This window comes from Lacrimispora sp. BS-2 (genome assembly GCF_040207125.1).
Lineage (GTDB): Bacteria > Bacillota > Clostridia > Lachnospirales > Lachnospiraceae > Lacrimispora.
Map to the genome: position 1 here is coordinate 3802502 of NZ_CP157940.1, position 57671 is coordinate 3860172.

The window sequence follows — 57671 nt, forward strand, 5'->3', positions numbered from 1 at the left end:
TCTTATCCTGGTTTTATTTTTGTTCTTTTTTTAAATCTGTTTTTATAAATGCAAATTTCTTCTTTACAGAAGCACTTTAGTGTGCTACCATGGTAACACATGAAAAACAAGAGGAGGATGCAATTATGAAAAAAGAGATTTTAATAGCGGCAGTGCTGGGAGCGGCAGTCCTGCTTGGCGGTTGTTCCGGGCAAAAGAGTGAAGTTACGGCTTCTACGGCTTCTGATACCGCTGCATCAACAGCAAAAGAGACTGGAAAAGAAACAGAATCGGCTGCCAATACATTTACCGTTGGATTTGATCAGGATTTCCCTCCCATGGGCTTTGTTGGAGACAACGGAGAATATACCGGCTTTGATTTAGAACTGGCTCAGGAGGTGGCAAACCGCCTTGGCAGGAAATTTGTTCCCCAGCCCATTGCCTGGGATGCCAAGGACATGGAACTGGAATCTGGAAATATTGACTGCATCTGGAATGGCTTTACCATGACAGGGCGTGAGGGCGGCTATACCTGGACAAAGCCCTATATGGAAAACAGCCAGGTGTTCGTGGTGGGAAAGGATTCCGGCATCAAAACGCTAGCTGACTTATCAGGAAAGATCGTAGAGGTTCAGGCGGATTCCTCCGCAGAAAAGGCATTGCAGGCGGATGAAAAGCTCTCCGGGACCTTTGGAACCATTCAGACAACGCCGGATTACAACACTGCGTTTATGGATCTTGAAATGGGAGCGGTGGATGCCATTGCAATGGATGTAATTGTGGCGGGGTATCAGATCGAACAGAGGAAAGCGGATTTTATTATACTGGAGGAAGCCCTTGCTGCTGAAGAATACGGCGTAGGCTTTAAGAAAGGCAATGACACCTTAAGGGATCAGGTTCAGGAACAGTTAGAGGCCATGGCAGCTGACGGGACTCTTGAAAAGATCTCGGAGAAATGGTTCGGCAAGGATGTAACCAAGGTTAATTAATAAAGGTAAAATGGGTTCCGGTCCCGCATTTATGGGCCGGACCTCATTTTGAAAACATGGAGGAGAAATCATGGCTTTAACGAAGATAATTTCACAATTGGCAGGGGGAATGTGGGTCAGCATCCAGATATTTGTGGTGACGCTGGTCTTTTCTCTGCCCCTGGGACTTTTAATATCCTTTGGAAGGATGTCAAAAAATCCTGTCATACAGGCCATTGTTAAATTCTATATTTCTGTCATGAGGGGAACTCCGTTGATGCTGCAGCTGATGGTGGTGTATTTCGGTCCTTACTATTTGTTTGGTATAAAGGTGGGGAATGGATACCGCCTCTGGGCCGCATTCATCGGCTTTGTCATCAACTATGCAGCGTATTTTGCGGAAATATACAGGAGCGGGATCCAGTCCATGCCGGTGGGACAGTATGAAGCAGCAAAGCTTTTAGGCTATACAAAGCCCCAGACCTTTTTCCGCATCATATTTCCCCAGGTGGTGAAACGAATTCTGCCGTCTGTGACCAATGAAGTCATTACCCTGGTCAAAGATACCTCTCTTGCTTTTACCATCAGCGTTTTAGAGATGTTCGCGGTTGCCAAGGCCCTGGCCTCTTCCCAGACCAGCCTGATTCCTTTTGTGGCGGCAGGCCTGTTTTATTACATTTTTAACCTTATTGTGGCAGTAGGGATGGAATACTTAGAAAAGCGGATGAACTATTATCAATAGGAGGAAGAAAAGATGTACTTACTGGAAATGAACCATGTGAAAAAAGCGTTTGATGGCCAGGGCGTGCTTCGGGATATTTCCCTGTCGGTAGAGGAAGGCGAGATCGTATCCATCATCGGTCCATCCGGTTCGGGAAAATCCACCCTGCTCCGGTGCGCTACCATGCTGGAACAGATGGATGGAGGAGAACTAAACTATCTGGGAGAAAAGGCCGCATGGAACGGGCCCGATGGAAGGGCTGTCTATGCAAAAGGGGAAAAGCGTAAGGAAATACAGAAAAATTACGGCCTGGTGTTCCAGAACTTTCATTTATTTCCCCATATGACGGTTTTAAAAAACATTACCGATGCACCGATCCATGTGCAGAAACGGGATAAGGAAGAAGTTTTTTCCGAGGCAATGGAGCTTCTTAAGAAGATGGGACTGGAAGATAAGGCAGAAGCATATCCCTGTCAGCTTTCCGGAGGACAGTGCCAGCGGGTAGCCATCGCTAGAGCTCTGGCCTTAAACCCCAGGATCCTGTTTTTTGATGAGCCGACTTCCGCTCTGGACCCGGAGCTTACGGGAGAGGTACTAAAGGTCATTAAGTCTCTTGCTGATATGCACATTACCATGGTCATTGTGACTCATGAGATGGCTTTTGCCAGGGATATCTCAGACAGGATCATCTTTATGGCTGACGGAGTGATCGTAGAGGAGGGAACGCCGGAAGAAGTATTTTCCTCAGGCAATGTACGGACCCAGAGCTTTCTGGGGAGGTATGGGGAAGGGTGAGAATAGAGAATTTATTTAGTTAATTTAAGCTGGAGGCAATGATATTCAGGTAAAAAAAACCCGCCATATTAGGCGGGCAGCTTTAATAATCTAAATTATCGTAGTTCTTTTAATGTATTTAAAATTTCTTGAACCTTTGCCTGGGTTTCAGGTATGTACAAGGCACAAACAACAAACGTTTTATAGCCTCGGGTACAATTGTAAAAATCAAGGTTGATATTATCCTCGTAAAGATATCGGGTCTTAGTAACCGCAAATTCACCCACTTGAGTGTCAGATTTGTCAATGTAAGATAATTTTCCTTTTATGCCACTGACAAAGCCCGCTTCAAAAACAGTTGCACATATCGAAGGATCAAGATATTCAGGTATTATTTCGTTGTAAAATGAGATTAATATATTTTGTGAGGATATCTCAAAAGTTTCTGAATTTCCGTTAAAAGCAGTTGTGGCTGCATCGGATGGAATCTGGAGAGAGTATCCGATCTCCGTATTATTGTAGGTACTGTAAGTGATCGTAGTGGAAGCGTTTGGATCTACCAACTTTCCGGAAGCATCAAACGTATAAACTACACCATCAATGTTCTGCGAAGTATTTGCCAGCATTACGCCATTCCCATCTAAATAGTACCAGTTCCCTTGATCCTCAATCCATTGGCTTGCTGCAATTATTATACCTTAGAGTTAAGGGGATTGCAATAATTGGAATTAAGATGTCCAACAATCTGATGCCGCTCACACCGGGTCAGGCTGGGTACTTCCCTTTTACATATCAAATCATATCATTTCCTGACTGCATTTTGACTGCATAACGCCTGGTTTTGGCCGTTTTTAACCGGCAGCAGCTGATGAGGCCTAAGTCTCTAACCCCTTAACTATAAGCAAAAAATACCATTTTTAGGAAATTTATAAAATTTATTAAGAAAAAAGATAAAGATTTTTCACAATCGGATGGTATACTTAATGTGAAATCATAGGTGATTTAGGAAAGAAAGAAGAGGATGCTTATGAAAAAAATATGTATTATGGCATTGGCTGTTTGTGCGGCAGTTTTATTTACGGCCTGTGGAAAATCAGCAAAGAATACGGAAAGCGTGGCAAATACTGTAACGGAAAGTACAGCCCCCAGCTCTGAGAATACAGAAGAGGTAAGCCAGGAAGCGCCGGGCAATGGGGCAGAATTTAAGATACTGGTGGGCACGGTCAAAAAGGTTGGAGATAACTTAGAGAGCTTGACCGTGGAGAGCGGCGGCAAGGAAATGAGTTTCGACTTAAGCGGTACGGTAGTGGAGACCTCTTATGCGCTGGAGTCGGAGTCAAAGGTGGAGGTTTCCATTATCTATAAAGGAGAGATTTCCGGTTCTGATGCCTCAAATGCCAAGCCTGTCCTGGTGTTGGACGGGCAGCAGGACATGAAGGTGCAGGAAGTGACCGGAAGTGTTACAGACCAGGCCATGAGCACCTTTACCATTAAAACGGAATCCGGCGAAGAGATCGGGTTTATTAAGGACAACTGTGAGGGACTGGACAGCGATGTGCTTGGAACCGCTGCCGATGACAGCAACGGAAGCGGAGCTATGATAAAGGTGACCTATGTGACTGTTCCCTATGATGCAGGAAGCGAATCCAACTTCCCCTTAAGGGTGGAAGCCGTAAAGTAAAAAGATTAAAATCCCGAATATGCAGGTATTATTTACTTAAGGAAAGTAAGTAAAGAGTAGAAAAAGCTTGCAAATTCGGGATTTTCATGTACAATAATAGAGATGACAGAAGAAGGGGCCAATGGACCCCTATTTTGATGATTTTGGCTATCTGGAGGCGGACTGGAAACAGGAAGGGAAAGCAGCCGGAGGGCGCAGCGAACGATAACCAGATTGCAGAAAGGGAATTTAAGATGATTAGTGCACATAACGTAACATTAAGACTCGGGAAAAAGGCATTGTTTGAAGAGGTGAACATTAAGTTTACCGAAGGCAACTGCTACGGGATGATCGGCGCCAACGGCGCGGGAAAGTCCACCTTCCTTAAAATACTTTCCGGTGAATTGGAGCCTACAAACGGCGATATCGTCATAACGCCGGGACAGAGGCTTTCCTTTTTAAAACAGGACCACTTTAAATATGATGGCTTCCAGGTGCTTGACACCGTTATCATGGGAAATGCCAGACTATATGAGATCATGAAAGAAAAAGATGCCATCTACATGAAAGAAGATTTCACCGATGAAGACGGCATCAAGGCAGCGGACCTGGAAGGAGAATTCGCTACCATGAACGGCTGGGAGGCGGAATCCGATGCGGCAAACCTCTTAAACGGCCTTGGAATCGAGACAGATCTTCATTACAAACAAATGAGTGAATTGGACGGCGGGTCAAAGGTTAAGGTGCTTCTTGCCCAGGCTCTGTTCGGAAACCCGGACATTCTGCTTCTTGACGAGCCTACCAACCACCTGGATTTGGATGCCATCGCATGGCTTGAGGAATTCCTCATTAACTTTGAAAATACGGTTATCGTGGTTTCCCATGACCGTTACTTCTTAAATAAAGTCTGCACCCATATCGCGGACATTGACTACGGAAAAATCCAGCTTTATGCAGGTAACTATGATTTCTGGTATGAGTCCAGCCAGCTTATGGTAAAGCAGATGAAGGAAGCCAACCGGAAAAAGGAAGAAAAGATCAAGGAGCTCCAGGAATTTATCCAGCGTTTCTCCGCCAATGCTTCCAAATCCAAGCAGGCGACTTCCAGAAAGAGGGCACTGGAGAAGATCGAACTGGATGACATCAAACCATCCAGCAGGAAATATCCATACATTGATTTCCGTCCGGCCCGTGAGATCGGCAATGAGGTTTTAAGTGTTAATAATTTATCAAAAACCATTGACGGAGTAAAGGTTTTAGACAATATCTCCTTTACCTTAACCCGTGAGGATAAGGTTGCCTTAGTGGGACCCAATGAGATGGCAAAGACCGTTCTGTTCAAGATTCTTGCAGGAGAAATGGAGCCGGATGAGGGCGATTACAAATGGGGCCTTACCACCAGCCAGTGCTATTTCCCGAAGGACAACACAGCGGAATTTGACAACGATGACACCATTGTTGACTGGCTGACTCAGTATTCTCCGGAAAAGGAAGCAACCTATGTGCGTGGATTCCTTGGCCGTATGCTGTTTGCCGGAGAGGATGGAGTGAAAAAGGTACGGGTATTGTCCGGTGGAGAAAAGGTGCGCTGCATGCTTTCCAAGCTGATGATTTCCGGCGCCAATGTGCTGATGCTTGACGAGCCTACGGACCATTTGGATATGGAGTCTATCACAGCACTTAACAATGGTCTGGTAAAATTCCAGGGCGTTCTGATTTTCTCCTCCCGTGACCACCAGATCGTTGAAACAACGGCTAACCGCATCATAGAGATCGTAAACGGACAGCTGATCGATAAGATCACCACCTATGACGAGTACCTGGCAAGTGATGAAATGGCTCGTAAGAGACAGGTATTTACCTTGACAGAAGAACAGGTCGAGGAGAACGAATAGCAGAAATAAATAATTAGGCAGACGCCGCAGTTTTGGCAAGAGGAATATCAGGCCGGAACTTGGGCGTCTGTTTTTTTGCATGGAACGGAAATTGCCGGTGTTTGTCGGTTTTTCGGGAATTATTGCGCATTTTTTCCTCATGCCGTATAATCAGACTTGGAAAGGAGGTGAGAATCATTGATACCATAGATTATTATGCCTATGCGTCCTCTATGAGAGACTGGAATCCCCAGTTTAAGGCGCTGACGGCGGTGGCTTCCCTGTTCTTTTGTATCGGAGCGAATGACAGGAAGGTGTCTGTACTGGTGCTTTTGACCATGGCCGCAGTCACCATACTGGCAGGCGGGATCCCCTGGAAGAATTATTTGGGCCTGCTTAAGATCCCTCTTGCATTTCTCCTTTTGGGGACAGCGGCCATTGTCATTGACCTGTCGCCGGTGCCCCATGGCCGGGTGCTTGCTTCTGTTCATGGGGTTTACCTGTATCTGACGGAAGGCGGGCCAGAGCTGGCCCTGGGACTGATCTTAAAGGCATTGGCAGCCTTAAGCGCCATGTACATGCTGGTGCTTTCCACTCCGGCAAGTGAGATCATCTGTGTATTCCGAAGGCTTCATGTTCCCAAAATAATTTTGGAGCTGATGAATATGATTTACCGGTTCATTTTCGTGATGATGGATACCCAGTGTTATATGAAACAGGCGGCTGAGTCAAGGCTTGGTTACTGCGATTTTAAGACCTCCTGCCGCTCCTTTGGAAGTGCGGCTGGAAATCTGTTCGTTGTTTCCTTAAAAAAGGCAAATATCTATTATGATGCTCTTACCGCCCGCTGTTATGATGGGGAGCTTTTGTTTCTGGAGGAGGAAAAGAAGGTAAAGGGGTGGCAGCTTTGGGCTGCGGCCGGTTATTTCCTGGTCCTGCTAGGGGTTCGTCTGCTGGTTTAATTATACGGCAGAGATTACAGACGAAGGAGGTGAGGAAAGATGGAGGAAATTCTTTTGCAGGCGGAAAACCTGTGCTATTCTTATGGACAGGGAAAACAGGTGTTAAGGGAAATCAATATTACCGTGAGAAAGGGAGAGAAAATCGTTGTTCTCGGTTCCAATGGTGCGGGAAAATCCACCTGCTTTCTCAATTTAAACGGGGTATACCGTCCGGATACTGGAAGGATCCTTTACCGCGGGAAAGAAATAGGGAAAAAGGATTTAAATGAGCTGAGAAAAAATGTGGGGATCGTTTTTCAGGATGCGGACAACCAGATCATCGCTTCTACGGTCTTTGCAGAGGTATCCTTTGGCCCTATGAATTTAAAGCTTCCAAGAGAGGAAGTGAAGAAACGGGTGGAGGATGCCCTGGAATACATGAATTTAAGTTCCATGAGGGACAGGCCGCCCCACTATTTAAGCGGAGGAGAGAAAAAGCGGGTGAGCATAGCGGATATCATTGCCATGGAATCCGAGGTGATCATATTCGACGAGCCTACGGCCTCCCTGGATCCGGTCAATGTGGAAATGTTAGAAGGTGTTCTGGATAAGATGAATGAAATGGGGAAAACTCTTCTGATTTCCACCCATGATGTGGATTTCGCATACCGTTTTGCAGACAGGGCGGTGATTTTTGCCGGGGGGCGCATTATTGCCGATGGGCCGGTGAGGGAAGTGTTTGAAGATGAGGATGTATTAAGTCAGGCCAATTTAAAAAGGCCCATCCTTCTGGAGGTCTATAACAGCCTGGTGAGGCACCGCATTTTAGCAGCAGGCGGGAGTTCTCCTAAAAATGCCGGGGAGCTGGAAATGCTCTTGCAGGCACAAAGAAATTGACAGAAAGCTATTAAACAGCTACAATACAAAAGTATTATGTGAAAGGTGCCTGTGAAAATTCTCCGCAGGATAATAGGGAAAAGGGTGTAAATCCCTTACGGTCCCGCCGCTGTAAGTGGGGAGCAGGGCTCAATAAATCACTGGGAAACCGGGAAGAAGAGCTGCTGTGATGATACACGAGTCAGAAGACCTGCCTTTCATAAGGAAGTTCGATTCGCCTTTGGCTCATCGAACGGCTGATTTACTAAATTCAGGCTGCGCCTTCATTAAGTAAATTATGCCTGCGACGCATCCGGTTACGAGCGATGACCGGATGCCAGGAAGTCTTTTTGTTGTATAAAGATTTACCTCGTGAGCGCTGGTCTGATGTGTGGGAATCATCAGAATTTGGTGCTTATTTTATTGGAAGGAGAATGAAAATGAGTAAGAAAGAAAAAAGAGTCATGAAACTTGTCGTCGCATTTGCCCTGGCCTTTGGAATTGTTCCAAGCGCCTATGGAATGCATATTATGGAGGGGTATCTTCCTGTGGGATACTGTATCGCCTGGGGAGCTGTCTGTCTGCCGTTTCTGGCAGCGGGTTTTTTCTCCATCAGGAAGAGGCTTCAGGAGAACAGGAAAACCATCACCATACTTGCCATGTCGGGAGCCTTTATTTTTGTTATATCATCCTTAAAGATCCCGTCCGTAACAGGAAGCTGTTCCCATATGACAGGAACCGGCCTTGGAGCCATTTTATTCGGACCGTCTGCGGTCAGCATCCTGGGAATGATCGTACTGATTTTTCAGGCCATATTACTGGCTCACGGCGGCCTTACGTCGCTGGGTGCCAATACCTTTTCCATGGCAATTGCGGGACCGTTCGTGTCTTTTGGAATTTATAAATTATTAAAAAAGCTGAAGGTAAACAAAATGGTCAGCATTTTCCTGGCAGCGATGATCGGTGACCTGTTTACATATTGTGTGACCAGCATTCAGCTTGCGCTGGCTTACCCGTCAGAAACAGGCGGCGTCTTTGCTTCTGCTGTTAAATTTTTAGGGGTATTCGCACCGACTCAGCTGCCCCTTGCAATTATTGAGGGTATCCTCACCACAGTGATCATCATTACCCTTGAAACTTATGCCCTTCCGGAGCTGAAGGCAGTTGGATTTTCAAAGGAGGTTCAGTAATATGACCAGTAAAAATAAAAAGATCGTAGTAACACTCCTGATTTTTGCCTTTCTGATTGCAGCGATTCCCCTATTTGCTATAAAGGGAGCCGAATTCGGCGGTTCTGATGATGCAGGAAGCCAGATGATATCGGAGATCCAGGGAAGGTCATATGAGCCATGGTTTACTCCGGTGATGGAAACCTTCATCGACGGAGAGCTTCCCGGAGAAGTGGAAAGTCTGCTGTTTTGTATCCAGACAGGTATCGGGGTAGGCGTTCTTGCCTTTTTTATGGGACGGTTCGTGGAACGGAAAAAATGGCAGGAAAAAGGGAAATCGGTTATGAGCAAGTAGCGAGGCGGATTGCGAATAGCCGCTTGACCAGGGTAAGAACCTGATTGAGGGTGTCTCAGAGGAAAATAGCCTTTGAGGCACCCTCTTTCACAAGATTCTTAAGATCTTTTGATTTTATGTCTGAGAAGAAAGATTGAGAGGTCAGAAAGTGGGCTCGCCATTAAGGATAGAATCCTGCCCCAGGCCAGCCCGCACTGAAATTTCCTGATCGCAATATTTATTATGTAAGCATTTCATTTACATTAATAATTGCACCCAATATATTGGAATCATTGTTATAATTGCATTTATCAATTTTAGTCGTTATAAATTCTTCGCCTTCAAAATAGCTTTTACATATGCTTTTATACTTTTCTTTGACAGCTTCAATAAACCAGGCTTCTTCTGATATTCCTCCGCCGATGCATATGATTTCCGGATTATAAAATACAGTGATTGTCAGCAACTGAACGGATATATTATTTATCCACTCATCCATCGCTTCTTTAGCTATTTTATTCCCCTTTAAATATTTATCACATACTTCGTTTCCATAGACAGCATTATCTTCCGAAGTTATCTTATTATTATAAATTTCAATTAAGGCTGTCATTGAGGAATAATCCCCTTGTCTGTCAATTTCTCCAGTCTTAAAATTCACAAAGGCCGGTAAATAAATTCATCCCTTTCTTATTCTACGGGAAAATGATATACTATTTCTATCTTTTATCAGAGGTGAAAAAAATGAAAAAAATGATTTCTTGGAATGTAAACGGCCTTCGCGCCTGCGTGGAAAAGGGCTTTTTGGATTATTTTAACGAAGTGGATGCGGATGTATTCTGTATCCAGGAAAGCAAGCTTCAAGAGGGACAGATCGACCTTGACCTTCCCGGATACCATCAATACTGGAATTATGCGGAAAAGAAAGGTTATTCAGGGACTGCCATATTTACCAAGGAGGAGCCTTTGTCAGTGGCCTATGGAATCGGCGCAGAGGAGCATGACAGGGAAGGCCGGGTGATCACAGCCGAATTTCCGGAATACTATGTGGTTACCTGCTATACCCCCAATTCCCAGAATGAACTGGCCAGGCTGCCTTACCGGATGACCTGGGAGGAGGCATTCCTTGCCCATTTAAAAGGGCTGGAGGAGAAAAAACCGGTAATTTTCTGCGGAGATTTAAATGTGGCCCATAAGGAGATCGATTTAAAGAATCCTAAGACCAACCGGAAAAATGCAGGCTTTACCGATGAAGAAAGGGAGAAATTTACCGTTCTTTTGGAAAACGGATTTATTGATACGTACCGTTATTTCTATCCGGAGCAGGAAGGCATATACTCCTGGTGGTCTTACCGGTTCAGTGCCAGACAGAAAAATGCAGGCTGGCGCATTGACTATTTCTGCGTTTCAGAAAGCTTAAAGGACAGGCTTTTAAGCGCGGACATCCATACCCAGGTCCTGGGCTCCGACCACTGCCCTGTGGAGCTTGTGATCCGTTAGAGAGAACCAGACAGGAGAGAACGATAAGGAATGAATTTACTGACCATTGAACATTTAACTAAATCATATACGGAACGTCTGCTTTTTGACGATACCAGTTTCAGCATCAATGAAGGAGAAAAGATCGGGCTGATCGGCATTAACGGAACAGGAAAATCCACATTGCTCAGGATCGTAGCAGGTCTTGAGGAGCCGGATCAGGGGACCGTGGTAAAGGGAAGGAATTTAGATATCCGTTTTCTGTCCCAAAATCCGGTGTTTCATGAAGGCGATACCATTTTAGAGAGCATTGTCCGGGACAATGAAGGGCATGAGCATGTCTGGGATCTGGAAAGCCAGGCAAAGGCCATGCTGACCAGGCTGGGATTTACGGACTTTGATTCCCGGGTGGAGACCCTGTCAGGGGGACAGAGAAAACGGGTGGCATTAGTCAGCGTCCTCCTTGGGAATACGGACTTACTGGTCCTTGACGAGCCTACCAACCATCTGGACAGCAGCATGGCGGAATGGCTTGAAGATTATCTGCGCCGCTTTAGAGGGGCGCTTTTAATGGTGACCCATGACCGGTACTTTTTAGACAGCGTTACCAACCGGATCGTGGAGCTTGATAAGGGAAAACTTTATAACTATCAGGAGAACAAGGTGAATGGCGGCGGAGCCGACAGAGAGAGCACCCTGGGGTGTTATGAAGGCTATTTAAAGCTGAAGGCAGAGCGTATGGACATGGAAGCGGCCACAGAGCGGAAACGACAGTCTCTTCTTAAGGTGGAGCTTGAATGGATGCAGCGGGGAGCCAGGGCCCGTTCTACCAAGCAGAAGGCTCATATCCAGCGCTATGAGGCCCTTCGTGACCAGAAGGGAATTGAGATCGATCAGACGGTGGAGCTGGATTCCGTTTCAAGCCGTCTGGGGCGTACCACGGTGGAGCTTAATGATATCACCAAAGCCTTTGGGGAAAAGGTGCTGATGAAGGACTTTTCCTATATTTTCCTGAAAAATGACCGCATTGGCATTATTGGCCCTAACGGAAGCGGTAAATCCACCCTGATGAAAATCATTGCTGGGTGGCTGGATCCTGACGCCGGAACGGTCACCATAGGGCAGACCGTAAAAATGGGATATTTTTCACAGGAAAGCGAAGACATGGATGGCAGCGTAAAGGTCATTGACTACATCCGGAACGTGGCGGAGTATGTAAAGACAAAGGATGGAAGCATCAGCGCCTCTCAGATGCTGGAACGTTTTCTGTTTCCTTCAAGCGTCCAGTACACCACTATCAGCAAGCTGTCCGGCGGGGAGAAAAGAAGGCTTTATCTGCTCCGGATCCTGATGGATGCGCCCAATGTGCTTTTGCTTGACGAGCCGACCAATGATCTGGATATTCAGACTTTGACTATTTTAGAGGATTATCTTGACAGTTTCCAGGGGATTGTGGTCACGGTTTCCCATGACCGCTATTTTTTAGACCGGGTGGTACACAGGATCTTTGCCTTTGAGGGCCAGGGTCAGGTGACTCAGTATGAGGGTGGCTTTACCGATTATCAGGCGGCTTTTCAGGAGAAATATCCGGAGGGCCTTCCAGACCAGGATGAGGAATCTTCAAAAGGTTCGGAGGCTCCTGAGAAAAAGATCAAAGAAAAGCCAAAGGGAGAGCGAAAGCTTAAATTCTCCTTTAAGGAACAGAGAGAATGGGAAACCATTGAAGAAGATCTGGCTGCTCTGGAAGAGAAGATCGAGGCCCTGGACAAGCAGATGGGGGAAGCTGCCAGCGATTACAGCAGGCTGAATGCGCTGATGGAGGAAAAGGCTGAGCAGGAAAGGCTGCTGGAGGAGAAGATGGAGCGGTGGATGTATTTAAACGACCTGGCAGAACAGATTGAGAATCAATAAGAATCACAGTAAAAGGAGCAGAAGCTAACCCGGAATCGCATCAAGAGACGGAGGAGATAAGCGATATGGAACAGTACAGGATTGCAAAGCATGAGATGGGAACCTATCCTATGGGGCTATCAAAGGTATCCGGCGGAATCCGCCTGTGTGTGGCTGCAGAAGGAGAGGAATGCAGGGTCCTTATTTTTAAGGCAGGAGAGGAAACGCCGGTCCAGACCCTTTCCTTTCCGGCAGAGTTAAGAAAAGGCGATGTATGGAGCATGACTGTTCTGGGAGAGGATTTTGACAATCTGGAATACTGCTATGAAATCGATGGAAAACTGTTTTCTGATCCTTATGGAAAGCGTTTTACCGGACGGGAGGTATGGGGGGATTTTGAACGTGCGTCAACCCTTTTAAGAACTCCCATTGAGTTTGTTGATTTTGACTGGGAAGAAGACAAGCTTCCTCAGATCCCATATGAGGACAGTATCATATACAGGCTCCATAACCGGGGGTTTACAAAGCATACCTCTTCCAAAGTAAAGCATAAAGGAACCTTTGATGGCATACGGGAGAAGATTCCTTACTTAAAAGAGCTGGGTATTACGGCGGTGGAGCTGATGCCGGTAAATGAGTTTTCCGAGGTCATCATGGAGGAGCATGTGTATGGAAGTCCTTTTGGTGTGGATAAACCTGTTGGGAAATTGAATTATTGGGGATATACCTCAGGCTGTTATTTTGCTCCTAAGGCTTCTTACGCCTTCAAAAAGAATCCGGCTGTGGAGTTCAAAAGCCTTGTAAAGGCTCTTCACAAGGAGGGGCTGGAATTGATTGTGGAGCTTTTCTTTACCGGAAAGGAACCGCCTTCTTTGGTTCTTGATGCGGTCCGGTTCTGGGCGGATGAATTTCATGTGGACGGGATTCACCTGGTGGGGACCCTTCCCTTAGACCTCCCCCGCAGGGATCCTTATTTAAGCCGCATCAAGCTATTTGCCATATCCTGGGATATGGCCTTTGAAGGTAAGATTAAGCACTTAGGTGAGTATAATGACGGTTTTCTGGTGGATATGCGCCGGGTGCTAAAAGGGGACGAGGAACAGATGAATAACCTTGCCTTCCGTACCAGGAGAAATCCGGCGGGGTACGGCGTCATCAATTATATGGCCAATACCAACGGGTTTTCCATGATGGATATGGTGTCCTATGATACCAGACATAATGAGAAAAACGGAGAGAAGAACCATGATGGCAGTCCCTATAATTATTCCTGGAACTGCGGAGTCGAGGGTCCCACAAAGCGGAAAAAGGTGATGGAGCTTCGGAAAAAACAGCTGCGCAACGCATTCCTGCTTTTGTTTCTCAGCCAGGGAACGCCCCTTATTATGGCTGGAGATGAGTTCGGCAATTCCCAGTCAGGCAATAATAATGCATATTGCCAGGATAATGAGGTGTCGTGGTTAAACTGGAATCTGGTCAGGACCAACCGGGATCTCCTGGAGTTTGTAAAGGCGGTGATCGCCTTTCGAAAAGCGCATCCGGTGTTCCATATGCCAAAGGAGCCAAGGATCATGGATTATCTGGCATGCGGACTTCCGGATGTTTCTTATCATGGAGTAAAGGCATGGTGCCCGGAATTTGATAATTTCCGGCGCCAGCTTGGAATCTTTTACTGCGGGGAATATGGAAGAAAACCGGATGGAACTGCTGATGATAACTTTTATGTGGCTTATAACATGCACTGGGAGCTTCATGAATTTGATCTTCCCAATCTGCCTAAGAAGGAACAATGGCATGTGGTCTTTCGTACGGATAAAGGAGAAGTAAACGGCATGTACCCGGAAGGAAAGGAGCCTGCAGCAGAAGGTAAACGGTTTCTGGTTCCGCCAAGGTCCATTGTGGTGCTTATGGGAAAGAAATGATCCGTGGTATTTGAAAAGTCAATTTACGGTTATAATGTTTTTGAGGGCAATCGATCAGATTGTCCTCATTTTTTTGTATTATCAGCTGCAGCTATATGCTATGAGATCTTTTTGCTGTAGCTGGTTGTATTTGTTTTTTATATCTGACATGAGCACTTTTTTGTTTGTTTTTAAAAGACAAAATCAGGTACTAATAAATATGGAAAAATAATGCTCAATTATAATAATTACAGAAAATTGTTTGAACACGCAGCAGTTTCCGGCAGCATCAAACGGCTCCGTGAACGCCGTACTCTTCCCGCCAACATGGCGGATATAAGGCATAAGATAGAAGAAAATCCGTGAGCGCCTCAGTATATTTTTACGGAAATGAGCGTTGGGTACCGGATGGTGGAGGAATTGGAGGAAGGGTAAAAGAAATAAGCCGGCAAAGAGGCCATGATATGTCCTGTTTGCCGGCTTTTACCAAATAATCAGTTTCATAACCTGGCCTTTAGTCCTCAGGATAGATAAGCTGGTCGTCATCGATTCCGTACAGCACAGAATCAAGGAATTTTCCAGCCAGGTATTTTGCCATTCCAAGGTTCATGTCCAGGTAATTGCCGCAGTCTTTTGCGGCTGCGCCTGGTACCTCGCCTTCAAAATCCCGGATGAATTCATACATTTCTGTGATCAACGGAACAATGTCCCTGGACTTGTAATCACCGGACAGCAGAAGGTAAAAACCGGTGCGGCAGCCCATGGGGCCAAAGTACAGGATTCGGGAAGCAAAGAAGTCATGGTTGCGCAGGTAAGTGGCTCCCAGATGTTCAATGGTGTGGATTTCCGCTGTATTCATAACAGGCTCAAAATTGGGGCGGGTCATGCGGATATCAAAGGTGGTAATGACAGAGTCCCCGGCCTGATCCCTGCGGGAGACATAGATGCCTGGAAGAAGTTTTAAATGGTCGATGGTAAAGCTTGTTATTTTTTCCATGGTTATCATGTCCTTTCTTAACATGGTTGCTTACAATTTGCGGGCTGCTTATCCCATAATGAAATTATAATAAAAAAAACGTTCCCCTGCAATAGGAAACAAATGATGAATCTATCCGTCGTTTGCCGTAGAAAAATCAGTAAAGCGGTTGACAATAACCATTTCTAATAATATAATGTAAAAAAGTTAGTGACAACTAACTTAATAAATTTTTTTGACGAGGAGATGAAATGAAAAAAAACAATGTATTAAAAACAACAGTCATTATGGCAGCAGCCGTTTTAATGATGACAGCCTGCTCAAGTCCAGGCACAACAACTAATGAAACCATTGAGACCGCTGAAACCACTGCAGCTGCTAAGAGTGAAGAAGCTTTAACGGTTGAAATCAAAGATATTCATGGTCTGGTTACAGTCCCTGTAAATCCTCAAAAGGTAATTTCTCTGGATAATAGAACTTATGAGACGCTATCAGACTGGGGAATTGAATTAGTCGCTGCTCCAAAGGGTGTAATGCCCGCGGGCTCCCCATATGTAGCCGATGAGTCTGTTCTGGATATCGGAAATCACCGCGAACCGAATCTTGAGATTATAGCGGCGGCTGACCCTGACCTCGTAATTGTCGGTCAAAGATTTGCGTCCTATTATGAAGAAATAAAAAAATTAGTACCAAATGCAGCTGTTATTGATTTAAATTTTGATGTTTCCGAGGAAGCGGAAACACCTGGAGAAAACTTAGTAAACGGACTTAAGGATTCTACCATTGCACTTGGAAAAATTTTTGATAAAAATAAAGAAGCGGAACAATTGACAGCTGACTTTGATCAGGCGATCGAAGCTGTCAAATCTGCATATAACGGAACGGATACCATTATGAGTGTTGTGGTTTCCGGTGGAAATATTGGTTTTTCAGCTCCTCATTCCGGCCGTGTTTGGGGGCCCATGTATGAGGTGTTCGGATGGGTTCCGGCATTAGATATTGACAATACGACTTCCGATCATCAAGGGGATGATATTTCTGTTGAAGCGATTGCACAGAGTAATCCGGATTGGATTTTCGTATTAGACCGTGATGCCGCAGTATCTTCTACAACTGATGCAGTTCCTGCTCAGGACGTTATCGATCAATCACCTGCTCTTCAAAACGTAACTGCTGTTACTGAAGGACATATCGTTTATGCACCAGCTGATACTTACACAAATGAATCCATACAAACCTATCTGGAGTTATTTGGAGACCTTGCAAAGGTTTTGGCTGAATAGGATATAGGAGTATAGTATAGTTTTGAAAAATACAGCGAAAAAAATGATTGGGGCTGGGAATTCTCAGCCCCAACGTTATTATTACAATAAGAAATGGACAAAACCTTTTATAGTAGCAATTATGGTTGTTATTATTTTAGGTATTATATCACTGTTTACCGGAGCTTATGATATACAGGGCCAAGCGGATGGAAGGGATATGTTTTTCATAACGCGGGTACCCAGGACAGCTGCACTCATGCTTACCGGAGCTGCAATGTCAATGTCAGGACTGGTCATGCAGCTTATTACACAAAATCGTTTGGTTGAACCTACTACAATAGGGACGATTGAATGGTCGGGTTTGGGACTTCTTATTGTCTATCTATTATTTCCGGCACCAACTTTAGTTTTAAGAATGACCGGGGCAATCGTGTTTTCTTTTATAGGAACTATGATCTTCTTTTTGTTTTTAAGAAGAGTGAAACTTCGTTCGTCTTTGATTGTCCCGATCATTGGAATGATGCTTGGAGCAGTTATTTCTGCATTTTCTACTTTTATAGGACTTACCTTCCAAATGACGCAAAATATTGAAAGCTGGTTTGTAGGTTCGTTTGCAGCCGTTCAAATCGGAAGATACGAATATTTATGGCTGATTATTATAGTTACCGGTCTTATTTTTATTTGTGCTGATAAGTTGACGTTAGCCGGTCTGGGGGAAGATGTTGCTACAAGTCTTGGAGTAAATTATAATAAGATCATTATTTTGGGGACCGGCCTTATTTCTTTTGCAGTTGGAATTGTAACAGCTGTTATTGGAAATTTACCTTTCTTAGGCTTGATTGTACCCAATATTGTTTCCATGTACAGAGGAGATGATCTTAGGAGTAATCTGCCTTGGGTATGTGTGCTGGGAATGGGGGTAATAACTCTTTGTGACATAATTTCCCGAACAATTATAATGCCCTTTGAAGTACCTGTCTCTTTGATTCTCGGAACAGTGGGGTCAATTGTATTTATTGTTATCTTATTGAGGCAAAGGAGGCTAAGATGAACGGAATAGAATACAATACCGGCCTTCATCAGGAACACAGATCAGCGAGAGCTTTTCGTTCTAAGAAAGAAGAAAAAAAATATTGGATTTTGCTGATCACATTGCTTGTTTTGGGTGTTTTTGCTTCCTATGGACTTTTGGTTTATAATAATCCGGTTCCAATTGATTCCCCTTCTTTTCTCCCGGTTGTCAGAAGAAGGATGTTCGCTCTTACGGCAATGATCATTTCTGCAGTTTGTCAGAGTTTATCCACAGTCACTTTCCAATCGATTACCAGTAACAGGATTATAACCCCTTCCCTTTTAGGCTTTGAAGCACTTTACTCAACCATTCATACCGGTACCATATTTTTCTTTGGTGCCAGTGCCTTTATAAATTTTAGTGGGATTGGATCCTTTGTATTTCAGGTTGTTGTTATGGTCCTTATGTGCCTGGTCCTTTATGGCTGGCTGCTTTCCGGAAAGTATGGAAATTTACAGCTTATGCTTTTGGTTGGCGTTATTATGGGAACCGGGCTGAAGTCATTATCATCTTTTATGAGAAGACTTCTTGCACCGTCAGAATTTGATATTTTACAGGCAAGATTGTTTGGCTCTGTCAACAATGCGGATCCGGAATATTTTCCTCTTGCAATTCCGGTAGTAATAATAGCGGCACTGCTTCTTCTTGCTTATTCTAAGAAGTTAAATGTTGTGTCACTTGGAAAGGATTGCTCTACTTCTTTGGGTGTCAAACATCAGGTTCATGTAATTTATGCTTTGATTTTAGTTTCTGTTTTGATGTCGGTTTCTACGGCTTTGGTTGGACCGCTTACTTTTTATGGATTTTTAGTTGCAACTTTGAGTTATCAAGCGGCTCCAACATATGATCACAGATATATTTTTCCAATGGCTCTTGCGATTGGATTTTTGATAATAACAGGTGCTTACTTTTTTATGTACCATATATTCAGGGCTCAAGGAGTCGTTTCAGTTATTATCGAGATGTTTGGCGGAATAGCATTTTTAATCGTGATTTTAAGGAAAGGTACCTTATGATAATAATAGATAATGCCAGAAAGTCGTATGATGAGGTAGAAATAGGACCTTTGGATATTAAAATACCAAAAGCAGGTCTCACTTCTTTAATCGGACCTAATGGTGCTGGAAAATCCACCACACTTTTGATGATTGGAAGACTTTTGAATATGGAAGAAGGCCATATTAAGGTGGCAGATATGGATGTTACTGAATCGAAATCAGAGGACTTGGCAAAAGTTCTGACTATTTTGCGGCAGGAAAATCATTTTGTAACGAGGCTTACTGTCAGGCAGCTGGCTGGATTTGGCCGTTTTCCTTATTCAAAAGGAAGATTAACGAAAGAGGATGAGGTCATTATTTCTAAATATATTGATTTTTTAGAACTGACTGATTTGGAAAACAGATATTTGGATGAGCTTTCCGGCGGCCAAAGGCAAAGGGCATATGTGGCAATGGTTTTGTGTCAGGAGACGGAATATGTACTTTTGGACGAACCTTTGAACAATCTTGACGTTGCCCGTTCTGTTCAGATGATGGAGCATTTGAAGCATGCGGCCAATGAATTTGGAAGAACAATTGTGGCTGTTATGCATGATATTAATTTTGCAGCCAAATATTCTGATCGGATCTGTGCCATGAAAAACGGACGAATTGCCGCTTTTGGTACGGTAGATCAGATTATGGATTCAAAGGTTTTGACCGATATTTTTGAAACGAAAATAGAAATCATCGATGGGCCCTATGGGCCAATAGCAATTTATTAAGTTAATGCCTGCTATCCGGTCCATGTCAATAGCAAGCTAAAATCATTCATGAAATTCACTACCTGTCTCATAACATAGTATAGGTTATCAGAAATCGATGTTCAGATTTCTGATAAAAGGCAGCGTTCTTTGCTGCCGTCCATCCGATTATCGGAAGCAGTTTCAGCCTCCGGTAATATAGGAAACAGGAAGGAGCGTCAGAATGGAAGAATGGTTTCGTTTATCAGAGGATGAGGCCCTTGTAAAGCTTGGCGCAGGAAAGAATGGACTGGATTCAAGGGAAGTTTTGAAGCGAAGACAGATATATGGTCCAAATAGGCTTAAGAAAGCAGAACGCAAAAGCGCTTTCCAGGTATTTTTGGACCAGTTTAAAGACTTATTGGTCATCATCCTGATTATAGCTGCAGTAATTTCTATGATATCCGGCGATGTAGAGAGCACAGGGGTAATTTTTGCGGTGCTTCTGCTGAATGCGGTGCTGGGGACAGTAGAGCATCAGAAGGCGGAAAAGTCCATAGACAGCCTTATGGCCCTGTCGTCACCGGTAGCAAAGGTGGTAAGAGAGGGGAGGAGGCAGGAAATCCTGTCAGGGGAAATCGTACCGGGGGACATCCTGCTTTTGGAAGCAGGGGATATGGTGGCGGCAGACGGCCGGATCCTGGAAAATTATTCCCTCCTGGTCAATGAAAGCTCCCTGACCGGAGAATCCGTTAATGTGGATAAGCGGACGGGGAGGATACGGGAACAAAAGGTGCCTTTGGCAGAGCAGACGAATATGGTGTTTTCCGGTTCCCTGGTGGCAGCGGGCAGGGCAAAGATACTAGTAACAGGTACCGGAATGGATACGGAAATCGGCAGGATCGCTTCTCTCATGAATGACACCGGGGAAAAGAAGACACCTCTTCAGGTGAGCTTAGACCAGTTTGGAAGCAAGCTGGCGGCAGCCATTCTGTTTATCTGTGCAGTGATTTTCGGTCTGAGCATCTACCGCAGGATGCCGGTTTTAGATTCCCTGATGTTTGCCGTAGCCCTGGCGGTTGCGGCGATTCCGGAAGCGTTAAGCTCCATTGTCACCATCGTTCAGGCAATGGGCACACAGAAAATGGCAGGAGAAAATGCCATCATAAAGGATTTAAAGGCAGTGGAAAGCCTTGGCTGTGTTTCGGTCATCTGTTCCGATAAGACGGGAACCCTGACCCAAAACCGCATGACCGTACAGCAAATCTATGTAAACAGCCGCCTTTATCCTCCGGAACTCTTAAACAAAGAGGTTCCAGTACATAAATATCTGTTATATGATGCTGTTTTAAATAATGATTCCGCCTACATAGAAGGAAAGCTGGTGGGGGATCCGACGGAGACCGCGCTGATACAGATGGCTGAAAGGGCGGGCATGGAAGAGGAAGCCATGAAATCCTATTACCCCAGGGCAGGGGAAATCCCCTTTGACTCCCAGAGAAAGCTTATGAGTACCATGCACAGGATCGAAGGAAAAAGAGTTCTGTTCACAAAGGGAGCAGTGGATGTGCTTCTGCCCCGGATAAGCCATATATGGACAGGGGAAGGGATCCGTCCTATGAGGGAGGGGGACCGGCAGACTTTAATGGAGCAGAACATGGAGTTTTCCAGGCAGGGGCTAAGGGTTCTGACCTTTGCCTGCCGGGAAATGCATGAGGATGAAAATCTGACGGAAAAATCGGAGGCAGGCTATACCTTTCTTGGAATGACCGCAATGATGGACCCGCCCCGCCCGGAAACAAAGAATGCGGTATTAAATGCCAAAAGAGCAGGCATCCGTCCGGTTATGATTACAGGAGACCATAAGATCACAGCTTCCGCCATTGCGGAAAAAATTGGCATTCTGGGTGAGGATGATCTGGCGGTCAGCGGACCGGAGCTTGATGATATGCCGGAAGAGGAATTGAGCCGCAGGCTGGAGCATATCAGCGTTTATGCCCGGGTTTCACCGGAGCATAAGATACGGATCGTCCGCTCCTGGCAGAAAAAGGGCCATATCGTAGCCATGACAGGAGACGGAGTCAACGACGCTCCGGCCTTAAAGCAGGCCGACATCGGGGTTGCCATGGGAAAAATGGGGACAGAAGTGTCAAAGGATGCTTCTGCCATGATCCTTACGGATGATAACTTTGCAACCATTATTAAGGCGGTTGCTAACGGCCGTAATGTTTACCGGAACATCCGGAATGCCATTAAATTTCTATTATCAGGAAATATGGCTGGGATACTGTGTGTATTGTATACATCTTTCCGGGCCCTTCCACCTCCCTTTGCACCGGTGCATCTGCTGTTTATCAACCTCTTGACCGACTCTCTTCCTGCCATTGCCATTGGCATGGAAAAGGCGGAAGCAGACCTTTTGGCCCAAAAGCCCAGAAATCCCAAAGAAGGAATCTTAACAAAGCGTTTTGTTCTTCAGATTCTCCTTCAGGGGGCACTTATATCGGCCGGTACCATGACCTCCTACCACACAGGCATGGTGACTGGAAGCGAGGTGGCCGCCAGTACCATGGCATTTTCCACCCTGACCCTGGCAAGGCTGTTCCACGGTTTTAACTGCAGAAGCGGCCATTCCATTTTAAAGATCGGGTTTAAAAGTAATTTGTGGAGCATTATGGCCTTTGAGGCAGGAGCAATTCTTTTGGCAGCCGTACTGTTTATACCAGGCCTTCATACCTTTTTTTATGTGGCAGATTTAACCGCAAGGCAGTTTATTACCATTTTCATATTTGCCTTTATTCCTACGCTTGTAATTCAGGCATTTAAGACCATAAGAGAGAGTCTTCATTAAGAAAAATATACCCTGAAATCTTGACATACTTTTTGGTCCGTGGTACTATTAAGTATACATAAATAGATAGCCTAAGAGATGACAGAGCCGGGTGATGAGTGCGGGTAACCGTTCATTTCCAAGGCTCTTTCTTTATCCCTTGAGAAAAAATTAACAAAGGGGAAAATCAGGGAGCAACTGCTGGAAGGGGGAGGGGCACCCTTAGGCATATCTGTATGACAAAAGAGTATAGGCGAGAAGGAGAAAACTATGGGAAGATATGTCATTGCCTTAGATCAGGGCACGACAAGTTCCAGATGTATCCTGTTCGATGAGCAGGGGAACATCTGCAGTGCAGCACAAAAGGAGTTTAAACAGATTTTTCCGGAACCGGGCTGGGTGGAGCATGACCCCATGGAGATCTGGTCTTCACAGTTTTCCGTGGCCATGGAGGCCATGGGAAAGATCGGGGCTCATTACAGCGATATTGCTGCAATCGGGATCACCAACCAGAGGGAGACTACGGTGGTCTGGGATAAGGAGACAGGGGAGCCGGTCTATCATGCCATCGTGTGGCAGTGCCGCAGGACTTCGGACAGGATTGAGAAGCTAAAGCATGACGGTCTGGAGGAGCTTATCATTGAAAGGACCGGACTGATTCCTGATGCTTATTTTTCAGGAAGCAAGATCGAATGGATCCTGGATCATGTAGAGGGGGCAAGAGAACGGGCAGAACGTGGGGAGCTGCTGTTTGGAACCGTGGACACCTGGCTGATCTGGAATCTGACCAAGGGCTGTATCCATGTGACGGATTATACCAATGCCTCCAGAACCATGCTGTTTGATATACACAAGAAGTGCTGGGATGAGGAGATTCTTAATTATTTCCGCATCCCCAGATGTATGCTGCCTGAGGTAAAGCCCTCAAGCTGTATTTACGGCTACACCTCTTCGGATGTCATGGGAGGAAAGATTCCCATTGCAGGGGCGGCAGGCGATCAGCAGGCTGCGTTATTCGGCCAGTGCTGCTTTGAGGCGGGGGAAGTAAAGAACACCTATGGAACCGGCTGCTTCCTCCTTATGAATACAGGAGAAAAAGCGGTGAGGTCCGGGCATGGACTTTTGACCACCATAGCTGCAAGTGACCAGGAGAGCATTCAGTATGCCCTGGAAGGAAGCGTGTTCGTGGCAGGCGCTTCGGTGCAGTGGTTAAGAGACGAGATGCGGATGGTCCGTTCTGCCGCCCAGACAGAGGAATACTGTAAGGCCGTAGCGGATACGGGGGGCGTTTACGTGGTGCCGGCCTTTGCAGGGCTTGGAGCACCTTATTGGGACCAGTACGCAAGAGGAACCATTGTGGGGGTGACCAGAGGGACCAGCAAGGAGCAGTTTATCCGGGCCACGGTGGAATCTATGGCCTACCAGGTCTGTGATCTCATTGAGGCAATGGAACAGGATTCGGATATTCATTTAAAGCAGCTAAAGGTGGACGGAGGAGCCTGTGCCAACAATTTCCTCATGCAGTTCCAGTCTGATCTGTTAAACACAGAGATCGTAAGGCCGGAATGCATTGAGACAACCGCCCTTGGAGCTGCGTACCTGGCCGGACTTGCAGTCGGATATTGGAAGAGCCGGGATGAAATCAAGGCAAACTGGAAGGTATCCAGGACCTTTGACAGCCAGATGGAGGAGGAAAGCCGGAATAAGCTGGTAAAAGGCTGGAAGAGGGCAGTTAAATGCGCGCTCTACTGGTCGCAAGAAGGAGAGTAAAACGTGGAGGGGTAGGATTTGGAGGGTACATATTTATTGTTTGGGGGAATTACCTTAACATACGTCATGATGCAGCTGGAATTTATGCTTCGCATTATAACAGCAGGCTTTTTGGGGTTTTTGATCGGCAGTGAGAGAAAAAACCGGAATAAATCGGCTGGAATCCGGACCCACGCCATTGTGGCGATCGGTTCAGCACTCATGATGGTGGTTTCCAAATATGGATTTCCTGACATCCAAAACAGCGACGGGGCCAGAGTTGCGGCTCAGGTGGTCAGCGGAGTGGGGTTTTTAGGAGCAGGGGTCATATTTGTCCGAAACAATCTGGTAAATGGTTTAACAACGGCAGCCGGGATCTGGGCTACCGCCGGGGTAGGGCTGGCTCTTGGGGCAGGCCAGTACATTGTGGGCATATTGTCTGCGGTTCTCATCATTGCCATGCAGACTCTGACCCACCGAATCAACTATTTTGCCCAGGTGCCTTCCTGTGGCTGCCTTCGGATGACCATAGCGCAAAAATCCGGGGCAGTAAAAAACATGGAAGAGTTTCTGGAAAAAGAAAAGGTTGAGATCGCTTCTGTGAAGATCAACAAGAATAAAAAGGACGAGATCAAACTGGAATTTGAAGTCATTTATCCGCCGGGTTTTAACAAGGGAGTCCTGCTTTCCAAGCTGGCAGAGGAAAATGCCGTCATGGCAGTCAGCGAATAGGAGGGGGGAGAGCCTGGCAGAAAAATCTTGACAATGCAATCAGGATTATGCTAGCATTAAGACAATTAAATAAACGACCTTTGAGATGAAAGAGTAAGGAATAGAGCGGAGTGATCCGTTTATTTTCCTTACTCTTTTTTATATGATTTGCCACTTATAAGGGTGACCATTACAGATATGGAGGAGAAGAACATGATGGAAATGAATTACGATGCAGCGATCATTGGCGGCGGCGTAGTCGGCTGTGCAATTGCGAGAGAACTGGCGCGCTATGACCTTAGCATCTGTGTCATTGAACGGGAGGAGGATGTCTGCTCCGGCACGTCAAAGGCCAACAGCGCCATTGTCCACGCAGGATTTGATGCGACGCCCGGGTCTTTAAAGGCGAGATTCAATGTAGAAGGCAACCGAATGATGGGAGAGCTTTCAGAGGAGCTTGATTTTTCAATGATTCAAAATGGCTCTCTGGTGCTTTGCTTTTCTGAAGAAGATATACCCGCTCTTAAGAAGCTTTATGAGAAAGGCATAAAAAACGGAGTTACCGGCTTGTCCATCCTTTCCGGCGATGAGGTGAGGGCCATGGAACCTAATGTGACAGAAACGGTGGTGGCAGCCCTGTATGCGCCTACGGGAGGGATTGTATGTCCCTTTGGTTTAACCATAGGATTGGCAGAGAACGCCTGTGACAACGGCGTGGAGTTTTTGTTTAATACTGAGGTAAAAGTAATTGAAAAGACGGAAAAGGGCTATGACTTAAAAACCGGAGAGGGAACAATTCATGCCTCCTATGTGATCAATGCAGCCGGTGTTTATGCCGACGTATTCCATAATATGGTAAGCGAAAAGAAGATACACATCACGGTAAGAAAAGGGGATTACTGCCTGCTTGATAAGGAGGCAGGAACCCATGTGTCCCATACCATCTTCCAGCTTCCGGGCAAGATGGGAAAGGGCGTGCTGGTAACCCCTACCGTACACGGCAACCTGCTGATCGGTCCTTCGGCAACCGATGTGGAGGATAAAGAAGGCGTTAATACAGATGCAAAAGATCTGTCGGATATTATGGAGAAAGCTGTATGGGGAGTAAAGAACATACCGTTCCGCCAGACCATCACCTCTTTTTCCGGCCTTCGTGCCCATGAGGCTGGGGATGACTTCATCCTGGGCGAGGTTTCCGATGCCGCCGGCTTCTTTAATGCGGCAGGTATTGAATCACCTGGGCTTACAAGTGCTCCTGCCATCGGCGTTTACATTGCTGATCTGGTTGCAGAAAAGGCAAAGGCTTCCCGAAAGGAGAATTTTAAGACCACCCGGAAGGGAATCCTGGATCCTCAGAAGCTGTCTTTTGAAAAACGGGCGGAGCTTATTAAGAAGGACCCCCGGTACGGCACCATTATCTGCCGTTGCGAAGGGGTCAGTGAGGGAGAGATTGTAGATGCCATCACCCGGACCCTGGGAGCGGTTTCTTTAGACGGAATCAAACGGCGTGTCCGTGCCGGCATGGGACGGTGCCAGGCCGGTTTCTGTGCCCCCAGGACCATGGAGATCCTGGCAAGGGAAACAGACAGGACCATGGAGGATATCTGCAAAAACAGGCCCGGCTCCAATATAGTGACCGGTCATAAATAAGGAGGACAGCAAAATGACAGAGCATGATATAGTGATAATCGGAGGCGGTCCGGCTGGTCTTGCTGCAGCAGTAGCGGCAAAAAAGGCGGGCATTACAGATATATTGATTCTGGAAAGAGAATCCTGCCTTGGCGGCATCTTAAACCAGTGCATCCATAACGGTTTTGGCCTGCATACCTTTAAGGAAGAATTAACAGGCCCGGAATATGCGGCCCGTTATATTGAGATGGCGGAGTCGGAAAACATACCTTATAAATTAAATACCATGGTCCTTGATATCAGCAAGGATAAAGAAGTAACAGTCATCAACAGAGAAGATGGACTGTCAACCATAAAAGCCAAAGCCATAATCCTGGCTATGGGCTGCAGGGAGCGTCCCAGAGGAGCCCTTAACATACCGGGCTACCGTCCGGCAGGAATCTATTCCGCGGGAACTGCCCAGAGATTAATGAATATCGAAGGCTTCAGCGTGGGAAAAGAGGTAGTGATCTTAGGCTCCGGAGACATCGGACTCATCATGGCCAGACGTATGACCTTAGAAGGCGCCAAGGTAAAGGTGGTGGCAGAGCTTATGCCATATTCCGGTGGCTTAAAGAGAAATATCGTCCAGTGTCTGGACGACTATGGAATTCCATTAAAGCTCAGCCATACGGTAATCAACATTGAGGGAAAAGATCGGGTGACAGGCATTACTCTTGCCCAGGTCGATGAAAACCGAAAGCCTATTCCGGGTACAGAGGAATATTACAGCTGCGATACCCTTCTTCTTTCCGTAGGCCTGATTCCGGAAAATGAGCTTTCAAGGGGAGCTGGCGTCCGGATGAGCCAGGTAACGTCTGGCCCTGTAGTAGGCGACCAGCTGGAAACCAGTTCGGAAGGTATCTTTGCCTGCGGAAATGTGCTTCATGTTCATGACCTGGTTGATTATGTATCCGAGGAAGCTGCTTTGGCAGGAACAAGCGCAGCTGCCTACGTAAAAGCGGCCTGTGAAAAAAAGGCGGCTCATACCGTGGAGCTGTCAGCTGAGAACGGAGTCCGCTATACGGTGCCTCAGATGATTGACCTGGAGAACATGGAGGATAAGGTCACGGTCCGTTTCCGCGTGGCAGATGTGTACAAGGACCGCTTTATCAGTGTTTACTATGATGATGTAAGGGTTTCCCACAAAAAGAAAAAGGTTCTGGCTCCCGGTGAGATGGAGCAGGTTGTATTAAAGAAAGACAGCTTTAAGGATTATCCGGAGCTTAAGAGAATCGTTGTCTGTACGGAGGTGGAATAATATGGAGGCAAGAGAAATGATCTGTATCCGATGTCCTTTGGGCTGCCCGTTGACGGTGCGCATCGAAGGGGATCAGGTGGAAGTTACAGGGAATTCCTGCAGCCGCGGGGAAGAATATGGAAAAAAAGAGGTTTTAAGCCCTACCAGAGTGGTGACTTCCTCGGTCCGCGTCATAGGCGGTGACTTAGAAATGGTGCCGGTAAAGACAAAGCAGGACATTCCCAAGGATAAGATTTTCGCCTGCATGGAGGAAATCAGGAAGGTGGAGATTTCTGCACCTGTTCTCATTGGAGATGTGATCATTCCTGACTGTGCAGGAACCGGCGTTTCCATTGTTGCAACAAGGAACATTGAAAAAATATAATGTAATTTTCTGAAATAGCCTTGTATTTGCCGCAAGCTGTCTGGATACCTTCTGGCGGCTTGCGGATTTACAAGGCTATTTTGCATAAAAATAGGGGAATCTATGGAAAATTTATACAGGAAATGATATACTGGAAAGAGATTTTGGAGAAAGAGGGGTTGCTATGAGGGTGTTCGCACACAGGGGTTACAGTGGAAGGTATCCGGAAAATACCATGCTGGCGTTTCGAAAGGCGGCAGAGACAGGCTGTGATGGGATCGAACTGGATGTACAGCTTACAAAGGATGGAACGGTGGTGGTGATCCACGACGAAAGCATTGACCGGACCACAGATGGAACCGGTTTTGTGAAGGATTTCACTTATGAGGAACTGAAGCAATTCAATGGGGATGCTGTCTGCGGAGGGATTCATGGATTTGAACCTGTTCCGGCCTTCGAAGAATACTGTATATGGGCGAAGGATCAGGAGCTTGTCACAAATATCGAAATTAAGACAGGCGTATATTATTACGAGGGTCTGGAAGAGAAAACCCTGGAACTTGTGTGCAAATACGGGCTTGAAAAAAAGGTCATCTTTTCTTCCTTTAACCATACTTCCGTAATCCGCTTAAAGGAGCTGGCTCCCGGGATCCTGTGCGGCGCACTGCTTGGAGACCAGGGCCTTGGAAATGCAGGATATTATTGTGACCGGTATCATTTTGAATGCTACCATCCAGGGGTTAAGGGATTAACAAAAGAGGCTGTGGACAACTGCAGGAAATACGGAATTTTAGTGAATGTCTGGACGGTCAACGACATGTCCGAATTGGAGCAGGTCTATGACTGGGGCTGTGACGGAGTCATAACCAACTTTCCGGAGGTCTGCAAGAGGTGGGTCCAGAGCAAAGAACTGTAGATAATACATAGCAGGGGCGAGGCATCTGGTTTCCAGAGACTGCAGCTCCTGCTATCTTGTATGAAAAAAAGAACGTTAAAATATGCTTTTCTTTCCATGGAAAAGCCGGAAAGGGTAAAAATTGCCTTGACGGTGGGGGAAAGGATTGATAAAGTAGAACGAGATCCATATTTTGTGGGGCGGAGGAATATTAATGAAGGCGATTGAACTACTGGAGGCATCTCCGGTGATTGCGGCGATTAAGGACGATAGTGGATTAAAAAGATGCTTGGATTCGGAATGCCAGGTGGTATTTGTTCTGTATGGTAATATCTGTAATATCAGCAGCATTGTGAGGCAGATAAAAGAGCATGGGAAATATGTCATCGTCCATGCGGATCTGGCACAGGGCTTAAGCTCCAGGGAGATTGCTGTAGATTTTATTAAGCGGAATACTCATGCAGATGGGATTATCAGCACAAAGCCTCTTCTTGTAAAACGGGCGGTTGAACTGGGCCTGGTTGGGGTGCAGAGAACCTTTATCATAGATTCTCTTGCCATGAGTACCACAAAAAAGCAGATTGACACTTTTCATCCGGATCTGGTCGAGATCATGCCAGGGGTCATGCCCAAGGTACTTAAAGAGATTCGGGCCTATACGGATATTCCTATTATTGCAGGCGGACTGATATCAGACAAAAAGGATATCATGGCGGCTTTTTCCGCAGGAGCGGATGCAATCTCCACCACAAAGGAAGAGTTATGGTTCATGTAAAAGGAGGATGTTATGAAATTAGTTACATACGAGGTTGACCGGAGAAAAGATATCGGGGTAGTGAGTAAGGATGAAATGTGGGTCTTTCCTCTCAGGGCATTTGGTATGGAGTATAAGGAGATGCTGGAGGTCGTTAAGGGTCTCACCCAGTCGGAGCTTGACTTACTGGAACATGCCTCCGGCCTGGATCCTTACAATAGCAACATCGTTGGAGCTGCCATGATGAAAGAGGTCATGCTTCTGGCGCCCATCCGGACACCGGATCAGGACATCATCTGTCTGGGGCTTAATTACATGGAACATGCCGAGGAGTCTGCCCGCTATAAAAAAGAAGAATTTGACGGGACACGCCCCAATGCTGTTTATTTTTCAAAGAGAGTCAATGAGGCAGTGGATCCATATGGAGAAATCTTAAGTCACAGCGATATGGTGGACAGCCTGGATTATGAGGTAGAATTAGGGGTTATCATTGGAAAGGATGCAAAGGATGTTGCCCCGGAACAGGTGAAGGATTATATTTTCGGATATACCATCATAAATGACGTCAGTGCCCGTAACGTTCAGAATGCCCATAAGCAGTGGTATTTTGGAAAGAGCCTTGACGGATTTGCCCCTATGGGCCCCTGTATTCTCACTGCAGGCTCCGTTTCCTATCCGCCGGAGCTTGACATTCAGTCAAAGGTTAATGGAGAGCTGAGACAGGACAGCAATACCCGTCTCATGATATTTAATATAGATCATATTGTCAGTGAACTGTCTAAAGGGCTGACCCTTAGGGCAGGAACCATCATTTCCACCGGAACACCTAAGGGGGTTGGAATGGGGTTTGAACCGCCGAAGTTTTTAGCGGCAGGAGATGAAGTGGAATGCCTGATCGAGGGGATCGGGGCCATTAAGAATAAGGTCGTGTAAGATCATATAGTTTCTATTACAAAAATCCGGAAGAAAATCTGAAACACGAGACTTTCTTCCGGATTCTGTTTATACCGCAGTGCCGCAGGATACCGTTTTTGGAGGGGAAGAAAAGGGTATGGGATCAGAACGGAAAACAAATCTATGGAAAAGGAGTAAAAGGAGCATGAATGAACAGATCAAAGACATGTGGCAGTATATTGAGGATCACAGCGGGGAAGCTTATGAACTGCTTTTAACCCTTGGAAAGATACCTGCACCTTCTAACCATGAGGAACAAAGGGCTAGGTTCTGTAAGGACTGGCTGGAAAAACAGGGAGCAAAGGGAGTGTATATAGATTCTGCATGGAATGTTATATATCCCATAGGATGTCCCGAAGATAATCCTGTGGTTGTGTTTGCAGCACATACGGATGTCGTATTTCCGGATAGGGAACCCCTTCCCCTTGTTGTGGAAGAAGGAAGGGTAAAGGCACCGGGAATCGGCGATGACACGGCAAACTTATGTGCACTTCTCATGTGCGGTAAGTACATCGCACAAAAAGAGATCGTGCCCCAAAGCGGCGGCATGCTTTTGGTGGCAAATGCCGGGGAAGAGGGGCTTGGAAATCTGAAAGGGTCAAGGCAGATCATCAAGGATTTTGGAAGCCGTATTACTGCGTTTTATTCTCTTGACGGGTACATGGATGGAATTGTAAACGATGCGGTAGGCTCTAAAAGATATAAGGTGGAGATATTAACGGAGGGAGGCCATTCCTTTGGAAAATTCGGGAACCGGAATGCCATAGCCTATCTGGCATCTTTAATCGATACCCTTTACACACTGAAAGTGCCGGAGACAAAGACAAAGACCACTTATAATGTGGGGACGATTAAAGGAGGAACTTCCGTTAATACCATTGCCCAGCAGGCTGAGATGCTTTATGAGTTCCGATCAGACAGCAGAGAAGATCTGGAATTCATGGACAGACATTTTCATAGTGTGATCGAAAGCTATCGGGCAAAGCTGATAGAAGTAAACATCACTTTGGTTGGAGAGCGTCCCTGCACCGGAGCTGTGGATGAGACACAACAAAAGGAACTGGCTGAACATGTTTCTGAAGTCATTTATAAGCACACGGGGAACAGGCCGAAAACAGGCCCTGGCTCCACAGACTGCAACATACCCCTATCCATGGGAATCCCAAGCGTCTGCTTTGGAGCTGTAAGGGGAGGCTTGGCCCATACAAGACAGGAATGGATTGAAACAGAAAGCTTAAAGGACGGCTACAGGATTGCCTTTGAAGTCATATTGTCTCATTTTTAAGAAAAGAGAATTAACCGGTTCCGGACAGAAAACATGCACCTTGATTGGCTTTGATAAGCCCTTCCAAGGTGCATGTTCCTGTTTTACCTGTTATATCTCTGATCAGAATACTACTTCAAAATCATTTGCAGCAGATGTAACAGACTGTATTAATAATTTTCCACTTTTCTTTCAAAATAGGCCTTAGGATGAGCGCAGGTCGGACAAATTTCAGGAGCTTCCGGTCCTTCATGGATGTAACCGCAGTTGCGGCACTTCCAGCCAAGAGGAGCATCTCCCTTAAAGGTCTTATCGTTCTTTAAACTGTCAAGAAGCTTTAAGTAACGTTTTTCATGAGCAGCTTCTACTTTTCCTACAAATTCAAATTTCAGAGCCAGTTCTTCAAAGCCTTCTGCCCTGGCATCCTCTGCCATTCTCTTATACATATCGGTCCACTCGTAGTTTTCACCGGCAGCGGCATCTGCTAAGTTTTCTTCCGTGGTACCGATACCATGCAATTCCTTGAACCACATCTTAGCATGCTCTTTTTCCTGGTCTGCAGTTTCTAAGTACAGGGCAGACATTTGCTCATAGCCGGCCTTTTTGGCGGCAGAAGCATAATATGTATATTTGTTTCTTGCCATGGACTCCCCTGCAAAAGCGTCTTTTAAGTTCTGTTCTGTTTTTGTTCCCGCATATTTGGACATCGTATAAACCCTCCTGATTTGAATTTTGAATGATCTGTACTTTACAAACAGGGAACGGTAGTCTGTTCTGCCGCTCCCTAAGATGTATTAACCGAAGTATCTCTCTAATAAGCCTTTGAAAGCTTTGCCGTGACGAGCCTCATCCTTTGCCATTTCATGAACTGTGTCATGGATTGCATCTAAGTTTAAAGCTTTTGCACGTTTAGCAAGATCAAATTTACCGGCAGTTGCGCCATTCTCAGCAGCAACTCTTAACTCCAGGTTCTTCTTTGTGCTGGAAGTTACGCATTCGCCTAATAATTCTGCAAACTTAGAAGCATGCTCAGCCTCCTCGAAAGCAGCTTTTTCATAGTATAAGCCGATTTCAGGATAGCCCTCTCTGTGAGCAGCTCTTGACATTGCAAGATACATACCAACTTCAGAGCATTCGCCTTCAAAGTTAGCTCTTAAATCCATCATTATGTCTTCCGGAGAACCCTGTGCAACACCAATTTCATGCTCGCAGGCCCAGGACATATCTTCATCCTGTAATTTGAACTTTTCAGAACCAACCTTGCATACTGGACAGAATTCAGGAGCTGTCTCCCCTTCGTGAACATAACCGCATACAGTACAAACCCATTTCTTCATGATCTCATATCTCCTTTTTATTTTGTAATATTGTTTTGTTATTTTTAATGGCAATCAATAATAGTAATGATTACTGATATTAATTTACCATATCTTTATCTGTATGTCAAGCGTTATCGATAATTATTTTCAAAACATTCCTTACAGGTCCCATAGAAATAAATGGTGTGACTGTCCACCATGCCGTCCGCATGTTCCTGAGCAAGGTGGTTGATATTTGCCAGGGGGTCCAGTGGCAGGTCGCTGACTTTTCCGCAATTTTTACACACAAAATGATAGTGGGGTGATGTGTCCGCATCAAAGCGATCCGCGCCGTCTCCGCAAGTCAGCTTTTGGATTTCTCCCAGCTCAACCAGAAGGTTTAAGTTGCGGTATACTGTTCCAAGGCTGATATTGGGATATTCTTCGCGAATCAATGTGTATAGTGCATCGGCAGTGGGATGGTCGTGTCTTGACATCAGACAGGCCTTAATGGATTCCCGTTGACGGCTATACTTTAATGTTTTCATGGCCGCTCCTTTTCTAAAATAATAATTATATTAGTAACTGTTACTATTTAATAATAAAGGATTTCAGCCCTTTTGTCAATCCAGAGTTAAATAGTGTCTATATGTTTTCCCGTGCGATCCGTATAAATTCTTCCGTAGCCTGGGATAAATATCTGCCTTTGTGGCGGCCGAATGCCAGGACGCCGTGGCTGCGCCTGTAATTTAAAGAAAAGTAATGCAGCCCTGTTTTCTTTATGCCGGAATTAGGGCTTCCGGACATGAACATTCTGGGATAAAAGGTGATCCCCATTCCTTTGGCTGCAAGGGCAAGCACTGTCTCAATATTCTCTGTCTCCAAAAGGATGGAAGGAGTGAGCTGGGCGTCCTCGAAGATTTCATCGGCAATGGTGCGCACCCGGTTTCCTTTGTTGATGAGAAGGTAGGGGCAGTCCTTTAAATGCTGTACATCAGCATTTTCTTCCAGTATCTTTATCATTTCATCCTGCTGTCCTGGAAAATACCGGTCCAGAATCTGATCCGGGACCACAAGAAGGATCTCCTCCTCGCAAATAGGAACGGTTTCCACATGATCAGCTTTGAAAGGAAGAAGGTCGATCATCAGATCAATGTTTCCGTGTATCAGGGCAGTACTTAACTCGGATGAATTTCCCTCAACCAGATGGATCTCAATGTTTGGAAACTTTTCCTTATAAGCGGGAAGGATGGCGGGGAGAAGGAAGCGTCCCCTGGTATGGGAGATGCCGATAGAAAGCTGTCCTGTAGTAAAATCCTTGATATCGGCAAGTTCCCGGTAGGTTTCATCCTTTAAGTCCAGCAACTGCTTTGCCCGGACCTTTAAGGCCCGGCCTGCGTAGGTCAGGGTAAGCGGCATGGTGCGGTTAAAAAGCTGGACATCAAATTCCTTTTCCAGATTGGAAATGTGGCTGCTTAAGGACTGCTGTGAGATGTATAACTGTTTGGCAGCACGGGTGATATTTAATTCCTCCGCAACCGCCAGAAAATATTCCAGGTTCAGGAAGTTGATCATAGATAAGCCTCCAGCTTGGGAATGTAGGGAAGGAGCTTATCAAAGGAAGTATTTACAATAAGCTCTTCCGGGAAATTCACTTCTTCAATAAGTTCTAAAGCTCTTACATGGTTTCCCACATCAGCTTCCGTATGGGCGTCGCTGTCAATGATGATGGAGGCCCGGTAGCGCTTGCAAAGCTCCAGCATGGTCCGGTAATTTTCCGCGGCATTCATTCTTGCGCTTAAGGGATGAAGGGAGCTGGAATTAAGCTCTAAAAGGGTATGATTCTCAGCAGCAGCGGAAACAAGAGTGTCATAATCCACCGGAAAACGGCTGTCATCAGGGTGGCCGATGATGTGGATCAGAGGATTTTCAATGGCTCCGAGATAAGCGTTTGTATTTTCAGCGGAAGTTCCGCTTTTGTAACAGGGTTCATGGAGGCTTGCGATGGAGTAATCCATTTTTTCCAAAAGACCTTTTCTCAAATCCACCCGTCCCGTGTGATCCATAATATTAAGCTCAACGCCCATGAGTATGTTTACTCCGTAGATTTTACGGGGGATCACTTTAAAATTTATAAAATAAAACTCATGGCATGTTCCTGGCATCTTAGGTGCGTGGTCCGTAGAGCCCATGAGGGCAAGGCCCTTTTCAGAAGCAGATTTAGCCATTTCATATAAAGTGTTGTACGCATGTCCGCTGGCGACGGTGTGGGTATGCAGGTCCATTATGTCGTTCATGATTCTTGTCCTTTCTGTATCTGGCCTGGGGGATTCCCAGTGGAAAATATTTCAAATAATACAGCTTATCTGATTATGAAAACAGTCTTTTGTTTTCATAATATAACTTATCAGAAATCATTTTCAAGATTTCTGATAAAAGACAGTGCTTTTTTACTGCCGTCTATCTGATTATGAAAACAGCCTTTTGTTTTCATAATATAAATATAACATATTTTTACTGAGAAAACTATAGTAATATCAGGCGGGATGTGATAAATATATAGGTAGATTTTATGCAGAACTAAGTGTATTATGAGCGGAGGAGATATCAATGAGCGAAGAGATGAAGCAAACAGACGTAAGGGAAGAAACAGTAGAGACCATGGCTGATTATGCAGCAGAGCTGGAAGCCTCCTTTAAAAGGGTAAAAGAAGGAGATATTCTCACAGGGACCGTTATAAGCGTAGATGAGGACAAGGTCACTTTGGATTTAAAATATTATGCGGAGGGAATCATTGAGAAAGAAAATCTAAGTAATGATCCGGAATTCAGCTTGCTTAGGGAAATCCAGCCTGGGGACGAAATCACGGCAACGGTCATAAACCCTAATGACCGGGAAGGTAATGTAGTCCTTTCCAGGAAGCTGGCAAGCGACCAGATGGCCTGGGAAACCCTTGGTGCCATGTTAAGGGACCGCACCGTTGTCAAGGTCAAAATTGCCGAGATCGTAAAAGGCGGTGCCATTGCTTACCTGGAAGGGATCCGGGGATTTATTCCGGCTTCCAAGCTGGCGGGGGAATATGTGGAGGACTTAGAGGAATATAATGGAAGAACCATTGAAGTCACAGTCATCACCGCAGACGAGGAAAATAATAAGCTGGTGCTTTCAGGCAAAGAGCCTGCCCTTATGAAGCAGAAGGAAGAAACAAACAAAAAAATCGCAAAGTGCGAAGTAGGGTCCATCATGGAAGGAACGGTGGACAGCTTAAAGGATTACGGAGCATTTATTAACCTGGAAAACGGGCTTTCCGGTCTTCTTCACATCTCACAGATCAGCAGCCAGAGGATCAAGCATCCTGGTGTCGTGTTAAAGGAGGGACAGACGGTTAAGGTGAAGATCATATCCATAGCGGATAATAAGATAAGCTTAAGCATGAAGGCCATTCAGGAGGAGGAAGAAGGGACCGGAGAGGTTTTTGATTACAAAGAGGAAGGTTCTGCATTTACAGGGCTTTCAGCTCTCTTAAAGGGATTGAAATTTTAGAAAGTCGGAAAAAGAATATAAAATATCAGGTTTTTATGGTATACTATTCTTGAGGAGCAGGGGCTGCCGGGCGATGGGGCTGCCCCTTTCTCACTGACTTGCGGGGCGAGAGAGAGGGGGAATGTAGAATGAATATTCCCAAATCATTCAATCAGGTCGATCAGTGGAAATCTGTGATGTTTTTGTATGATTCGGCATTAAAGGAAATCAGTACAAAAATTGAGATACTCAATAATGAGTTTGTGCATATCTACAATTACAATCCCATTGAACACATCAAATCAAGGCTTAAGACCCCGGACAGCATTGTAAAGAAGCTGAAGCGGTACGGCTATGACGTGACCATTAATAATATGGTGGAAAAATTAAATGATATTGCAGGGATACGGATCATCTGTTCTTTTACATCAGATATTTACCAGATTGCAGAGATGATAACAAAGCAAAGCGATGTTACGGTTCTTAATGTAAAGGATTATATTAAGTATCCAAAGCCTAATGGTTATAAAAGCTATCATATGGTGGTAACCATTCCCATCTATTTAACGGATGGGCCGGTGGACACTAAGGTTGAGATTCAGATCAGGACCATTGCCATGGATTTCTGGGCAAGCCTGGAGCATAAGATATATTATAAGTTTGAAGGCAATGCACCGGCGTACTTACAGCAGGAGCTGAAGGCCTGCGCGGATGTGGTGAATATGCTGGATGGGAAGATGTTTTCCTTAAACCAGTCGATTCTGGAACTGAGCGAGGCACAGCAGCGGGAGACAGCAGAAGAGGACACGATGGAAGAGGACGATTTGACTTAAAAGATGCAGCCTTGACGATTCCACTCGCTGAGGCTGCTTTTTACACGGGCAATGCGGGTTTTATTTAGTTCTCTCCGCAAAAAGAAGGTTATAGTATGAGTATATTGACAAAAGACACCTGGAAGATCATAAAGTTCAATCAAAAGAATGCGTTTGTTTTTGAATTGCTGTTTCGGCTGGTCACCATGACCCTGTACCTGCTTCTCTTAAACAAAGGCCTATTATTTGCGTTGCGCATGGCCGGATACAGCTATCTGACTGCCGGAAACATCGGTTATTTCCTGGCAAAGCCCTGGACGATTCTGATAATGGCCGTCCTGGTGTTCATTGGAATCCTGATTCTTACGCTGGAGACCGGCTGTCTTCTTACGCTGTATGAGGGAGCTTTTTATTCCCGGAAGCTGAAGCTGTGGGAGATCCTGGAAGGCGGCTTTTTCAAGCTGGCCCATGAGATCCGCAGAAAAAACTGGCGGCTGGGGCTTCTCATTCTGGCGGATTACGTGCTTGTAAACCTGTATCTCATATACCAGATGCTGACCCATGTAAAGCCCCTTAATTTTGTTATATCTGAGATTTTAAATAAACCTGTGGGAAAGGTGTCTTTGCTCCTTCTGCTGATTTTTTTATTGGCGGCCGTCATTCCGGGGATCTATACCTTTCACGCCTGCATGGTGGAACAGAAGAATTTCCGGGATGGGTATTTTAGAAGCTTATGGCTTTTAAGACGCCGGATATTAAAGGTTGTAGTCCTTTTGACCATCTATTACGCATTGACTGTGGTGGGACTTTGGCTGGTCTATGCATTCTGTGTGCTGATCACCGCTGTGGGAGTGACTCTGTTCACTGACAACAGCCTGGCCCTTGCCGTCCTTCCGGCGGCATGCGACCGGATAGAGCTGGTCCTGATCTTTTTGACCAGCCTGTTCTTTACCGTGGGAAACTGGGGAGCATTGAGCGTCCAGTATTTCAGTTTTACCAATAATTTTACAAAAAGAAGCAAGAGCAGCGATTATACCGGAAGCAGATATGGGGACGGGAAGCTGGCAGTTCTTTTCATGGTGGCGGCAGCGGCATTCAGCCTGTTTTCCCTTTTTGGAGTGGTGCGGAACGGTTCTGCAATTACCACCGACATGCTCAGCGTGATTCAGATCACCGCCCACCGGGGCAGCTCAAGGGAAGCTCCTGAAAATACCATGGCAGCCATGTCAAAGGCCATTGATGACCTGGCAGACTTTGTGGAAATTGATGTCCAGGAGACAAAGGATGGAGTAGTGGTGCTGGGGCATGACATCAGCTTAAAAAGAGTGTCAGGGATAAACCGAACCATCAGCTCCTATACCTTTGAGGAATTACAGCATTTAGATGTGGGACAGTGGTTTTCTGCCGATTTCGAAGGCGAACGGATTCCCTCGCTGGAAGAAACCATGAAATTCTGCAAAGGACGGATCAACATAAACATTGAGATCAAGGACTTGGGAAGGGGCAGTGAGCTGCCCGATAAGGTCTTTGAACTGATTGAGAAATACCAGATGAAGGAACAGTGCGTGGTGACCTCTGTCCGCATGTCCTATTTAACCAGGATCAAGGAGCTGGATCCTGAGATCCGTACCGGATATATAATTTCAGCCGCCTATGGAGATTATTATTCCAGCGATGCCATCGACTTTATCAGCCTCCGTTCCAGCTTTGTAAGCGAAAGGCTGGTGGAAGCCGCCCATAAAAAAGGAAAGGCGGTTCATGCCTGGACGGTGAACAACAAAAGTGAAATGGAGCGGATGAAGATGCTGGGAGTAGACAATATTATAACGGATTATCCGGTGCTTGCCAGAGAGATCGTGTACCGGAAAGCGGCCACTGAGAGCCTTATGGAATACTTAAGACTGGTATTAAAATAGACAGGAGAATGGATATGAAGATTGTTTTACAGCGGGTTGCCCATGCAAAGGTTACCGTTGATGAGCAGCAGATCGGCGCCATTGGGAATGGCTTTCTGCTTCTTTTGGGAGTATCCGATACAGATACGGAAGCTATTGCCGAAAAAATGGTTGATAAAATATATAAGCTAAGGATTTTTCCCGATGAAAATGGGAAAACCAATCTTTCCCTAAAGGATGTTGGAGGGGAGATCCTGGTAGTAAGCCAGTTTACCCTCTATGCGGACTGCAAAAAGGGCAACCGCCCCAGCTTTGCAAAGGCAGGAGGGCCGCAGCTTGCAAACAGCCTCTATGAATACGTGGTTGAGCGGTTAAAGACCTATGGAAACCGGGTAGAGCATGGAAGCTTTGGAGCCGACATGAAGGTAGAACTTTTAAATGACGGACCGTTTACTCTGGTCCTTGACAGCAATGAAATCTGTTAATCAGTTACAAGATCACTTTGGGCAAAAGCCCTTAAGAAAAATTATGGAGGAATCATAAAATGGAGAAAACAAAAGGACAACAATTACAGGAGGAACTGACATTCAAATTTCCGCATATCGCAAAGGAAGCACCCCATCAGCGTGAAGAAGCGGAGATGTTCTGCGAGGGTTATAAGAGGTTTCTGGATAACGGAAAAACCGAACGGGAATGCGTCAGAGAGGCTGTAGCAATGCTTGAGATGCAGGGATACCGTCCCTTTGAGACAGGCAGGAGTTATAAGGCAGGTGACAAGGTATATTATGTAAATCGGGGAAAAGCCATCATTGCAACCACCTTCGGCAAGACCGGAATGGAGCAGGGGCTTCGCATCAACGGTGCTCACATAGATTCTCCAAGGCTTGACTTAAAGCCAAACCCTGTTTTTGAAAAAAATGACCTGGCCTATTTTAAAACCCATTATTACGGCGGAATCCGGAAATACCAGTGGGGAACGGTTCCTTTAGCCATCCACGGGGTAATCATAAAGAAAAACGGTGAGGTTGTGGAACTAAACATCGGAGAAAAAGAAGGCGATCCCGTTTTCTGCGTTACAGATCTGCTTCCTCATCTTGCAGCAGAGCAAAATGAAAGAAAATTAAGGGATGGACTTAAGGGGGAGGAACTGAATGTGATCATTGGTTCCATTCCTTTTATTGACGAGGCGGAGCTTAAGGAGCCTGTGAAGCTTTTGACCCTGAAGCTGCTTAACGACCGCTACGGAATTACAGAAGCGGACTTCTTCCGCGCTGAGATTGAGCTGGTGCCGGTCCAGAAGGCCTGTGACGTAGGACTGGATAACAGCCTGATCGGCGCTTACGGACAGGATGACAGGGTATGCGCCTATACGGCTCTGATGGCTGAGATCGATGCCAACATGCCTGAATATACTACGGTCACCATTCTCGCGGATAAAGAGGAAGTCGGTTCCGAGGGAAATACCGGCTTAGATTCCGATTTTGTGCTTCACTACATTCAGGATCTGGCTGACATGGCCCAGGTGGATGTAAGAAAGGTGCTTAGAAATTCCATCTGCTTATCCTCTGATGTCAATGCTGCCTATGATCCCACCTTTGCCCAGGTATTCGAGGATCGCAATTCCTGCTTTTTAAACAAGGGATGTGTACTGACTAAGTACACCGGTGTACGTGGAAAATCAGGTTCCAACGATGCCAGTGCGGAGCTGATGGCAAAAATCATAGCAATGATGGACCAGGAGGGTATTTACTGGCAGATCGGGGAGCTTGGCGCAGTGGACCAGGGCGGCGGCGGAACCATTGCCAAATATGTGGCTCATATGAATGTGGATGTGGTGGACTTGGGAGTGCCCATCCTTTCCATGCATTCCCCCTTTGAGCTTTCTTCCAAGCTTGATGTATACAATACATACAAGGCTTTCCGGGTATTTTACAAATAATAATGGGGTTCAGCCATGCAGCCAGATGTTTCTGCATGGCTGAACTATAATTAAATAATAACGGAAGTTTGAAATTTTTGTTAATTTCGGGAAAAAGCTTTTTTTACCTTGCCCGATATGGTATAACTGACTGGAAGCAATTTTTTTATCAATATATTAAAAATAGAAAGAAAAAGGATTGTATTATGAAAAAGATTTTTAAAGTTTGTATGTGCGGTCTGGTTGCCGCTGCTCTTATTACCGGCTGTGCTAAAAAGCCGGCAGCAAAGCCGGCAGAGACGGAGACGGAAGCAACAGAAAGCTCAGCAGAAGAAACTGTGGCTGTTGAAGACTTAACGGGTATGGATAACGGCACTGTCACCCTGGGAGATTACAAGGGGATTGAAGTGGCCAAGGATACGGTAGAAGTAACTGATGATGAAGTGGACCAGGCGGTACAAAACGATTTATCCGTAAGTGCAAAGGATGTAGAGGTTGACCGGCCCGTTCAGAAGGACGACGTAGTCAATATTGACTATGTGGGCACCAAGGATGGCGTTGCATTTGACGGCGGTACTGCTCAGGGCTATGACCTGGCAATTGGTTCCAGCCAGTTTATTGAAGGCTTTGAAGACGGTCTTGTAGGTGCGAAAAAAGGGGATAAGGTATCCTTAAACCTCACTTTCCCTGAAAGCTATCAGAATGCGGATCTGGCTGGAAAGGCTGTGGTATTTGATGTAACTGTCAATTCCGTTAAGGAAAGGCAGGTTCCGGAATTAAACGATGCTTTTGTTCAGGAAACTACGTCCTTTAAGACTGTGGATGAATACAAGGAAGACAAGAAGCAGACCCTTTTAAAAGATAAGAATGATCAGGCAGAGCAGAAGTTGAAAAGTGATATTTACACTGCCATCTTAAATGGTTCTAAAGTGGAACCAAAGCAGGAAGCGATTGATGCCAATTTCAATAACATGGTTGCCAGATATACAAACCAGGCAGCAGCTTACGGCATGGACTTTAAAACCTTTGTAGGAGCATTTACCGGAATGGGAGAAGATGAGTTTAAGGGCATCTTAAAGACCCAGGCAGAGGCTACCGTAGAACAGAGGCTGGTAGTGAACGCCATTGCTGAAAAAGAAGGAATTACAATTGCAGATGAAGACCGTAAGGAAGTTGCAGAACAGATGGGCTATGAAAGCGCTGAGAAGATGATCGAGACCGCTGGACAGTTCGACGTAGATGATTATATTATGAACAATAAGGTAATGGATTTCCTGACAGAGAATGCAGTTATCAAATAATGAATAATTTACGATAGGGGGAACCTTTATGCAGCTTTTAAAGGACAGAATACGCAAGGATGGGAAGATTAAGTCAGGTGATGTGCTGAAAGTAGACAGTTTTTTAAATCACCAGATGGATATCAAGCTGTTCGTGGAAATTGGAAAGGAATTTAAGAGACGCTTTGCCGAATATGAGGTCAATAAGATTTTGACCATTGAGGCTTCCGGCATTGGCATAGCCTGTATCGTGGCCCAGTATTTTGATGTACCGGTAGTATTTGCAAAGAAATCCAAGACAAAGAATATTGCAGGTGACGTATATACCACCCAGGTGGAATCCTTTACCCATGGAAGGACCTATGACATCATGGTTTCCAAGGAATTTCTGGGAGCTGATGACAAGGTATTGCTGATCGATGATTTTCTGGCTAACGGAAAAGCCCTGGAAGGTCTGGCTGCTATTGTAAAGGATTCCGGTGCAAAGCTGGTCGGTGCGGGAATCGTGATTGAAAAGGGATTCCAGCCCGGAGGAGATCGATTAAGAGCGGAAGGAATCCGGGTTGAGTCCCTGGCTATTGTGGAAAGCATGGATGAAACAACAGGAACCATAAGCTTTCGGGGTGACCGATGAGTGATGGAAGAAAGGCCCTGTTTTTCGACATAGACGGTACCCTTCTTTCTGAGGTGAACCGGAATGTTCCGGAGAGCGCAAAAGAGGCACTTGACCAGGCTCGAAAGAATGGTCATCTGGTATTCATCAATTCCGGACGGACCTATTGCCTGATCGGTTCCATCAAAGAGCTGGTCCAGGTGGATGGCTACTGCTGCGGATGCGGGACCCGTATTGTTGCAGGAGATCAGGTTCTTTTCTCTGCAGCGATCCCCCATGAGCGGGGGCTTGAGATCAAGGACATTATACAGGAATATGGTCTGGATGGAGTCTTAGAGGGAACGGAAGGCTGTTACTTCAAAAAAGGGATTTCCCGACTTCCCCAGGTGGAGAGAATGAAGGAAACCATAGAACGGGAAGGAAACTTATCGCCCTATAGCTGGGATGAGGACTGCTACGACTTTGATAAGTTCTGCGTTTTTGCAGATGAAACAAGTGATTTAAAGGGCTTTTCCCGGGCCTTGGGACTGGACTTTGAGATCATTGACCGGGGAGACGGATTCTATGAATGCATTCCCTCCCAATATTCCAAGGCAACGGCCATTGAACTGGTTTTAAAGCACTATGGGATCGCCCTGGAGGACGCCTACGTGTTTGGTGACAGCACCAATGACTTGTCTATGTTCGAATATGCGAAGAACTGTATACTTATGGGGCATCACAGCGTGGAGCTGGAGCCTTATGCAACCTTTTATACCAAAAATGTAGAAGACGATGGAGTGGCTTATGCGATGAAAAAGCTGGGACTGGTATGATTTCCCCAAGCTTAACAGGTATTTGCCATGAATAAAAAAACAGATGGGAGCATCAGCCGATGCTTCCATCTGTTTTTTATACACTTGCGTGGAAATCTTACTTCTTATGGTCTTAGTTCATGCCTGCCAGAATGCTTCTGGCAACGCTTATTCCGTTGGCAGATGCCTGCTGAAGCCCTCTTGTTACGGAAGCTCCGTCACCGATGGCGCGCAGGCCGTCAACGCTGGTTTCAAAGTCAGCATTGACCACAACCTTATTGGAGTAGAATTTTACCTCTACGCCGTATAACAGGGTTTCATCGCTGGCAATACCAGGAGTCACTTTGTCAAGGGCAAGAAGCATTTCCTTTATGTCAACCATAATGCGGTGAGGGAATACAAGGGATAAATCTCCGGGAACCGCATCCTTTAAAGTCGGGATCAGATTGTTTCGGCATAAGCGCTCCTCTGTGGTACGTCTTCCTCTCTGGAAATCGCCAAAGGTCTGCACCAGGATCTTGCCGTCGCAGAGCATGTTGCTTAACTGGGCGATCTGTTTGCCGTATTCAATCGGGGTCTTAAAGGGTTTTGTAAAGTTTTTGGATACCAGGATAGCAAAATTGGTGTTGTTTGTCTTGTACTCCTGGGATTTGTAGGCATGACCGTTGACAACTGCCAGCCCGTTTTCGTAGTATTCCGTGGCAACCTCGCCGGAAGGATTGGTACAGAAGGTACGGACCTTATCGTCAAAGGTGGGAGTATGATAAACAAGCTTTGCCTCATAAAGGTTCTTGTTTAGGAATTCCATGACCTCGTCCCGGACCTCTACCCTTACACCGATATCCACAGTTCCCACCTTTGTCTCAATTCCGTGGCTTTGGCAGATGTGGCTGAACCAGTCAGAACCTTCACGGCCGATGGCAGACACGATTTCCGGTGCATAACAGACTTCATCCTTGTCGGTAATGACGCCCTTTGCCTTATTATCTTCAATGATGATATCCTTTACCATCGTATTAAATGCCATTTCAACCCCCTGCTCCAATAAATGCTCCTGGAGGCGGGTGTAGATTTTATAGCCTTCTTCCGTTCCTAAATGGCGGATGGGACATTCGATCAGCTTTAAGTTAGCTCCTATGGCCTTACGGCGGATCTCCTGGATCTCCTTTTGCTTGTCAATGCCGTAAACATTGGTGTCTGCGCCGAATTTCAGATAAATGTTGTCTGATTCCTTTAACAGCTCCACTGTTTTATCATATCCAAGTATTTCAGGGAGGTTTCCGCCAACATCAGGAGATAAGGACAATTTTCCGTCGGAAAATGCTCCGGCTCCCGCAAAGCCTGTGGTGATGGAACATGGTTTGCAGCCTACGCATGTTTTTGTCGTCCGCTTGGGACAGGTCCGGTTTTCGATCCGGCGGCCCTTTTCGATCATAAGAATCTTAAGGTCCGGTTTTTTCTCGATCAGCTCATAAGCGCAGAAAATACCTGAGGGACCTGCACCGATGATGATGACGTCGTAATTATTTGAAACATCCTTCATGAACATCACTCCTTTTTTCTTCTAACCCTTACATTCAACTATTATGGTATTTATTAGAAACGCTTAACTGATTATAAACTTATATAAGCGCAACAACTTTATTTTATCATAGCGGATACGGAAATGACAAGAGATATCCATGTTACGGATGAACTTTTTATATGTACCTTTTGATCATCCGGTTGATCTTATTTCTCACTCCCATAAAATAGGCATTTGATTTCGGATAAATCCTCTTCCAAAAGCTCAATGACAGCCTCTTTTCCAATATAATGCTCCAGAAGCTTTAATGCCCTTTGATCCTGCATGGCCTCAGAAAAAACCATAAGGCGTAGTGAAGGATTCCCTCAATTCCATATTTATATACCTGAAGGCCGTAACCCCGGTTTCTGGCTGAGGGCATTGCCATGAAACGGCAGCATTCCGGTGAGAATACAGGCTCCTCATGAGGAAATACCTTTTCCAGTGAGCTTAATACAACCATGCGGTAATTGTTCATACATTGTTCCATAATAGACTCCGTCCCGTTATTAACCCTACGCCATCCTTGCTTCTGTAATAAAATTATCCTTATTATGACTGGAAGCATTTGGCATTACAACTGTTTAAAAATAAAAAAGGCTGTGTATGCCTTTACATCTTAAGACCGAACTGTTAAAATAAAAAAAGCAGCGTTAGACCCCCCGGTTTTGGGAAATCTAGCGCTTTTCGGGCGTTTAGAATCCCTAAAATGTCATGAATCGGAACCGTAATTAATATAGACAATAGTAAGGAGAAGCATCATGTATATCATTGCAGGATTAGGAAATCCCTCAAGGGAATATGATAAGACCAGGCACAATGTAGGGTTTGAAGCTGTGGACGTTCTGGCGGACAAACTGGGAGCCAGGGTGACGGAAAAAAAGCACAGGGCATTTTGTGGAACAGGAAGGATCGAATCAGAGAAGGTCATTTTGTCAAAACCCCAGACTTATATGAATCTAAGCGGAGAGAGCATCCGGGCCATGGCTGATTTTTACAAGGTGGAGCCGGATCACATCATCATCATCTGCGATGACATCAACTTAGCAGAAGGCCAGCTGAGAATCCGGACAAAGGGAAGTGCCGGAGGCCATAACGGCTTAAAGAACATCATAAACCATCTGGGAACCCAGGAGTTTTTAAGGATCCGGGTGGGAGTAGGTGAAAAGCCGAAGGAAATGGATCTGGTAGACTATGTCCTGGGCCGTTTCCCCAGGGAACAGGAAGCTGTCATGGACCAGGCATACAAGGATGCAGCAGAAGCGGCCATTATGATGGTTACAGAGGGTGCGGAAACGGCGATGAACCATTTTAACAGGAAGAAGTAAGGAGATTTCATGAGTGATCTATTTGAAAAACCATTAAGGGAATTAAAGGATTTTGAGGACCTTTCCGGTGATCTGTTAAAACGGGCAGGTCCTGTCATGGCCAGCGGCTGCATGGATTCCCAAAAGGTCCATCTGATGTATGAATCGGCAAAGCAGGAAAGCTTAAGGCTGGTGGTCACTTATGATGACACCAGAGCCAGGGAGATCTATGAGGACCTGCGCTTTTTTGATCCTGATGTGTGGCTGTATCCGGCCAGGGATCTTCTGTTTTACAGCGCGGACATCCATGGAAACCTGCTGACCAAGCAGCGAATGACAGTATTTCGTCATTTAATGGAAAAAACCTCCGGCTGGGTGGTTACCACTTTTGACGGTCTTATGGACCACCTTCTCCCTCTGGAGTACTTAAAGGAGCAGGTGCTGTCCGTGGAAGGCGGTCAGACCATTGACGTGGAAAAATGGAAAACACGCCTTACAGAGCTGGGATATGAGCGCATGGGCCAGGTGGACGGCATGGGCCAGTTCTCCATCAGGGGCGGGATCATTGACGTGTTTCCTTTAACCGAGGAGCTGCCGGTGCGCATTGAGCTGTGGGATGATGAAGTGGATTCCATCAGAACCTTTGATATCCAGAGCCAGAGATCCATTGAGCAGTTAGAGGGCATACGGATCTATCCTGCCACGGAAATGGCCCTGACAGGGAAGCAGATCCAGGATGGAATCAAAGCTCTTGAAAAGGAATTGAAAAAATACGAAAAGGATTTAAGGGCTCAGTCAAAAATCCAGGAGTCCGCCAGGATCCATTCCATTGTCTCCGAATTTTCGGAGGGGCTTAAGGAGGGCTTCCGGCAGCATGGGCTGGACGGGTATATCCATTACTTCTGCCAGGAGAGCGTGTCTTTTCTGGAGTATTTTCATGGGGAAAATTCGGTTCTTTTCCTGGATTAGCCGGAACGGCTTAAGGAAAAAGGGGAGACCGTTGAAATGGAGTTCAGGGAGAGCATGATACACCGTTTAGAAAACGGCTACCTCCTTCCGGGACAGACCGGTCTTCTCTTTTCTGCAAAAGAGATGCTTTCCAGAGCCCAGACAAAGACCACGGTTTATTTGACCGGACTTGAGCAGAAGCTATCCGGTTTTACGGTAAAAAACCGTTACAGCTTCCAGGTTAAGAATGTAAATACTTATCAAAACGGCTTTGAGCTGTTAATAAAGGATCTGACCAGATGGAAAAAGGAAGGATACCGGGTAATCCTTTTATCCGCTTCCAGGACCAGGGCCAGCCGTCTGGCAGGAGATTTAAGGGAATATGACTTACGGGCCTACTGTCCCGATGACGGAGGAGAAAGCCGGGAGGTAAAGCCGGGAGAGATTCTGGTCACCTTTGGAAATCTCCACCGGGGCTTTGAATATTCCATGATAAAATTTATCGTCATCACGGAAGGCGATATGTTTGGGGTGGAGAAAAAGAAGCGGAAACGGAAAAAGACCTCCTATGAAGGAACCAAGATCCAAAACTTTTCCGATCTTTCCATCGGCGATTACGTGGTCCATGAGGAACATGGCCTTGGAATATACCGGGGCATTGAGAAAATTGAGCAGGATGGAGTCATCAAGGATTATTTAAAGGTAGAATATGCTGACAACGGGAACTTGTATCTTCCTGCCACAAGGCTTGACGGAATCCAGAAATATGCCGGTGCTGAGGCGAAAAAGCCCAAACTGAACCGGCTGGGAGGAGACCAGTGGAACCGGACCAAGGCCAGGGTTAAGGGCGCGGTAAAAGAGATCGCTAAGGACCTGGTGCAGCTCTATGCGGCCAGGCAGCAGACCCATGGGTTCCAGTACGGAGTGGATACGGTCTGGCAGAAGGAATTTGAGGAGATGTTTCCTTATGAGGAAACTGAGGATCAGTGGGATGCCATAGAGGCGACCAAGACAGATATGGAAAGTAAAAGGATCATGGACCGTCTGATCTGCGGGGACGTTGGATACGGAAAGACGGAAATCGCTTTAAGGGCCGCATTTAAGGCGGTACAGGACGGAAAGCAGGTGGTCTACCTGGTTCCCACCACCATCCTTGCCCAGCAGCATTATAATACCTTTGCCCAAAGGATGAAGGATTTTCCTGTCCGGGTGGATTTAATGTCCCGTTTCCGGACGGCCGGCCAGATGAAAAAGACCCTTGAGGATTTAAAGCGGGGACTGGTGGACATTGTGATCGGGACCCACAGGGTCTTATCAAAGGATGTACAGTTTAAGGATCTGGGCCTTCTTATCATTGATGAGGAACAGCGCTTCGGTGTGGCCCATAAAGAAAAAATCAAGCAGCTGAAGGAAAACGTTGACGTGCTGACCTTAACAGCCACTCCCATTCCAAGGACCCTGCACATGAGTCTGGTGGGGATCCGTGACATGAGCGTACTGGAGGAGCCTCCTGTAGACCGTATGCCAATCCAGACTTATGTCATGGAGCATAACGATGAAATGGTGCGGGAGGCCATTCACCGGGAACTTTCCCGGGGAGGGCAGGTTTATTATGTATACAACCGGGTGAGCAACATTGACGAGGTGGCAAACCACATTGCCTCCCTGGTCCCCGATGCAGCAGTAACCTTTGCCCATGGGCAGATGCATGAGCATGAGCTGGAACGGATCATGTTTGATTTTGTCAATGGAGAAATCGATGTCCTGGTCTGCACTACCATCATTGAAACAGGTCTTGACATTGCCAATGCCAACACCATGATCATCCAGGATGCGGACCGCATGGGCCTTTCCCAGCTATACCAGCTTCGCGGGCGTGTAGGCCGTTCCAGCCGGACCTCCTATGCATTTCTGATGTATAAGCGGGATAAGCTCTTAAAGGAAGAGGCGGAAAAACGCCTTCAGGCCATCCGCGAATTTACGGAGCTGGGCTCCGGAATCAAGATTGCCATGCGGGATTTGGAAATCCGGGGGGCAGGAAATGTTCTTGGAGCGGAACAGCACGGACACATGGAAGCGGTGGGGTATGACCTTTACTGCAAGCTCTTAAATCAGGCGGTTTTAGAGCTTAAGGGACAGAGGAAAGAAGAGGAAACCTATGAGACCGTGGTGGACTGTGATATCGATGCATACATTCCCACTTCCTATATTAAGAATGAATATCAGAAGCTTGATATTTACAAGCGGATTTCCGGCATTGAGAACGAAGAAGAATATATGGATATGCAGGATGAACTGATGGACCGTTTCGGCGATATTCCGGGTCCGGTTGATAATCTGCTTAAGGTTGCCGGCTTAAAGGCTCTGGCCCACAGTGCCTATGTGACCGAGGTAAATATTAACCGCCAGGAGGTCCGCCTGACCATGTATAAGAATGCAAGGCTGAAAGTGGAAGGAATTCCGAAGATCATCGACCAGTATCGTGGAGATTTAAAGTTCCAGATGGGAGAAGAACCAAGGTTTATGTATCTTGACAGAAAGAAAAACCAGACCACCGATGCCATGATCAGCCAGGCTGAGGTGATATTGAAGCAAATATTGGAATTGTCAGAAAAGAATGAAAAAAAGTAAAAATTGACTTTTAAAATACGGTTCATCTAGTTGATTTTTGTCATATTTGTGATATACTAATAGTAGAAGAAGGGCTTTAGTCCCAGATGCTTTCTTTGTTCCCATTAATGTTTCGGAGAAAGGTGGTAGCTATGGACGTTTTAGGTATGTATCTTCTACAGCGAGTATCAAATGAATTGACGATTCAAAAATATGGTTCTTTTGAAAACCATTTTGTAACTCCAGTTCCAGATAACGTGGCCGCAAAGATGGCCCATGAGGGATATCTGTCATCCTCAAAAGAAGTGGTTCGCCACGTCAGGCAGGGTGATTTCTAACCTGGGATAGGAAAACCCCAACTTCTTCAAGTAATAATCTAAGTCTAATTAGAAAATCAGGGTTCGACTTTTTTTTAACAAGTCGGCCCTGATTTTAAATTTTGGGAAAAATGGCAGACTTAAGTATAATCTGTTGCATTCGTAGCAAAATAATATCAGTGATATAAAAACGCACAAGATGGAGGAATTTTTATTATGAAAGCAACTGGTATTGTAAGAAGGATTGACGACCTGGGACGTGTGGTGATACCGAAAGAGATCAGAAGGACGCTCCGGTTACGAGAAGGGACTCCGCTTGAAATATTTACAGATAGGGAAGGAGAAATCATTTTAAAGAAATATTCTCCGATGGTAGAACTTACTGCTTTTGCTTCCCAGTATGCAGAAGCCATGGCTCAAACTACCGGACTTACCGTATGTATCAGCGACAGAGATCAGATCATTGCAGTGGCAGGAGGATCTAAAAAGGAACTTCTCCAGAAGACCATCAGCAAGCAATTAGAGAACATTATCAATGAACGGACGGTAATTGTGGCCGGAAAGGATGACAAGAGCTTTATCGCGCTTTCAGGAGAAAACCTGGAAGGAATAACAGCTCAGGTGGTGGCTCCCATCATCTGTGAGGGCGATGCCATTGGAGCGGTAGCCTTATTAAGCAGAGAGCCAAGAGCACGTTTTGGAGATATGGAAACTAAGCTGGCTACGACGGCAGCCGGATTTTTAGGCCGCCAGATGGAAGGCTGATCAGGCTGACAATCAGCATACATGAATCAGGAGGTGAACAGATATGAAGGTTTTTGTACCCCAGGAAGATGATTACAGCGATGGCGATATTCCGGAAATTGATACGGAACCATATAAAGATGGATTCTATGTTGAACCATTACCGGAATCGGAACGGCCAAGACGGGATGGTCCCGGAGGAAATTAACCGGACGCGTATGCCATAATCCGGTTCATTGCCCGCACAAAAAAGAAACGGCGGGAACATGAGTTATCGTGTTCCAATGCCGTTTCTTTTTTCAGCGGAGCCACTAATAAATAATCTGGTCTCCGTCTTTGATACAGTAATTTACTTTTACTCCCAGATCTTCCATCCATTTCCTGGTCTCAAGAGTTTTCCAGTCCCCGCTTCCGGTTCCGCCGCCGTTGTCGTTATTCCACAGCCAGAGCGGACAGGGCCACAGGGCGATCTGGGGCTTTATGATTGTATATACTTCCTGGCTGACGCCGTACTGGCCATGATGGGACATCTGGACAATATCGCTTTTTAAATCTTCCGCGCTGCGTTCCGCAGCCAGAAGCTGTCCGGCTTCCGGTCCCATATCACCTAATACCAGGATGCTCACATCGTTTAAGAAAAATTTATAAGCAACGGAGCTGTTATTTACAGAGGTGGCATCCAGAAGATAAGGATTATTTAAAACCCTGGCTTTTATCTGGCCCAGCTGGATATCCTGATCCTTTTGCACGGTGTGGAGCCTTTCGGCAGGGAGAGTTGCAAGGGCTGACCGCAGGTTGTTTACCAAATCCGCCCGATGAGGCTCAACTTTTTCATACCAGGACTGATCCGCCAGGGAATAATAGACATTGTCAATGGTAATCTGGCTGTCCGGGTTGCCTAAAATCTTAACAAGTGCTCCCACATGATCTGAATGAGGATGGGTAATAAACCATCCGGATACGTGTCCGCCCTTGGAACGGAGCACTTCCGTCAAGTGGTCCGCATCAATATCCCAGCCGCCGTCAATGACCACAAGGGTTCCGTTCTTGTCCTGTAAAATCATGGAAAGCATTTGCCGGTTGTCGTAATCTGAAAGCAGGGATAAGCTGCCTCCGTTAAAAATCTTGCTTCCCGGCCCAATGTTAAGTGCCGGTCCAAATCCCATGCTCCGCGCAGTCAGTTCCCCGGCAGAAACGCTGGGTGTCAGAAGCTCTGTGGTAAATGCGGTAAATACAATGTTCAAAAACAGCACACAAGCCGCTATTTTTTTCCATATGCTGAAGTTTTTCATGGTTACCTCCGTTTTCATTAGCATAACTTCTTTAAAATAATCTCTATTATTATATAAGAACAGGCTCTTTTTTAACAGGGGGAAAGAACAATTGTCAGAAAATCTTCAGAATTAAAAAAGAAAGCATTCTCCAAAGGCTGTAAAGTAGTGCCTGGTTCATTTTTTTCATGATATAATAACGGCAAAAGGAGGCGGAATCATGTATACTTTTGAAGATTTAGTAAATATTACAAATAAACTGCGATCCGAAAAAGGCTGTCCCTGGGACAGGGAGCAGACCTATGAAAGTCTGAAAAAATGCCTGGAAGAGGAGAGCGGTGAGGTTCTTGACGCCATTGATCATGAGGATATGGAAAACCTTTGCGAGGAGCTGGGAGATATCCTGTTTCTGATAATGCTTTACAGCCGGATCGCAAAGGAAAAGGGAGACTTTTCCTTTGATGATGTGGTGAACGGAATCTGTGAAAAAATGGTACGCAGACACCCCCATGTTTTTGGCGGCGAAATGGCCGGTTTGCAGCAGGAAGGACAGGCTCTTTGGGATGCAATAAAAAAGCAGGAGAAAGCCCTTCAAAAGTGCGAAAAACCTTGACAAAAACGGGAGAAACAGCTATAAATGATATAGTAATCGTGTTATGCGAAAAATCGTAGCCTGGTGCTACATTCTAGGAGGAAGATATCAATGAACAAAGCAGAGTTAATCGCAGCAGTTGCAGAAAAAGCAGAGCTGTCCAAAAAGGATGCGGAGAAGGCAGTTAAAGCTTTGACAGATGTAATATCTGAAGAACTGGTTAAAGGCGAGAAAATCCAGTTAGTTGGTTTTGGTACATTTGAGGTATCTGAAAGAGCGGCAAGAGAAGGAAGAAATCCAAAGAGCGGCGAAGTTATGAACATCCCTGCTTCCAAAACACCGAAATTTAAAGCTGGAAAGGCTTTAAAGGATATGGTGAATGCTTAATTCATGAGACTGGATAAGTTTCTTAAAGTTTCCCGCTTAATCAAGAGAAGAACCGTGGCTAACGAAGCCTGTGATGCAGGCCGTGTACTTGTAAATGAAAAGCCTGCGAAAGCGTCCTTAAACATTAAGGAAGGCGACATAATAGAAATCCATTTTGGGACTAGCTCTGTGAAGGTTGAGGTTCTTGATGTAGTGGAAACGGTAAAAAAGGATGAAGCAAAAGAGCTTTACCGTTATCTCTAGCTCATAGTTTCGATACGTACGATAAATTTCTGTAATATTGGAGCGTGCCTCCTAATATACTTTATACAGGTATATTAGGAGGTTTTTGTATGGAAGAAAAGGTGAATATCCGCCCCCACAGGCTGACAATAGAAAACCGGGGTTCCGGTATGATGACAGGAATACGGGAAGTAGTGTCCTTTGATGAGAACCAGGTGGTACTGGATACTGATATGGGACTTTTGACTTTAAAGGGAAAGGGACTCCATGTCAGCCGCCTGACTCTTGAAAAGGGGGAAGTGGATCTAAACGGCAATATTGAGAGTCTTACCTATTCCTCCAATGAAGCTCTGCGCAGGTCAGGGGAATCCATGATTTCCCGGCTGTTTAAATAAGAACTAGAAGGAGTCATATGAGCGTTCATATCATTTATGAAGTAAAACTTCTGCTCTACAGCTTTTTAACAGGCGCAGGGCTTATGATCACATATGACCTGTTACGTATTTTCCGTATTTTCATTCCCCATTCCTATGTGTTTATAGGAATAGAGGACATGATATACTGGGTATATGCTGCCTTGGTCACATTTTCTCTGCTGTATGAACAGAATGACGGAGGATTAAGAGGATATGCCGTTACTGGAGTATTTATTGGAATGTTTTTGTATGATAGAATAGTAAGTAAACATTTTATAAAACTCTTGAAACATTTTCGGAAGTACCTTAAAATGAAAGCTAAAGGCTGTAACCCCAAAAGGAAGCAGCGCTAAAGGTGATTGGTGATTGTATGGACAAAATGGGAAAATCAAGAAGAAAGAGAAAAGACAGGTGGGGCAATCGAATGACGATTATCGGAATTACCTTTGTCGTATTCAGCCTTGCCGTGATTGTTACCATTAAGGGAGTTACATTAAAAGAAAAAGAGCGGGAATATGAGCTCCGTCTGGAAAATCTTCAGGCTCAGGTGGACAAGGAAGAGGAACGGTCCCAAAAACTAGAGGAATACCGGGTTTATGTCCAGACCAAACAATATATCGAAGAAGTCGCTAAGCAGAAGCTGGGACTTGTAAATCCTGACGAGATTTTACTGAAGCCGTCACAAAGGCATTAAGGCCTCCTGCGGGTATCACCTGACGTCCAAAAAGCTTGGACAAATAAGGGGAAAGCTGTCGTACAATTTTACATCAAGAGTCAGCCATTTTGACAAATATTTTCCTTCTGTCTGTATATAATGTGGTTTATGATAAACTGTATTTTAGTTTTTCATAAAAAGGTGCTGCTTTTGCACCATCCATCCGATTATGAGAACTTGTTTTCATAATATGGTTTAAAGCATGATACAGGCAGGAGGGATTTTTGTGTTCAGACGTAAGGCGGCACATCACGATATGGCTGATGTGAATGTATATACGGCAAAAAGATTAAACGACATGGCAAACTCTTTAGGTGAGCTTGCCAGAGCTTGTACAGATGACTTGTCAGCAGAACAGGGACTTACAAAGGAAGACGGCATTGCAGCCCTGCAGACGGCAGCGGCTATGGTATGTGCAGGCTGCAACAAATGCATTGTGTATTCCGGCAAAGAACAGGACAATCAATATTATCTGCAATATCTGGTTCATGCATTTGAACAAAAAGGGAGTGTGGACTACGGGGACATGCCCCGTTTTTTTCTGGAAACCTGTAAAAGGAAGGATGATTACATGGCCCAGCTGAATCGGGGGCTTGGCAGGGCCACCATGAATCTGGCCTGGAAAAACCGGTTTTTAGAAAGCCGGGACGCGGTTATCGTCCAGTTTAAGGAACTTGCCGTGATCCTGGAGGAGTTCTCTCATCAGGTGGAGCACTCGATTGACATAACTCCGGATTGGGAGGATGAAAATAAAGCGGGCATTCCGCCGAAATCATATTATTGTTGAAAAGATGCTCATTTTAGAATACGAAAATCATCAAAGAGAAGCATTTCTGACCATGAGGACCTTAAACGGCCGGTGCGTAACGGTAAAGGAGGCCGCGGAGATCCTGGAAAATGCCATAGAGGAAGGGGAATGGACGGTGGCCCCTGACGGCAGGAACCTGGTGACAAAGCAGGCCGATACCATACGGTTTGTAGAAAAGGGAGAGTACCGGGTCCTCTACGGTGTGGCAAAGGCGGTAAAAACCGGGGAAGAGGTGTCCGGAGATAATTACTCCTTTGGACAAGTCCAGCCTGGACAGGCTATTATGAGCCTTTCGGACGGTATGGGAAGCGGCAGGGTGGCCGAGGAGGAGAGCAGACAGGTCATCGAGCTGACACAAAGGCTGTTGGAGGCCGGATTTTCCACCAGAGCAGCCCTTAAAATGGTCAATACGGTCTTACTTTTGACCGGAATCTCCCAGCATCCGGCCACCCTGGATTTATGCTGTATTGATTTAAAGACCGGAATACTGGAGGCAATGAAGCTGGGAGCGGCAGCCACCTTTATTCTCAGCGAAAAGGGAGTGGAGCTTTTGGAAGCCGGTGAGGTTCCCATGGGCATCATAAACCCGGTGGAGCCGGTTCTCCTGTCTAAAAAGCTGTGGGATGATAACCGGATCATCATGGTAAGCGACGGCGTGTTAGATGCCCTTCCTGCAGATGACAAGGAACTGATGCTGACGGAGTTCATTTCCGGAATGCCGGTAAAGAATCCTCAGGATATGGCTGACAGGATCCTTTTGTTCGCAAGATCCTTTGCCGAAAGGGCGGCAGATGATATGACGGTTCTTGCCGCCGGAATATGGAAAAGAAAATAATAATTGCAACAGACATGTTTTATGGGTATATTTATAATATAGAGGGGAGAAAATCAACTAAGGAAGGTGACTGAATGTACAGAACGATATTGGATTATATCAGACGGAACCGGCTGTTTGCTCCGGGGGACCGCGTCATCGTGGCGCTTTCCGGAGGAGCCGATTCGGTCTGTCTTCTTGTAGTCTTAAATGAACTTAGGGAAGAGCTGGGGCTTAAGTTAAAGGCAGTTCATGTCCATCATGGTTTAAGAGGGAAAGAGGCGGACCGGGACAGTGATTACGCCAGAAAGCTGTCAGAAGATGTGGGAGTGCCTTTTGCCTGCGTCCGGGTGGATGCAGCCCTTTATGCCAGGGAACATGGCATGTCGGTGGAAGAAGCGGGAAGACATCTGCGTTACCAGATTTTTGAGAAAGAGCTCCTGGACTTTTCGGGCACAAAAATAGCGGTGGCCCACCACAGGGATGATCAGGCTGAGACCATTCTTTATAATCTGTTCCGTGGAACAGGATTAAAGGGGCTTGGAGGAATGCGCCCGGTACGTGACAAAATTGTCCGCCCTCTGCTGTCTGTTGGAAGGGAGGAAATTCTTGCATATCTGGCGGAAAAAGGGATATCTTATTGTGAGGACTCCACCAATGCCCAGACGGATTATGTAAGGAACCGCATACGAAGGCGGATTTTGCCGGAGATCAGGGAAGAAGTCAACAGACGGGCAGGGGAAAACATCCTTCATGCGGGAGAAATGGCCGCACAGGCGGATGCGTATCTGGAAAA

The 57671-nt window shown here is 45.8% G+C and carries 56 protein-coding genes, 3 pseudogenes and 1 riboswitch (2 of these 60 running past the window's edge); of the genes and pseudogenes, 48 read left to right on the forward strand and 11 right to left on the reverse strand.

Annotated elements, in window-relative coordinates; translation table 11 throughout:
• The 4 genes from ABFV83_RS17855 to ABFV83_RS17870 all read left to right on the forward strand — a co-directional run.
• A protein-coding gene (locus ABFV83_RS17855; protein WP_349945752.1) for a hypothetical protein crosses the window boundary here: on the forward strand, positions 1 to 34 show its final stretch. 1586 nt of this gene lie to the left of the window's left edge; 34 of the gene's 1620 nt are visible here — the last part of the coding sequence; its start codon lies beyond the left edge, outside the window; its stop codon occupies positions 32 to 34.
• A gap of 91 nt (positions 35 to 125) precedes the next feature.
• Entirely contained in the window at positions 126 to 968 is an 843-nt protein-coding gene (locus tag ABFV83_RS17860) for a transporter substrate-binding domain-containing protein (protein ID WP_349945754.1), read from the forward strand.
• Positions 969 to 1038: 70 nt separating this feature from the next.
• Complete coding sequence (locus ABFV83_RS17865; RefSeq protein ID WP_349945756.1) at positions 1039 to 1689, forward strand: amino acid ABC transporter permease; 651 nt, start codon at positions 1039 to 1041, stop codon at positions 1687 to 1689.
• Between the two features lie 12 nt (positions 1690 to 1701).
• Positions 1702 to 2463, forward strand: a complete 762-nt coding sequence (locus ABFV83_RS17870; RefSeq protein WP_349945758.1) for an amino acid ABC transporter ATP-binding protein — start codon at positions 1702 to 1704, stop codon at positions 2461 to 2463.
• Between the two features lie 95 nt (positions 2464 to 2558).
• On the opposite strand, the gene ABFV83_RS17875 is transcribed toward ABFV83_RS17870, so the two are convergent.
• Positions 2559 to 3137 carry a hypothetical protein gene (locus ABFV83_RS17875; protein ID WP_349948946.1) on the reverse strand — a complete coding sequence of 193 codons (579 nt, stop codon included), beginning with the start codon at positions 3135 to 3137 and terminating at the stop codon, positions 2559 to 2561.
• Between the two features lie 332 nt (positions 3138 to 3469).
• Here ABFV83_RS17875 and ABFV83_RS17880 point away from each other — a divergent pair, with 332 nt between their 5' ends.
• The 6 genes from ABFV83_RS17880 to ABFV83_RS17905 all read left to right on the forward strand — a co-directional run bounded on the left by ABFV83_RS17880 (position 3470) and on the right by ABFV83_RS17905 (position 9317).
• A complete protein-coding gene (locus tag ABFV83_RS17880; RefSeq protein WP_349945760.1) occupies positions 3470 to 4123 on the forward strand; it encodes a hypothetical protein in 654 nt (217 codons plus the stop codon).
• Between the two features lie 233 nt (positions 4124 to 4356).
• Entirely contained in the window at positions 4357 to 5997 is a 1641-nt protein-coding gene (locus ABFV83_RS17885; protein ID WP_349948947.1) for an ATP-binding cassette domain-containing protein, read from the forward strand.
• A 167-nt stretch (positions 5998 to 6164) separates the two neighbouring features.
• Positions 6165 to 6938 carry a cobalt ECF transporter T component CbiQ gene (gene cbiQ, locus ABFV83_RS17890; RefSeq protein ID WP_349945761.1) on the forward strand — a complete coding sequence of 258 codons (774 nt, stop codon included), beginning with the start codon at positions 6165 to 6167 and terminating at the stop codon, positions 6936 to 6938.
• A 39-nt stretch (positions 6939 to 6977) separates the two neighbouring features.
• The gene (locus ABFV83_RS17895; protein ID WP_349945763.1) at positions 6978 to 7814 is read left to right on the forward strand and encodes an ABC transporter ATP-binding protein; all 837 of its coding nucleotides are present in this window, start codon (positions 6978 to 6980) and stop codon (positions 7812 to 7814) included.
• 26 nt (positions 7815 to 7840) lie between these two features.
• A riboswitch (cobalamin riboswitch) is annotated at positions 7841 to 8027 on the forward strand.
• A gap of 206 nt (positions 8028 to 8233) precedes the next feature.
• Positions 8234 to 8983, forward strand: coding sequence for an energy-coupling factor ABC transporter permease (locus ABFV83_RS17900; protein ID WP_349945765.1), 750 nt, complete (start codon positions 8234 to 8236; stop codon positions 8981 to 8983).
• Between the two features lies 1 nt (position 8984).
• Entirely contained in the window at positions 8985 to 9317 is a 333-nt protein-coding gene (locus ABFV83_RS17905; protein ID WP_349945767.1) for an energy-coupling factor ABC transporter substrate-binding protein, read from the forward strand.
• A gap of 220 nt (positions 9318 to 9537) precedes the next feature.
• Here ABFV83_RS17905 and ABFV83_RS17910 read toward each other — a convergent pair whose 3' ends face one another.
• Complete coding sequence (locus tag ABFV83_RS17910) at positions 9538 to 9909, reverse strand: ROK family protein (RefSeq protein ID WP_349945768.1); 372 nt, start codon at positions 9907 to 9909, stop codon at positions 9538 to 9540.
• 131 nt (positions 9910 to 10040) lie between these two features.
• Here ABFV83_RS17910 and ABFV83_RS17915 point away from each other — a divergent pair, with 131 nt between their 5' ends.
• From ABFV83_RS17915 to ABFV83_RS17925, 3 genes are all read left to right on the forward strand, one after another.
• Positions 10041 to 10796, forward strand: a complete 756-nt coding sequence (locus ABFV83_RS17915; RefSeq protein ID WP_349945770.1) for an exodeoxyribonuclease III — start codon at positions 10041 to 10043, stop codon at positions 10794 to 10796.
• A gap of 30 nt (positions 10797 to 10826) precedes the next feature.
• Positions 10827 to 12686 (forward strand): ribosomal protection-like ABC-F family protein, encoded by a 1860-nt coding sequence (abc-f, locus tag ABFV83_RS17920; RefSeq protein ID WP_349945772.1) that lies wholly within the window; start codon positions 10827 to 10829, stop codon positions 12684 to 12686.
• 65 nt (positions 12687 to 12751) lie between these two features.
• The gene (locus ABFV83_RS17925; protein ID WP_349945774.1) at positions 12752 to 14587 is read left to right on the forward strand and encodes an alpha-amylase family glycosyl hydrolase; all 1836 of its coding nucleotides are present in this window, start codon (positions 12752 to 12754) and stop codon (positions 14585 to 14587) included.
• Positions 14588 to 15080: 493 nt separating this feature from the next.
• On the opposite strand, the gene ABFV83_RS17930 is transcribed toward ABFV83_RS17925, so the two are convergent.
• Entirely contained in the window at positions 15081 to 15563 is a 483-nt protein-coding gene (locus tag ABFV83_RS17930; RefSeq protein ID WP_349945775.1) for an S-ribosylhomocysteine lyase, read from the reverse strand.
• 230 nt (positions 15564 to 15793) lie between these two features.
• Here ABFV83_RS17930 and ABFV83_RS17935 point away from each other — a divergent pair, with 230 nt between their 5' ends.
• The 14 genes from ABFV83_RS17935 (at position 15794) to ABFV83_RS18000 (ending at position 32049) form a co-directional block, all read left to right on the forward strand.
• Complete coding sequence (locus tag ABFV83_RS17935) at positions 15794 to 16825, forward strand: siderophore ABC transporter substrate-binding protein (protein WP_349945777.1); 1032 nt, start codon at positions 15794 to 15796, stop codon at positions 16823 to 16825.
• Positions 16826 to 16847: 22 nt separating this feature from the next.
• A complete protein-coding gene (locus tag ABFV83_RS17940) occupies positions 16848 to 17858 on the forward strand; it encodes an iron chelate uptake ABC transporter family permease subunit (RefSeq protein WP_349945779.1) in 1011 nt (336 codons plus the stop codon).
• The gene (locus tag ABFV83_RS17945; RefSeq protein ID WP_349945781.1) at positions 17855 to 18895 is read left to right on the forward strand and encodes an iron chelate uptake ABC transporter family permease subunit; all 1041 of its coding nucleotides are present in this window, start codon (positions 17855 to 17857) and stop codon (positions 18893 to 18895) included. The genes ABFV83_RS17940 and ABFV83_RS17945 overlap by 4 nt, the downstream gene beginning before the upstream one ends.
• Positions 18892 to 19641 carry an ATP-binding cassette domain-containing protein gene (locus tag ABFV83_RS17950; protein ID WP_349945783.1) on the forward strand — a complete coding sequence of 250 codons (750 nt, stop codon included), beginning with the start codon at positions 18892 to 18894 and terminating at the stop codon, positions 19639 to 19641. The genes ABFV83_RS17945 and ABFV83_RS17950 overlap by 4 nt, the downstream gene beginning before the upstream one ends.
• A 202-nt stretch (positions 19642 to 19843) precedes the next feature.
• Complete coding sequence (locus ABFV83_RS17955; protein WP_349945785.1) at positions 19844 to 22450, forward strand: cation-translocating P-type ATPase; 2607 nt, start codon at positions 19844 to 19846, stop codon at positions 22448 to 22450.
• A 249-nt stretch (positions 22451 to 22699) separates the two neighbouring features.
• Positions 22700 to 24199, forward strand: a complete 1500-nt coding sequence (gene glpK / locus ABFV83_RS17960; protein ID WP_349945787.1) for a glycerol kinase GlpK — start codon at positions 22700 to 22702, stop codon at positions 24197 to 24199.
• A gap of 18 nt (positions 24200 to 24217) precedes the next feature.
• Complete coding sequence (locus ABFV83_RS17965) at positions 24218 to 24910, forward strand: MgtC/SapB family protein (RefSeq protein WP_349945790.1); 693 nt, start codon at positions 24218 to 24220, stop codon at positions 24908 to 24910.
• A gap of 192 nt (positions 24911 to 25102) precedes the next feature.
• Positions 25103 to 26539: an NAD(P)/FAD-dependent oxidoreductase gene (locus ABFV83_RS17970; RefSeq protein ID WP_349945792.1), complete on the forward strand. Its 1437-nt coding sequence runs from the start codon at positions 25103 to 25105 to the stop codon at positions 26537 to 26539.
• 13 nt (positions 26540 to 26552) lie between these two features.
• Positions 26553 to 27818 carry an FAD-dependent oxidoreductase gene (locus ABFV83_RS17975; RefSeq protein ID WP_349945793.1) on the forward strand — a complete coding sequence of 422 codons (1266 nt, stop codon included), beginning with the start codon at positions 26553 to 26555 and terminating at the stop codon, positions 27816 to 27818.
• Between the two features lies 1 nt (position 27819).
• The gene (locus ABFV83_RS17980; RefSeq protein WP_349945794.1) at positions 27820 to 28182 is read left to right on the forward strand and encodes a DUF1667 domain-containing protein; all 363 of its coding nucleotides are present in this window, start codon (positions 27820 to 27822) and stop codon (positions 28180 to 28182) included.
• 163 nt (positions 28183 to 28345) lie between these two features.
• Positions 28346 to 29077, forward strand: coding sequence for a glycerophosphodiester phosphodiesterase (locus ABFV83_RS17985; protein ID WP_349945795.1), 732 nt, complete (start codon positions 28346 to 28348; stop codon positions 29075 to 29077).
• A 193-nt stretch (positions 29078 to 29270) separates the two neighbouring features.
• Entirely contained in the window at positions 29271 to 29831 is a 561-nt protein-coding gene (locus ABFV83_RS17990; protein ID WP_349945797.1) for a glycerol-3-phosphate responsive antiterminator, read from the forward strand.
• A 12-nt stretch (positions 29832 to 29843) separates the two neighbouring features.
• Entirely contained in the window at positions 29844 to 30743 is a 900-nt protein-coding gene (locus tag ABFV83_RS17995) for a fumarylacetoacetate hydrolase family protein (protein WP_349945799.1), read from the forward strand.
• Positions 30744 to 30909: 166 nt separating this feature from the next.
• Entirely contained in the window at positions 30910 to 32049 is a 1140-nt protein-coding gene (locus ABFV83_RS18000) for a M20/M25/M40 family metallo-hydrolase (RefSeq protein ID WP_349945800.1), read from the forward strand.
• 149 nt (positions 32050 to 32198) lie between these two features.
• On the opposite strand, the gene rbr is transcribed toward ABFV83_RS18000, so the two are convergent.
• The 5 genes from rbr to ABFV83_RS18025 all read right to left on the reverse strand — a co-directional run bounded on the left by rbr (position 32199) and on the right by ABFV83_RS18025 (position 35623).
• Positions 32199 to 32735 carry a rubrerythrin gene (gene rbr, locus ABFV83_RS18005; RefSeq protein WP_349945802.1) on the reverse strand — a complete coding sequence of 179 codons (537 nt, stop codon included), beginning with the start codon at positions 32733 to 32735 and terminating at the stop codon, positions 32199 to 32201.
• Between the two features lie 87 nt (positions 32736 to 32822).
• A complete protein-coding gene (locus ABFV83_RS18010) occupies positions 32823 to 33365 on the reverse strand; it encodes an NADH peroxidase (protein WP_349945803.1) in 543 nt (180 codons plus the stop codon).
• A 113-nt stretch (positions 33366 to 33478) separates the two neighbouring features.
• Entirely contained in the window at positions 33479 to 33874 is a 396-nt protein-coding gene (locus tag ABFV83_RS18015; RefSeq protein ID WP_349945804.1) for a transcriptional repressor, read from the reverse strand.
• A gap of 97 nt (positions 33875 to 33971) precedes the next feature.
• Complete coding sequence (locus ABFV83_RS18020; protein WP_349945805.1) at positions 33972 to 34901, reverse strand: LysR family transcriptional regulator; 930 nt, start codon at positions 34899 to 34901, stop codon at positions 33972 to 33974.
• Complete coding sequence (locus ABFV83_RS18025) at positions 34898 to 35623, reverse strand: phosphatase (RefSeq protein ID WP_349945806.1); 726 nt, start codon at positions 35621 to 35623, stop codon at positions 34898 to 34900. Before ABFV83_RS18025 ends, ABFV83_RS18020 begins: the two co-directional genes overlap by 4 nt.
• 313 nt (positions 35624 to 35936) lie before the next feature.
• On the opposite strand from ABFV83_RS18025, the gene ABFV83_RS18030 reads away from it, so the two are divergent.
• The 8 genes from ABFV83_RS18030 (at position 35937) to ABFV83_RS18065 (ending at position 44181) form a co-directional block, all read left to right on the forward strand.
• Positions 35937 to 36869, forward strand: a complete 933-nt coding sequence (locus ABFV83_RS18030; protein WP_349945808.1) for a S1 RNA-binding domain-containing protein — start codon at positions 35937 to 35939, stop codon at positions 36867 to 36869.
• Positions 36870 to 36997: 128 nt separating this feature from the next.
• A complete protein-coding gene (locus tag ABFV83_RS18035; RefSeq protein WP_349945809.1) occupies positions 36998 to 37681 on the forward strand; it encodes a GTP pyrophosphokinase family protein in 684 nt (227 codons plus the stop codon).
• A 95-nt stretch (positions 37682 to 37776) separates the two neighbouring features.
• Positions 37777 to 39576, forward strand: a complete 1800-nt coding sequence (locus ABFV83_RS18040) for a glycerophosphodiester phosphodiesterase (protein ID WP_349945811.1) — start codon at positions 37777 to 37779, stop codon at positions 39574 to 39576.
• 14 nt (positions 39577 to 39590) lie between these two features.
• Positions 39591 to 40040, forward strand: coding sequence for a D-aminoacyl-tRNA deacylase (gene dtd, locus ABFV83_RS18045; RefSeq protein WP_349945813.1), 450 nt, complete (start codon positions 39591 to 39593; stop codon positions 40038 to 40040).
• Between the two features lie 59 nt (positions 40041 to 40099).
• On the forward strand, positions 40100 to 41494 hold the full coding sequence (locus ABFV83_RS18050) for an aminopeptidase (protein ID WP_349945815.1): 1395 nt from the start codon (positions 40100 to 40102) through the stop codon (positions 41492 to 41494).
• A gap of 185 nt (positions 41495 to 41679) precedes the next feature.
• A complete protein-coding gene (gene tig, locus ABFV83_RS18055) occupies positions 41680 to 42774 on the forward strand; it encodes a trigger factor (RefSeq protein ID WP_349945817.1) in 1095 nt (364 codons plus the stop codon).
• A gap of 28 nt (positions 42775 to 42802) precedes the next feature.
• Positions 42803 to 43387 carry a xanthine phosphoribosyltransferase gene (locus ABFV83_RS18060; protein ID WP_349945818.1) on the forward strand — a complete coding sequence of 195 codons (585 nt, stop codon included), beginning with the start codon at positions 42803 to 42805 and terminating at the stop codon, positions 43385 to 43387.
• Positions 43384 to 44181 (forward strand): HAD family hydrolase, encoded by a 798-nt coding sequence (locus tag ABFV83_RS18065; RefSeq protein WP_349945820.1) that lies wholly within the window; start codon positions 43384 to 43386, stop codon positions 44179 to 44181. Before ABFV83_RS18060 ends, ABFV83_RS18065 begins: the two co-directional genes overlap by 4 nt.
• Positions 44182 to 44293: 112 nt before the next feature.
• Here ABFV83_RS18065 and ABFV83_RS18070 read toward each other — a convergent pair whose 3' ends face one another.
• Positions 44294 to 45703, reverse strand: coding sequence for an NAD(P)/FAD-dependent oxidoreductase (locus ABFV83_RS18070; RefSeq protein WP_349945821.1), 1410 nt, complete (start codon positions 45701 to 45703; stop codon positions 44294 to 44296).
• Positions 45704 to 45989: 286 nt separating this feature from the next.
• On the reverse strand, positions 45990 to 46214 hold the full coding sequence (locus ABFV83_RS18075; protein ID WP_349945823.1) for a glycoside hydrolase domain-containing protein: 225 nt from the start codon (positions 46212 to 46214) through the stop codon (positions 45990 to 45992).
• A gap of 271 nt (positions 46215 to 46485) precedes the next feature.
• Between ABFV83_RS18075 and pth the strand changes: the two genes are divergently transcribed.
• From pth to ABFV83_RS18100, 5 genes and pseudogenes are all read left to right on the forward strand, one after another.
• Positions 46486 to 47052, forward strand: coding sequence for an aminoacyl-tRNA hydrolase (pth, locus tag ABFV83_RS18080; protein WP_349945825.1), 567 nt, complete (start codon positions 46486 to 46488; stop codon positions 47050 to 47052).
• Positions 47053 to 47061: 9 nt separating this feature from the next.
• Positions 47062 to 50610: pseudogene (gene mfd / locus ABFV83_RS18085) on the forward strand (transcription-repair coupling factor).
• A 131-nt stretch (positions 50611 to 50741) separates the two neighbouring features.
• Positions 50742 to 50927: a hypothetical protein gene (locus ABFV83_RS18090; RefSeq protein ID WP_054738453.1), complete on the forward strand. Its 186-nt coding sequence runs from the start codon at positions 50742 to 50744 to the stop codon at positions 50925 to 50927.
• A gap of 195 nt (positions 50928 to 51122) precedes the next feature.
• Positions 51123 to 51671: a stage V sporulation protein T gene (gene spoVT, locus ABFV83_RS18095; RefSeq protein ID WP_349945827.1), complete on the forward strand. Its 549-nt coding sequence runs from the start codon at positions 51123 to 51125 to the stop codon at positions 51669 to 51671.
• 43 nt (positions 51672 to 51714) lie between these two features.
• Positions 51715 to 51858 carry an AE-binding protein gene (locus ABFV83_RS18100; RefSeq protein WP_349945829.1) on the forward strand — a complete coding sequence of 48 codons (144 nt, stop codon included), beginning with the start codon at positions 51715 to 51717 and terminating at the stop codon, positions 51856 to 51858.
• Positions 51859 to 51961: 103 nt separating this feature from the next.
• Here the strand turns inward: ABFV83_RS18100 and ABFV83_RS18105 are convergent, their stop codons facing one another.
• Positions 51962 to 52942 (reverse strand): MBL fold metallo-hydrolase, encoded by a 981-nt coding sequence (locus tag ABFV83_RS18105; protein WP_349945830.1) that lies wholly within the window; start codon positions 52940 to 52942, stop codon positions 51962 to 51964.
• Positions 52943 to 53141: 199 nt separating this feature from the next.
• Between ABFV83_RS18105 and ABFV83_RS18110 the strand changes: the two genes are divergently transcribed.
• The 8 genes and pseudogenes from ABFV83_RS18110 to tilS all read left to right on the forward strand — a co-directional run.
• Positions 53142 to 53534 carry a MazG nucleotide pyrophosphohydrolase domain-containing protein gene (locus ABFV83_RS18110; protein WP_349945832.1) on the forward strand — a complete coding sequence of 131 codons (393 nt, stop codon included), beginning with the start codon at positions 53142 to 53144 and terminating at the stop codon, positions 53532 to 53534.
• 63 nt (positions 53535 to 53597) lie between these two features.
• A complete protein-coding gene (locus ABFV83_RS18115; protein WP_268875600.1) occupies positions 53598 to 53900 on the forward strand; it encodes an HU family DNA-binding protein in 303 nt (100 codons plus the stop codon).
• Between the two features lie 3 nt (positions 53901 to 53903).
• Positions 53904 to 54143, forward strand: a complete 240-nt coding sequence (locus ABFV83_RS18120; RefSeq protein ID WP_054738198.1) for a S4 domain-containing protein — start codon at positions 53904 to 53906, stop codon at positions 54141 to 54143.
• An 89-nt stretch (positions 54144 to 54232) separates the two neighbouring features.
• Entirely contained in the window at positions 54233 to 54517 is a 285-nt protein-coding gene (yabP, locus tag ABFV83_RS18125) for a sporulation protein YabP (protein WP_054738199.1), read from the forward strand.
• Positions 54518 to 54534: 17 nt separating this feature from the next.
• Complete coding sequence (yabQ, locus tag ABFV83_RS18130; protein WP_349945835.1) at positions 54535 to 54891, forward strand: spore cortex biosynthesis protein YabQ; 357 nt, start codon at positions 54535 to 54537, stop codon at positions 54889 to 54891.
• A 17-nt stretch (positions 54892 to 54908) separates the two neighbouring features.
• On the forward strand, positions 54909 to 55232 hold the full coding sequence (locus ABFV83_RS18135; RefSeq protein ID WP_349945837.1) for a septum formation initiator family protein: 324 nt from the start codon (positions 54909 to 54911) through the stop codon (positions 55230 to 55232).
• Positions 55233 to 55509: 277 nt separating this feature from the next.
• Positions 55510 to 56896, forward strand: a pseudogene (locus ABFV83_RS18140) (SpoIIE family protein phosphatase).
• A gap of 74 nt (positions 56897 to 56970) precedes the next feature.
• A pseudogene (gene tilS / locus ABFV83_RS18145) lies at positions 56971 to 57671 on the forward strand (tRNA lysidine(34) synthetase TilS); its annotated part runs 622 nt beyond the window's last position; the annotation flags it as partial.

Bases quoted from the DNA above. Each gene is read 5' to 3' on its own strand.
- ABFV83_RS17860 (WP_349945754.1), top strand. From the start codon at position 126: ATGAAAAAAGAGATTTTAATAGCGGCAGTGCTGGGAGCGGCAGTCCTG.
- ABFV83_RS17865 (WP_349945756.1), top strand. From the start codon at position 1,039: ATGGCTTTAACGAAGATAATTTCACAATTGGCAGGGGGAATGTGGGTC.
- ABFV83_RS17870 (WP_349945758.1), top strand. From the start codon at position 1,702: ATGTACTTACTGGAAATGAACCATGTGAAAAAAGCGTTTGATGGCCAG.
- ABFV83_RS17880 (WP_349945760.1), top strand. From the start codon at position 3,470: ATGAAAAAAATATGTATTATGGCATTGGCTGTTTGTGCGGCAGTTTTA.
- ABFV83_RS17885 (WP_349948947.1), top strand. From the start codon at position 4,357: ATGATTAGTGCACATAACGTAACATTAAGACTCGGGAAAAAGGCATTG.
- ABFV83_RS17895 (WP_349945763.1), top strand. From the start codon at position 6,978: ATGGAGGAAATTCTTTTGCAGGCGGAAAACCTGTGCTATTCTTATGGA.
- ABFV83_RS17900 (WP_349945765.1), top strand. From the start codon at position 8,234: ATGAGTAAGAAAGAAAAAAGAGTCATGAAACTTGTCGTCGCATTTGCC.
- ABFV83_RS17905 (WP_349945767.1), top strand. From the start codon at position 8,985: ATGACCAGTAAAAATAAAAAGATCGTAGTAACACTCCTGATTTTTGCC.
- ABFV83_RS17910 (WP_349945768.1), bottom strand. From the start codon at position 9,909: ATGACAGCCTTAATTGAAATTTATAATAATAAGATAACTTCGGAAGAT.
- ABFV83_RS17915 (WP_349945770.1), top strand. From the start codon at position 10,041: ATGAAAAAAATGATTTCTTGGAATGTAAACGGCCTTCGCGCCTGCGTG.
- abc-f (WP_349945772.1), top strand. From the start codon at position 10,827: ATGAATTTACTGACCATTGAACATTTAACTAAATCATATACGGAACGT.
- ABFV83_RS17925 (WP_349945774.1), top strand. From the start codon at position 12,752: ATGGAACAGTACAGGATTGCAAAGCATGAGATGGGAACCTATCCTATG.
- ABFV83_RS17930 (WP_349945775.1), bottom strand. From the start codon at position 15,563: ATGGAAAAAATAACAAGCTTTACCATCGACCATTTAAAACTTCTTCCA.
- ABFV83_RS17935 (WP_349945777.1), top strand. From the start codon at position 15,794: ATGAAAAAAAACAATGTATTAAAAACAACAGTCATTATGGCAGCAGCC.
- ABFV83_RS17945 (WP_349945781.1), top strand. From the start codon at position 17,855: ATGAACGGAATAGAATACAATACCGGCCTTCATCAGGAACACAGATCA.
- ABFV83_RS17950 (WP_349945783.1), top strand. From the start codon at position 18,892: ATGATAATAATAGATAATGCCAGAAAGTCGTATGATGAGGTAGAAATA.
- ABFV83_RS17955 (WP_349945785.1), top strand. From the start codon at position 19,844: ATGGAAGAATGGTTTCGTTTATCAGAGGATGAGGCCCTTGTAAAGCTT.
- glpK (WP_349945787.1), top strand. From the start codon at position 22,700: ATGGGAAGATATGTCATTGCCTTAGATCAGGGCACGACAAGTTCCAGA.
- ABFV83_RS17970 (WP_349945792.1), top strand. From the start codon at position 25,103: ATGATGGAAATGAATTACGATGCAGCGATCATTGGCGGCGGCGTAGTC.
- ABFV83_RS17975 (WP_349945793.1), top strand. From the start codon at position 26,553: ATGACAGAGCATGATATAGTGATAATCGGAGGCGGTCCGGCTGGTCTT.
- ABFV83_RS17980 (WP_349945794.1), top strand. From the start codon at position 27,820: ATGGAGGCAAGAGAAATGATCTGTATCCGATGTCCTTTGGGCTGCCCG.
- ABFV83_RS17985 (WP_349945795.1), top strand. From the start codon at position 28,346: ATGAGGGTGTTCGCACACAGGGGTTACAGTGGAAGGTATCCGGAAAAT.
- ABFV83_RS17990 (WP_349945797.1), top strand. From the start codon at position 29,271: ATGAAGGCGATTGAACTACTGGAGGCATCTCCGGTGATTGCGGCGATT.
- ABFV83_RS17995 (WP_349945799.1), top strand. From the start codon at position 29,844: ATGAAATTAGTTACATACGAGGTTGACCGGAGAAAAGATATCGGGGTA.
- ABFV83_RS18000 (WP_349945800.1), top strand. From the start codon at position 30,910: ATGAATGAACAGATCAAAGACATGTGGCAGTATATTGAGGATCACAGC.
- rbr (WP_349945802.1), bottom strand. From the start codon at position 32,735: ATGTCCAAATATGCGGGAACAAAAACAGAACAGAACTTAAAAGACGCT.
- ABFV83_RS18010 (WP_349945803.1), bottom strand. From the start codon at position 33,365: ATGAAGAAATGGGTTTGTACTGTATGCGGTTATGTTCACGAAGGGGAG.
- ABFV83_RS18015 (WP_349945804.1), bottom strand. From the start codon at position 33,874: ATGAAAACATTAAAGTATAGCCGTCAACGGGAATCCATTAAGGCCTGT.
- ABFV83_RS18020 (WP_349945805.1), bottom strand. From the start codon at position 34,901: ATGATCAACTTCCTGAACCTGGAATATTTTCTGGCGGTTGCGGAGGAA.
- ABFV83_RS18025 (WP_349945806.1), bottom strand. From the start codon at position 35,623: ATGAACGACATAATGGACCTGCATACCCACACCGTCGCCAGCGGACAT.
- ABFV83_RS18030 (WP_349945808.1), top strand. From the start codon at position 35,937: ATGAGCGAAGAGATGAAGCAAACAGACGTAAGGGAAGAAACAGTAGAG.
- ABFV83_RS18035 (WP_349945809.1), top strand. From the start codon at position 36,998: ATGAATATTCCCAAATCATTCAATCAGGTCGATCAGTGGAAATCTGTG.
- ABFV83_RS18040 (WP_349945811.1), top strand. From the start codon at position 37,777: ATGAGTATATTGACAAAAGACACCTGGAAGATCATAAAGTTCAATCAA.
- dtd (WP_349945813.1), top strand. From the start codon at position 39,591: ATGAAGATTGTTTTACAGCGGGTTGCCCATGCAAAGGTTACCGTTGAT.
- ABFV83_RS18050 (WP_349945815.1), top strand. From the start codon at position 40,100: ATGGAGAAAACAAAAGGACAACAATTACAGGAGGAACTGACATTCAAA.
- tig (WP_349945817.1), top strand. From the start codon at position 41,680: ATGAAAAAGATTTTTAAAGTTTGTATGTGCGGTCTGGTTGCCGCTGCT.
- ABFV83_RS18060 (WP_349945818.1), top strand. From the start codon at position 42,803: ATGCAGCTTTTAAAGGACAGAATACGCAAGGATGGGAAGATTAAGTCA.
- ABFV83_RS18065 (WP_349945820.1), top strand. From the start codon at position 43,384: ATGAGTGATGGAAGAAAGGCCCTGTTTTTCGACATAGACGGTACCCTT.
- ABFV83_RS18070 (WP_349945821.1), bottom strand. From the start codon at position 45,703: ATGAAGGATGTTTCAAATAATTACGACGTCATCATCATCGGTGCAGGT.
- ABFV83_RS18075 (WP_349945823.1), bottom strand. From the start codon at position 46,214: ATGGAACAATGTATGAACAATTACCGCATGGTTGTATTAAGCTCACTG.
- pth (WP_349945825.1), top strand. From the start codon at position 46,486: ATGTATATCATTGCAGGATTAGGAAATCCCTCAAGGGAATATGATAAG.
- ABFV83_RS18090 (WP_054738453.1), top strand. From the start codon at position 50,742: ATGGACGTTTTAGGTATGTATCTTCTACAGCGAGTATCAAATGAATTG.
- spoVT (WP_349945827.1), top strand. From the start codon at position 51,123: ATGAAAGCAACTGGTATTGTAAGAAGGATTGACGACCTGGGACGTGTG.
- ABFV83_RS18100 (WP_349945829.1), top strand. From the start codon at position 51,715: ATGAAGGTTTTTGTACCCCAGGAAGATGATTACAGCGATGGCGATATT.
- ABFV83_RS18105 (WP_349945830.1), bottom strand. From the start codon at position 52,942: ATGAAAAACTTCAGCATATGGAAAAAAATAGCGGCTTGTGTGCTGTTT.
- ABFV83_RS18110 (WP_349945832.1), top strand. From the start codon at position 53,142: ATGTATACTTTTGAAGATTTAGTAAATATTACAAATAAACTGCGATCC.
- ABFV83_RS18120 (WP_054738198.1), top strand. From the start codon at position 53,904: ATGAGACTGGATAAGTTTCTTAAAGTTTCCCGCTTAATCAAGAGAAGA.
- yabP (WP_054738199.1), top strand. From the start codon at position 54,233: ATGGAAGAAAAGGTGAATATCCGCCCCCACAGGCTGACAATAGAAAAC.
- yabQ (WP_349945835.1), top strand. From the start codon at position 54,535: ATGAGCGTTCATATCATTTATGAAGTAAAACTTCTGCTCTACAGCTTT.
- ABFV83_RS18135 (WP_349945837.1), top strand. From the start codon at position 54,909: ATGGACAAAATGGGAAAATCAAGAAGAAAGAGAAAAGACAGGTGGGGC.